The organism is Brevundimonas sp. (genome assembly GCF_035561115.1).
In the GTDB taxonomy this organism is placed as follows: Bacteria; Pseudomonadota; Alphaproteobacteria; order Caulobacterales; family Caulobacteraceae; genus Brevundimonas.
The window spans coordinates 1-51,537 of the sequence record NZ_DATMYH010000079.1 but is presented as its reverse complement, the minus strand read 5'-3'; the positions used below and the strand labels follow the sequence as shown (position 1 = coordinate 51,537).

At 69.2% G+C, this 51,537-nt stretch carries 49 protein-coding genes and 1 tRNA gene; 38 read left to right on the top strand and 12 right to left on the bottom strand.

Going from position 1 to position 51,537, the window contains the following annotated elements; genetic code table 11:
* The 15 genes from VN378_RS10155 to VN378_RS10085 form a co-directional block, all read left to right on the top strand.
* Positions 1-287, top strand: a 287-nt coding sequence (locus tag VN378_RS10155) for a PDZ domain-containing protein (RefSeq protein ID WP_325743462.1), incomplete at its 5' end; no start/stop codon positions are given.
* Positions 284-2,383 carry a type II secretion system secretin GspD gene (gene gspD / locus VN378_RS10150; protein WP_325743461.1) on the top strand — a complete coding sequence of 700 codons (2,100 nt, stop codon included), beginning with the start codon at positions 284-286 and terminating at the stop codon, positions 2,381-2,383. The genes VN378_RS10155 and gspD, both read left to right, overlap by 4 nt.
* Positions 2,384-2,390: 7 nt before the next feature.
* The gene (gene gspE / locus VN378_RS10145) at positions 2,391-3,911 is read left to right on the top strand and encodes a type II secretion system ATPase GspE (protein ID WP_325743460.1); all 1,521 of its coding nucleotides are present in this window, start codon (positions 2,391-2,393) and stop codon (positions 3,909-3,911) included.
* A complete protein-coding gene (gspF, locus tag VN378_RS10140; protein ID WP_325743459.1) occupies positions 3,911-5,128 on the top strand; it encodes a type II secretion system inner membrane protein GspF in 1,218 nt (405 codons plus the stop codon). The genes gspE and gspF overlap by 1 nt, the downstream gene beginning before the upstream one ends.
* Positions 5,129-5,139: 11 nt before the next feature.
* Entirely contained in the window at positions 5,140-5,589 is a 450-nt protein-coding gene (gene gspG, locus VN378_RS10135) for a type II secretion system major pseudopilin GspG (RefSeq protein WP_325743458.1), read from the top strand.
* 73 nt (positions 5,590-5,662) lie between these two features.
* Entirely contained in the window at positions 5,663-6,124 is a 462-nt protein-coding gene (locus VN378_RS10130; protein ID WP_325743457.1) for a GspH/FimT family pseudopilin, read from the top strand.
* A 134-nt stretch (positions 6,125-6,258) separates the two neighbouring features.
* Positions 6,259-6,630, top strand: a complete 372-nt coding sequence (gspI, locus tag VN378_RS10125) for a type II secretion system minor pseudopilin GspI (protein ID WP_325743455.1) — start codon at positions 6,259-6,261, stop codon at positions 6,628-6,630.
* A complete protein-coding gene (gspJ, locus tag VN378_RS10120; protein ID WP_325743453.1) occupies positions 6,627-7,217 on the top strand; it encodes a type II secretion system minor pseudopilin GspJ in 591 nt (196 codons plus the stop codon). The genes gspI and gspJ overlap by 4 nt, the downstream gene beginning before the upstream one ends.
* Positions 7,214-8,200, top strand: coding sequence for a type II secretion system minor pseudopilin GspK (gene gspK / locus VN378_RS10115; protein ID WP_325743451.1), 987 nt, complete (start codon positions 7,214-7,216; stop codon positions 8,198-8,200). The genes gspJ and gspK overlap by 4 nt, the downstream gene beginning before the upstream one ends.
* On the top strand, positions 8,197-9,300 hold the full coding sequence (gspL, locus tag VN378_RS10110; RefSeq protein WP_325743450.1) for a type II secretion system protein GspL: 1,104 nt from the start codon (positions 8,197-8,199) through the stop codon (positions 9,298-9,300). Before gspK ends, gspL begins: the two co-directional genes overlap by 4 nt.
* The gene (gene gspM, locus VN378_RS10105) at positions 9,297-9,788 is read left to right on the top strand and encodes a type II secretion system protein GspM (protein ID WP_325743448.1); all 492 of its coding nucleotides are present in this window, start codon (positions 9,297-9,299) and stop codon (positions 9,786-9,788) included. The genes gspL and gspM overlap by 4 nt, the downstream gene beginning before the upstream one ends.
* A 139-nt stretch (positions 9,789-9,927) precedes the next feature.
* On the top strand, positions 9,928-10,245 hold the full coding sequence (locus VN378_RS10100; protein WP_325743446.1) for a hypothetical protein: 318 nt from the start codon (positions 9,928-9,930) through the stop codon (positions 10,243-10,245).
* Between the two features lie 572 nt (positions 10,246-10,817).
* On the top strand, positions 10,818-12,464 hold the full coding sequence (locus VN378_RS10095) for a GH39 family glycosyl hydrolase (protein WP_325743444.1): 1,647 nt from the start codon (positions 10,818-10,820) through the stop codon (positions 12,462-12,464).
* Between the two features lie 287 nt (positions 12,465-12,751).
* Complete coding sequence (locus VN378_RS10090) at positions 12,752-13,048, top strand: metalloregulator ArsR/SmtB family transcription factor (RefSeq protein ID WP_325743442.1); 297 nt, start codon at positions 12,752-12,754, stop codon at positions 13,046-13,048.
* Between the two features lie 2 nt (positions 13,049-13,050).
* Positions 13,051-13,527 carry an SRPBCC family protein gene (locus VN378_RS10085; protein ID WP_325743441.1) on the top strand — a complete coding sequence of 159 codons (477 nt, stop codon included), beginning with the start codon at positions 13,051-13,053 and terminating at the stop codon, positions 13,525-13,527.
* A 14-nt stretch (positions 13,528-13,541) separates the two neighbouring features.
* Here the strand turns inward: VN378_RS10085 and VN378_RS10080 are convergent, their stop codons facing one another.
* On the bottom strand, positions 13,542-14,156 hold the full coding sequence (locus VN378_RS10080) for a class I SAM-dependent methyltransferase (RefSeq protein ID WP_325743439.1): 615 nt from the start codon (positions 14,154-14,156) through the stop codon (positions 13,542-13,544).
* A 354-nt stretch (positions 14,157-14,510) separates the two neighbouring features.
* Between VN378_RS10080 and VN378_RS10075 the strand changes: the two genes are divergently transcribed.
* The 16 genes from VN378_RS10075 to VN378_RS10000 all read left to right on the top strand — a co-directional run bounded on the left by VN378_RS10075 (position 14,511) and on the right by VN378_RS10000 (position 36,745).
* Positions 14,511-14,597: a potassium-transporting ATPase subunit F gene (locus VN378_RS10075; protein WP_332640023.1), complete on the top strand. Its 87-nt coding sequence runs from the start codon at positions 14,511-14,513 to the stop codon at positions 14,595-14,597.
* A gap of 12 nt (positions 14,598-14,609) precedes the next feature.
* The gene (kdpA, locus tag VN378_RS10070) at positions 14,610-16,319 is read left to right on the top strand and encodes a potassium-transporting ATPase subunit KdpA (RefSeq protein WP_325743436.1); all 1,710 of its coding nucleotides are present in this window, start codon (positions 14,610-14,612) and stop codon (positions 16,317-16,319) included.
* Positions 16,320-16,334: 15 nt separating this feature from the next.
* The gene (locus VN378_RS10065) at positions 16,335-17,972 is read left to right on the top strand and encodes an HAD-IC family P-type ATPase (RefSeq protein WP_325743435.1); all 1,638 of its coding nucleotides are present in this window, start codon (positions 16,335-16,337) and stop codon (positions 17,970-17,972) included.
* A gap of 23 nt (positions 17,973-17,995) precedes the next feature.
* Positions 17,996-18,745 carry a TorF family putative porin gene (locus tag VN378_RS10060; protein WP_325743433.1) on the top strand — a complete coding sequence of 250 codons (750 nt, stop codon included), beginning with the start codon at positions 17,996-17,998 and terminating at the stop codon, positions 18,743-18,745.
* 12 nt (positions 18,746-18,757) lie between these two features.
* Positions 18,758-19,336 carry a potassium-transporting ATPase subunit KdpC gene (gene kdpC / locus VN378_RS10055; RefSeq protein WP_325743431.1) on the top strand — a complete coding sequence of 193 codons (579 nt, stop codon included), beginning with the start codon at positions 18,758-18,760 and terminating at the stop codon, positions 19,334-19,336.
* A gap of 1 nt (position 19,337) precedes the next feature.
* Complete coding sequence (locus VN378_RS10050) at positions 19,338-22,019, top strand: sensor histidine kinase KdpD (protein WP_325743429.1); 2,682 nt, start codon at positions 19,338-19,340, stop codon at positions 22,017-22,019.
* Between the two features lie 6 nt (positions 22,020-22,025).
* The gene (locus tag VN378_RS10045; RefSeq protein ID WP_325743427.1) at positions 22,026-22,715 is read left to right on the top strand and encodes a response regulator transcription factor; all 690 of its coding nucleotides are present in this window, start codon (positions 22,026-22,028) and stop codon (positions 22,713-22,715) included.
* 788 nt (positions 22,716-23,503) lie between these two features.
* Entirely contained in the window at positions 23,504-23,710 is a 207-nt protein-coding gene (locus tag VN378_RS10040) for a hypothetical protein (protein WP_325743425.1), read from the top strand.
* A 152-nt stretch (positions 23,711-23,862) separates the two neighbouring features.
* On the top strand, positions 23,863-25,683 hold the full coding sequence (locus tag VN378_RS10035; RefSeq protein ID WP_325743423.1) for a PLP-dependent aminotransferase family protein: 1,821 nt from the start codon (positions 23,863-23,865) through the stop codon (positions 25,681-25,683).
* 142 nt (positions 25,684-25,825) lie between these two features.
* Positions 25,826-26,710: a carbon-nitrogen hydrolase family protein gene (locus VN378_RS10030; protein WP_325743421.1), complete on the top strand. Its 885-nt coding sequence runs from the start codon at positions 25,826-25,828 to the stop codon at positions 26,708-26,710.
* 76 nt (positions 26,711-26,786) lie between these two features.
* Positions 26,787-29,144, top strand: coding sequence for a TonB-dependent receptor (locus tag VN378_RS10025; RefSeq protein ID WP_325743419.1), 2,358 nt, complete (start codon positions 26,787-26,789; stop codon positions 29,142-29,144).
* A gap of 7 nt (positions 29,145-29,151) precedes the next feature.
* Positions 29,152-30,534 carry a tetratricopeptide repeat-containing sulfotransferase family protein gene (locus VN378_RS10020; protein ID WP_325743417.1) on the top strand — a complete coding sequence of 461 codons (1,383 nt, stop codon included), beginning with the start codon at positions 29,152-29,154 and terminating at the stop codon, positions 30,532-30,534.
* Entirely contained in the window at positions 30,534-32,705 is a 2,172-nt protein-coding gene (locus VN378_RS10015; RefSeq protein WP_325743415.1) for a hypothetical protein, read from the top strand. Before VN378_RS10020 ends, VN378_RS10015 begins: the two co-directional genes overlap by 1 nt.
* Complete coding sequence (locus tag VN378_RS10010; protein ID WP_325743413.1) at positions 32,702-33,898, top strand: MFS transporter; 1,197 nt, start codon at positions 32,702-32,704, stop codon at positions 33,896-33,898. The genes VN378_RS10015 and VN378_RS10010 overlap by 4 nt, the downstream gene beginning before the upstream one ends.
* A 64-nt stretch (positions 33,899-33,962) precedes the next feature.
* The gene (gene gabT, locus VN378_RS10005) at positions 33,963-35,246 is read left to right on the top strand and encodes a 4-aminobutyrate--2-oxoglutarate transaminase (protein ID WP_325743411.1); all 1,284 of its coding nucleotides are present in this window, start codon (positions 33,963-33,965) and stop codon (positions 35,244-35,246) included.
* A complete protein-coding gene (locus VN378_RS10000; protein ID WP_325743409.1) occupies positions 35,243-36,745 on the top strand; it encodes an NAD-dependent succinate-semialdehyde dehydrogenase in 1,503 nt (500 codons plus the stop codon). The genes gabT and VN378_RS10000 overlap by 4 nt, the downstream gene beginning before the upstream one ends.
* 523 nt (positions 36,746-37,268) lie before the next feature.
* Here the strand turns inward: VN378_RS10000 and VN378_RS09995 are convergent.
* A tRNA-Ser gene (locus VN378_RS09995) sits at positions 37,269-37,358 on the bottom strand.
* 146 nt (positions 37,359-37,504) lie between these two features.
* Between VN378_RS09995 and msrA the strand changes: the two genes are divergently transcribed.
* Together msrA and VN378_RS09985 are read left to right on the top strand one after the other, a co-directional pair.
* Positions 37,505-38,155: a peptide-methionine (S)-S-oxide reductase MsrA gene (msrA, locus tag VN378_RS09990; protein ID WP_325743407.1), complete on the top strand. Its 651-nt coding sequence runs from the start codon at positions 37,505-37,507 to the stop codon at positions 38,153-38,155.
* 2 nt (positions 38,156-38,157) lie between these two features.
* Positions 38,158-38,502: an MmcQ/YjbR family DNA-binding protein gene (locus VN378_RS09985; RefSeq protein WP_325743405.1), complete on the top strand. Its 345-nt coding sequence runs from the start codon at positions 38,158-38,160 to the stop codon at positions 38,500-38,502.
* A gap of 148 nt (positions 38,503-38,650) precedes the next feature.
* On the opposite strand, the gene VN378_RS09980 is transcribed toward VN378_RS09985, so the two are convergent.
* From VN378_RS09980 to flgF, 8 genes are all read right to left on the bottom strand, one after another.
* On the bottom strand, positions 38,651-40,453 hold the full coding sequence (locus VN378_RS09980; protein WP_325743403.1) for a DUF885 domain-containing protein: 1,803 nt from the start codon (positions 40,451-40,453) through the stop codon (positions 38,651-38,653).
* Positions 40,454-40,501: 48 nt separating this feature from the next.
* Positions 40,502-41,002 (bottom strand): hypothetical protein, encoded by a 501-nt coding sequence (locus VN378_RS09975; protein ID WP_325743401.1) that lies wholly within the window; start codon positions 41,000-41,002, stop codon positions 40,502-40,504.
* 14 nt (positions 41,003-41,016) lie between these two features.
* Positions 41,017-41,442: a hypothetical protein gene (locus VN378_RS09970; RefSeq protein ID WP_325743399.1), complete on the bottom strand. Its 426-nt coding sequence runs from the start codon at positions 41,440-41,442 to the stop codon at positions 41,017-41,019.
* Positions 41,443-41,476: 34 nt separating this feature from the next.
* Entirely contained in the window at positions 41,477-41,947 is a 471-nt protein-coding gene (locus tag VN378_RS09965; RefSeq protein WP_325743397.1) for a hypothetical protein, read from the bottom strand.
* A gap of 165 nt (positions 41,948-42,112) precedes the next feature.
* Complete coding sequence (gene flgH, locus VN378_RS09960) at positions 42,113-42,850, bottom strand: flagellar basal body L-ring protein FlgH (RefSeq protein ID WP_325743395.1); 738 nt, start codon at positions 42,848-42,850, stop codon at positions 42,113-42,115.
* 14 nt (positions 42,851-42,864) lie between these two features.
* On the bottom strand, positions 42,865-43,452 hold the full coding sequence (locus VN378_RS09955; protein WP_325743393.1) for a flagella basal body P-ring formation protein FlgA: 588 nt from the start codon (positions 43,450-43,452) through the stop codon (positions 42,865-42,867).
* Positions 43,449-44,237 carry a flagellar basal-body rod protein FlgG gene (gene flgG / locus VN378_RS09950; protein WP_325743391.1) on the bottom strand — a complete coding sequence of 263 codons (789 nt, stop codon included), beginning with the start codon at positions 44,235-44,237 and terminating at the stop codon, positions 43,449-43,451. Before flgG ends, VN378_RS09955 begins: the two co-directional genes overlap by 4 nt.
* 16 nt (positions 44,238-44,253) lie before the next feature.
* Positions 44,254-44,988, bottom strand: coding sequence for a flagellar basal-body rod protein FlgF (flgF, locus tag VN378_RS09945; RefSeq protein WP_325743389.1), 735 nt, complete (start codon positions 44,986-44,988; stop codon positions 44,254-44,256).
* Between the two features lie 175 nt (positions 44,989-45,163).
* Between flgF and VN378_RS09940 the strand changes: the two genes are divergently transcribed.
* The 4 genes from VN378_RS09940 (at position 45,164) to VN378_RS09925 (ending at position 48,450) form a co-directional block, all read left to right on the top strand.
* Positions 45,164-45,820 carry a flagellar basal body-associated FliL family protein gene (locus tag VN378_RS09940; protein WP_325743387.1) on the top strand — a complete coding sequence of 219 codons (657 nt, stop codon included), beginning with the start codon at positions 45,164-45,166 and terminating at the stop codon, positions 45,818-45,820.
* Between the two features lie 2 nt (positions 45,821-45,822).
* Positions 45,823-46,905 (top strand): flagellar motor switch protein FliM, encoded by a 1,083-nt coding sequence (gene fliM / locus VN378_RS09935; protein ID WP_325743385.1) that lies wholly within the window; start codon positions 45,823-45,825, stop codon positions 46,903-46,905.
* A complete protein-coding gene (locus VN378_RS09930; RefSeq protein WP_325743384.1) occupies positions 46,905-47,447 on the top strand; it encodes a DUF6468 domain-containing protein in 543 nt (180 codons plus the stop codon). Before fliM ends, VN378_RS09930 begins: the two co-directional genes overlap by 1 nt.
* A gap of 67 nt (positions 47,448-47,514) precedes the next feature.
* Entirely contained in the window at positions 47,515-48,450 is a 936-nt protein-coding gene (locus VN378_RS09925; RefSeq protein WP_325743383.1) for a hypothetical protein, read from the top strand.
* Positions 48,451-48,528: 78 nt separating this feature from the next.
* Here the strand turns inward: VN378_RS09925 and VN378_RS09920 are convergent, their stop codons facing one another.
* Together VN378_RS09920 and folE are read right to left on the bottom strand one after the other, a co-directional pair.
* Entirely contained in the window at positions 48,529-48,969 is a 441-nt protein-coding gene (locus VN378_RS09920; RefSeq protein ID WP_325743381.1) for a biopolymer transporter ExbD, read from the bottom strand.
* Positions 48,970-49,131: 162 nt separating this feature from the next.
* Positions 49,132-49,749 (bottom strand): GTP cyclohydrolase I FolE, encoded by a 618-nt coding sequence (folE, locus tag VN378_RS09915; RefSeq protein WP_325743379.1) that lies wholly within the window; start codon positions 49,747-49,749, stop codon positions 49,132-49,134.
* Between the two features lie 92 nt (positions 49,750-49,841).
* Here folE and cysS point away from each other — a divergent pair, with 92 nt between their 5' ends.
* Positions 49,842-51,251: a cysteine--tRNA ligase gene (gene cysS, locus VN378_RS09910; protein ID WP_325743377.1), complete on the top strand. Its 1,410-nt coding sequence runs from the start codon at positions 49,842-49,844 to the stop codon at positions 51,249-51,251.
* Positions 51,252-51,537: the final 286 nt, after the last annotated feature.

Below are 51,537 nucleotides of genomic sequence, written 5' to 3'. Positions count from 1 at the left end.
GCCCGCGCGTCGATCCCGCCCGGCTGATGGCCCAGGCCTCGCTGCGGCCCCGCATGCAGGGCCTTCGCGTCAACGGTTTCACCGTCTCGGCCGGCGGCGACGGTTCGGCGCTGAAGGCCGCCGGCCTGCAGTCGGGCGACGTCATCCTCGCCGTCAACGGAACCTCGCTGGACCGCCTCGACCGCATCGCCGGCCTGCGCGGCCAGCTGTCGAACGCCGCCAGCGCCGAGATCCGCTTCGAACGCGGCGGCGCCGTGCAGACCACCACCATAAGGACAGGCCGTTGAAGCGATCGAACCGAAGCGTCCTCGCCGCCGTCCTCGGCGCAGTCATCGCCGCCCAGGGCCCCCTGGCCGCGACGCCGGTGCTGGCCCAGTCCGGCGAGCGCCAGACACTGAATGTCCAGGGCGCCGACATCCGCGCCTTCATCCAGGACGTGGCCCGCTCGACCGGCCGGACGTTCATCGTCGATCCGGCGGTGACCGGCACGGTGACCGTGACCAGCGAACGCGCCCTGACCCGCGCCCAGTTGTTCGAGGTCTTCCTGTCGACCCTGCGCGCCAACGGCCTGGTGGTGACCCCGACGTCGTCCGGCGCCTACCGCATCAGCCCGGCCCAGGGCGCGGCGCAGGGCCCGTCGACGGTCGGGTCGGAGCGCTTCTCGACCGAGGTCTTCCAGCTGCGCAACATCGACGCCGCCTCGGCGGCCGAGACCATCCGCCCCCTGGTCGGACCGCAGGGACAGGTGCTGGCCAATCCCGGCGCCAACAGCGTCGTGGTCGCCGACTTCTCCGACAACCTCGCCCGCATCCGCTCGCTGATCAGCCGCATCGACGTCGACCGCACGGGCTTCGAGGTCGTCACCCTGCAGAACTCCTCGGCGCGCGAAATCGCGGCCGTGCTGCAATCCGTGCTCGCCCCTCCCGGCGGCCAGCCGGGGCAGGGGATGGTCACCGTCACGCCGGTCGAGAGTTCAAACTCCATCGTCCTGCGCGGCGATCCCTCGGCCATGGCCCGCATCCGCCCGCTGGTCGAAGACCTCGACCGGCGCGCCGAGTCCGCCGACGACGTCAAGGTCATCTTCCTGCAGCATGCCAACGCCGAGGCGCTGCTGCCCGTGCTGCAGCAGATCGTCGGCCAGCCGATCACCGCCGCCAGCGCCAATGCGACGCCGGTCGCCAACGGCTCGCGGGTCGGCTCGGGCGACGCACCCGCCGCCGTCGTCCCGGCCAGCAGCACGGCCGCCGCCGCCCCCGTCCCGGGCCAGCGCGCCACCATCGCCCGCTTCCCCGGCGCCAATGCGCTGGTCATCTCGGCCTCGGCCGACACCCAGCGCATGCTGTCCGAGGTCATCCGCCAGCTGGACCAGCGCCGCCAGCAGGTGCTGATCGAGGCCATCGTCGTCGAGCTGTCCGACAACGCCGTCAAGGAGCTGGGCGTCCAGTGGCTGCTGGCCGGCGAGGACGGCAATCCGATCGGCCTGACCAACTATTCCAACAGCGGCGTGCCGCTGGTCCCCATCGCCGGCGGCGCGGCGGCGGGCCAGCTGGACGAGGACGATCCCCTGCGCGAACAGCTGCAGAACCTCGCCCTGAACACGCTTCTGGGCGCCAACGGCTTCGTCGGCGGCGGCGGGGGCCGCATCGGCGACGGCCTGTTCGGCTTCATCATCAACGCCGCCAAGAACGACGAAGGGTCCAACCTGCTGCAGACCCCGTCCCTGATGACGCTGGACAATGAGGAGGCCACCATCCTGGTCGGGCAGGAGGTGCCGATCACGACCGGCGAGACCCTGCTGGACGGCAATTCCAACCCCTTCCGCACGACCCAGCGTCAGGACATCGGCGTCAAGCTGATCGTCCGGCCCCAGATCAACGCCGGCGGCTCCATCACCCTGTTCCTGCGGCAGGAGGTGTCCAGCATCAACGGCGTCCTGACCAACTCGGCCAACGACCTGGTGCTGAACAAGCGCGAGCTGGAGACCACCCTGGTGGTCGACGACGGCGACATCGCCGTGGCCGGCGGCCTGCTGGACCAGAACGACCGGATGTCGATCGACAAGGTGCCCGGCCTTGGCGACATCCCCTATGTCGGCGCCCTGTTCCGCTCGACCAGCCATCAGCGCGGGCGGACCAATCTGATGGTCTTCATCCGCCCGACCATCATCCGCAATCCCGGCGACGCCCAGACCCTGGCCGCCGACCGGTGGGGCTATATGCGCCAGCAGCAGCTGAACAACGCCCCCGGCGTCGAACCCGGCCTCGACGAGATGCTGCGCGAATACATGCGCACCCAGCCGCCGGTCGCGCCCGGCGTGACCGCGCCGGTCGGCGAGGTTGTCATCTCGCCCCTGCCGCCCGCCGAACCGGCTTCGGGAGGCTGAGGCCGCGATGATCACCCTGATCAATCCGACCCTGCCGTATGGCTTCGCCAAGCGGCACGGCGTGATCCTGCTCGAGGCCGGCGACATCGCCGTGGTCGGTCTGCGCGAGGGGGCCGACCCCTCGGCCCTGATCGAGACCCGCCGGGCGCTGGGTCGGCCCCTGCGCGTCGAGCCGCTGGGCCAGGCCGCCTTCGACCGCCAGCTGTCGGAAGTCTATGCCGGCGACCATCTGAACGCCGCCGACGGCGACGATCTGGACATGCCGTCGGGGCTGGAAAGCCTGATCGACGACATTCCCGCCGCCGCCGACCTGCTGGACACGGCCGACGACGCCCCGGTGATCCGGCTGATCAACGGCATCATCGCCGAGGCCGTCCGCACCGGCGCCTCGGACATCCATCTGGAGCCGTTCGAGACCGCCCTGACCGTGCGCATGCGGGTCGACGGCGTTCTGCGCGAGGCCCTGTCGCTGAACCCCCGGATCACGCCCCTGCTGGTCTCGCGCATCAAGGTCATGGCGCGGCTGGACATCGCCGAGAAGCGCGTGCCCCAGGACGGGCGCATCCCCCTGACCCTGGGCGGCAAGACGCTGGACGTGCGCGTCTCGACCCTGCCGTCGCGGGCGGGAGAGCGGGTGGTGATGCGCATCCTCGACAAGGAGCAGGCCGGCCTGACCCTGGACCGGCTGGGCATGTCGTCCGAGGCGCTGGACGCCTTCCGCCATGCGCTGAAGGAGCCGAACGGCATCATCCTCGTCACCGGTCCGACCGGCTCGGGCAAGACCACCTCGCTCTACGCCGGCCTGTCGCTGCTGAACGACGCCACGCGCAACATCCTGACGGTCGAGGACCCGGTCGAATACGCCATCGACGGCGTCGGCCAGACCCAGGTCAACCCGAAGGTCGGCATGACCTTCGCCGCCGGCCTGCGCGCCATCCTGCGTCAGGACCCGGACGTGGTCATGGTCGGGGAAATCCGCGACGTCGAGACGGCCCGGATCGCGGTGCAGGCCTCGCTGACCGGCCACCTCGTCCTGTCGACGGTGCATACCAATGACGCCGCCGGCGCCGTCACCCGGCTGCGCGACATGGGCGTCGAGCCCTTCCTGCTGGCCTCGACCCTGCGGCTGATCGTGGCCCAGCGTCTGGTGCGGCGGCTGTGCGGCGAATGCCGCCGGCCTGAGACAGCGGACGCGGCCACGGCCCGGCTGGCCGGGGTCGAGCGCGGCGCCCGCGTCTGGCGGCCGCAGGGCTGCGCCCACTGCCAGAACACCGGCTATGTCGGCCGCGTGGGTCTGTACGAGGTCATCCGCGTCGACGACCGCGTGCGCCGCCTGATCGCCGCCGAGGCCGACGAGGAGGCGATCAACGCCGCCGCCTTCGGCAAGGCCGGCGCCGACACCCTGACCCAGCGGGCGAGGGCGCTCGTTCTCGAAGGCGTCACCTCGGTCGAGGAGGCGGTCCGCGTCACCCGTCAGGAGGCAGCGGACGTCGAACCCGACGCCGCGGATCACGGGGTCGCGGCCTGATGGCGGCCTTCGACTATGTCGCCGTCGACGCCGGCGGTCGGACCGTCACCGGCGCCGTGACCGCCGCCGACGAGGGCGCCGTGCGCGCCGTCCTGGCGCGTCGCCGGCTGATGCCGCTGGAGGTCACGACCGCGCGCGGCGCCGCCACGCGCACCGAACAGACGGGCCCGCGCAAGGCGACGAAGCTCGGGGCCAAGACCCTCGCCTTGACGACGCGGCAGCTCTCGACCCTCGTGTCGGTCGCGCCGATCGAGGAGGCGCTGCGCACCATCGCGCTGCAGGCCGACCGCCCGGCGGTCCGCCGCGTGCTGGACGGCGTCCATTCGGGCGTGATGGAGGGCCGGCGCCTGTCGGACGCCATGGCGCTGCAGGGTCAGGCCTTCCCGCCGCTGTACCGGGCCATGGTCTCGGCCGGCGAGACGTCGGGCTCGCTGGAGCCGATCCTCGAACGGCTGGCCGACGGGCTGGAGCGGGATCAGGTCGTGCGCGGCAAGGTGATCACCGCCCTGGTCTATCCCATCGTGCTGGCGGTCGTGGCCCTGGGCGTCATCACCGCCATGATGACCTTCGTCGTGCCCAAGGTGGTCGACCAGTTCGACAGCATGAACCAGACCCTGCCGCTGCTGACGCGGCTGGTGATCGGCGTGTCCCATCTGATGCGCGACTGGGGCTGGCTGCTGGCGCTGGTCCTCGTCGCCGGGGGGCTGATCGGCGCCGTTCTGCTGCGCAATCCGGCGATCCGGCTGCGCGCCGACACGGCCTTGCTGCGCCTGCCGCTGATCGGCCGCCTGACCCGCGACCTGCACGGGGCGAAGATGGCACGCACGCTCTCGACCATGATCGCGGCGGGCCTGCCTGTGCTGGAGGGTCTGACCATCACCGCCCGCACCGTCTCCAATCGCCGCCTGCGGCTGGCGACCGAGACCATGGCCGATGCCGTGCGCGAGGGCGGGGGCCTGTCCGCCGCCATGCGCCGCGCCGACGTCTTCCCGCCGATCCTCGTCTACATGACCGCTTCGGGAGAGAGCAGCGGCCGGCTGGAGCCCATGCTCGAACGGGCGGCCGACTATCTGGAGCGCGAATTCTCGACCTTCACCGCCGTAATGCTCAGCCTGCTGGAGCCGGCGATCATCGTGGTCATGGGCGGCGTGGTCGCCCTGATCGTCCTGTCGATCCTTCTTCCCATTCTGCAGATCAACACCCTGGCGATGGGGTGAGGAGCGTAGCCATGACGACTGAAATCGAACGCAAGATCGCCAGGCGTCGCCGGCGCGCCGGCTTTACGCTGGTGGAGCTGATGGTGGTCATCGTCATCATCGGCCTGCTGGCCACGGTGGTGGCGATCAACGTCCTGCCCAGCCAGGATCGCGCCATGGTCGGCAAGGCGAAGGCGGACATCTCCACCCTGGAACAGGCCGTCGAGACCTACCGCCTCGACAACCTCGACTTCCCGACCGACCTGCAGGCCCTGGTCGCCGCCCCGGCGGGTCTGGCCAATCCGGAACGCTACCGTCAGGGCGGCTATATCCGTCGCCTGCCGGAGGACCCGTGGGGCAACCCCTACGGCTATCGCCGCCCGAGCGCGCACGGCGGCCAGTTCGACGTCTTTTCGCTCGGCGCCGACGGCAAGGAGGGAGGCGAGGGCAATGACGCCGATCTGGGCAACTGGCAGGGCTGACATCCTTTTGGGCGCTATCGCTCGCCGCGCGGCGGCTCGCTGCTTGAGCGCGATCACGCATGGCGCTCATGCAGTGAGCGACCGCGTCGCGAGCGATAGCGCCAAAAAGGGCAAAGCCGGCTTCACGCTGGTCGAGCTGCTGATGGTCGTGGCTATCCTCGGCCTTGCTGCGGGCGCGGTCGTGCTGGCGGTCCCTGACCCGCGCCCGGCGGTCGGCGCGGAGGCCGAGCGGTTCGCCGCCCGCCTGACCCGCGCCCGCGACGAGGCCGTCCTGTCCAACCGCCCCGTGGCCGTCGAGATCACCTCGACCGGCTACGCCTTCACCGTTTTCGACGGCCGCGAATGGTCCGGCCTGTCCGATGGACCGTTCGGGCCCGAGACCTGGCAACCGGCCACCGCCGTCAGCCCCGCTGAAGGCGCCCGCTTCGTCTTCGACCCCACGGGGGTGGCCGAGCCCGGGACCCTGACGCTCGCTCGCGACGGCAAGGGCAAGACCGTGACGGTGGACGGGGCCGGAGAGGTGACTCTCCAATGATCCTTCTTCTTTCCCGCTCATCCCCGCGAAAGCGGGGACCCAGTCCTTTCGCGAGGCAGGCTCTTCGGGATCGCCTCGGGTGCGCACCCTCTGCCTCCGATCGCCCAAAGAACTGGGTCCCCGCTTTCGCGGGGATGAGCGGGGACTTTGAATCGAAAAGACAGGGGTTCACCCTGATCGAAATGCTGGTCGCCCTGTCGGTGTTCAGCCTCGCCGCCATGGCCTTGCTGAACCTGTCCGGCGAGAACACCCGCTCGGCCGCCCGCGTCGAGACCCGCACCCTCGGCGGCGTCGTCGCCGAAAACCTCGCGGTCGAGGCGGCGACGATCCCGTCGATCGGGGAGGGGACAGCCTCGGGCGAGGTCGAACTGGCCGGCCGCCGCTGGCGCTGGACCCGCGCGGTCGTCGCCACCGACGTGGCCGGCATGCTGCGCATCGACATCCGGGTCAGCGACGCCGAAGGCCAGGCCGCCGAACGCAGCCTGTTCAGGTCGCGCACGCCATGACCCGGCGCGCTGGTTTCACCCTCGTCGAGGTCCTGGTCTCGCTGATGATCTTCGCCATGATTGCGGCGGCGGGCGCGGCGGTGCTGGGCGTCACGATCGACAACCGGTTCGCGGTCAAGGCCGCCAGCGACCGCGTCGGCGACCTGCAGCGCATGCGCGGCCTGTTGCGCGCCGATCTCGGTCAGGCCACCGCCCGCCGCTCGCGCGGCCCCACCGGCCGGCCCACGCCCCAGCCCATGGTCGGCGCGGCGGAGCCGGGCGACCCGATCCTTGTGCTCACCCGCGCCGGCTGGAGCAACCCGGGCGACCAGGCGCGACCCTCGCTGCAACGGGTCGAATACCGGCTGGTCGAAGACCGGCTGGAACGCCGCGTCTCCAGCCATCTGGACGGCGCGCGCCCCGGCCCGTCGCAGGTCTTGTACCGCGGGGTGCGCGACGTCACCGTCGGCTTCGTTCGCGACGGCGAGACGGCTCCGGCATTCATCTCCAGCATCGACCGCCCGCTGCCGGATGCTGTGCGTATCGGCATGACGGTCGAAGGCTACGGCCGCATCGACCAGCTGTTCCTCGTCGGGAGCGGCCGATGAGCAAATCCCGTCGGGATCGCGAGGGCATGGCCCTGCTGACGGTGCTGCTGCTGGTCGCGGTCATGTCGGTGGTCGCCGTGGCCATCCTCGATGACGTCCGCTTCTCCGTGCGCCGCGCCACCAATGTCGAGACCCAGAGTCAGGCCCAGTGGTACGCCGCCGGCGCCGAGACTCTCGCGCGCGGCCAGATCAGGCGCCTGCTCGCGGCCGGCCCGACCCGCACACCGCTCGAGCCCGAATGGAACGGCCGGACCCTCAGCTTCCCCATCGATGGCGGAACCCTCACCGCCACCGTCACGGACGGCCAGGCCTGTTTCAATCTCAACAGCCTCGTCCTCGGCTTCGGCGAGGATCTGGTCGCCCGCCCCCTCGGCGCGGCCCAGTTCCGCGCCCTCGGCCGCGCCGTCGGCGCCCCCGACAGCCGCATCCAGGCCATCGCCGACGCCCTGACCGACTGGCTCGACGCCGACACGACATCCCTGCCTCTGGGAGCCGAGGACGGCGCCTATGCGGGCCTCGCCAAACCCTATCGCACCGGCGGCGTCATGCTGGCCGAGGTCAGCGAGTTGCGGGCGATCAAGGGCGTCGACGCCGACACTTACCGCCGGCTGCGGCCATGGGTCTGTGCCTTGCCAACCACGCGCCTGTCGCCGTTGAACGTGAACACCCTGACGCCCGAGCAGGCGCCCCTTCTGACCATGCTGACCGGCGGCCTGCTCCCGCCGCAGCGGGCGCGGGCGGTGATCGCCGGCCGTCCGCGCGACGGTTGGGCCGACGCCGCCGCCTTCTGGGCCCAGCCCGCCCTGGCGGCCCTGCCGGTCGACGCCGAGGCGCGCGACCAGATCACCGTCCTGACCCGCTTCTTCGACCTGCGGGTCGATGTCGAACTGGGCGGCGCCCACGCCGTCCGCACCGCCCTGCTGGAGGCCGGCTCCGACGGCCGCGTCCGCACCGTGATCCAACGCTGGACCCCCGAAGAATGAAACCCACCCGCCTGATCCTCATTCCGAGCCTGGGAAGCGAGCCCGCGCCCTGTCTGGTCATCACCGACGGTCAGGTGAGCGAGCGCGGCCTGCTGGAGCTGGACGCCGTCGAACGGCCCGAGCCGATGCGCACCGTCGCCGTGGCCCCCGGCGCCGACGTCACCATTCGCTGGCTCGACCTGCCCCCCGGCGGACCGGCCCAACAGCGCGCCGCCGCCCTGTGGATGCTGAAGGACCAGCTCGCCGCCCCCCCCGACCGGCTGGCCGTGGCCCTGGGGCCCGTCCCCGCGGCGGGTCAGCCCCGGCTGGTCGCCCTCGTCGGCCTGTCCCTGCTTCAGGCCTGGACCGACTATCTCGACGCCCTCGGCGTGCGCGCCGACGCCATCGTCCCCGACGCCCTGACCGTGCCCGAGCCGGACGAGGACGACCGCCTCAACGCCGTCGTCTTCGGACCGTCCGTGGCGTTGCGGGGCCGGGGCTTCGCCGCCAGCGTCCAGCCCGATCTGGTCGAGCTGGTCGCCGGCGCCCGCCGCGTCGAGCCCGTCGAGGACAACGCCGCCGTCGAGTTCGCCCTGATCGACGCCGCCCTGTCGCCCCCCGTCAACCTTCTGTCCTCGCAGGACCGGAGAAGCGTCACGGCGCGGCGCGGCTGGGCCCTCGCCTCGGCCCTGGCGGGCCTGCTCGTAGTCTCCCCTCTCGTGCTGGTCGCCGCCGCCGCCGCCCGCGACGACATCGACGCCCGCAACGACGCCGCCCGGGCCCGGGCGGAAATCGCCCGCGTCGCCCCCGATCTCGCCGCCCGGCCCGATCCCGTCGAGGCCCTGCGCCAGCGGGTCCGCGCCGCCCCGCCGCCCGGCGGCGTCGTCGGCGCCGCGGCGGCCCTGTTCGCCGCCGTCGAGGGCGTCGAGGGGGCCGAACTGGACCTGCTGATCGTCGACCCGGCCGCGGGCATGAAGGCCAGCGTCACCCACGCCGACTATCAGGACATGCAGCTGATCAGCCGGGCCATGCGCGCCAGAGGTCTGCGCGTCACCGAAACCGGCACCCTCGACGACCGGGGCCGCATCGTCAGCGACATCACCATCGGGAGCGGCCAATGAACCGGTTCATCGGCCCGCTCGCGCTCTGGTACAGCGGCCGCACCCTGCGCGAACGGCGCATGCTGATGGTCATGGCGGCCCTGCTGCTGGCCGTCATCGTCTGGCTGGGCGTGGTGCGGCCGGTCCTCGCCTGGCGAAGCGCCGCCGCCGATCGCGCCGCCGCCTCCGCTGAAACCCTGGTGGAGGTGCGCGCCGGCGTCGCCGCCCTTGACCCGCCGCGCGCCCCGGCCCGGCCCCCGGCCGAGGGGCTCGATCCCCTGATCCGCCGCACCGCCGGGGCGGCCGGCCTCGAGGTGGTCATCGCCATGAGCCCCTCCGGCCAGCTGGGCTTCCAGCTGTCCCGCGTCCGCTCGGGCCCGCTGTTCGCCTGGCTGGCGGCGCTGGAGGCGGACCACGGTCTGAGCATCTGCGGCCTGGGCGTGATCGAGAACGCCGATGCCACCCTGAACGTCGAGGGCGTCGTCTCCGTCGGGCCGTGCGCGGTCTGAAAACACACGGTTTTCCATCCGCAGACGGGACAAATGTAAAACTTCATACTTCTAACCGTCGCATAATCTTTACAATGCGGAAAAAGAGCGCATTATTCCTCCGGGTCCTGACCGTTTCGGGCCTTCGGGAGAGACTGGAATGCGCGCTTTCGCCCCCTTCTTCGGCCTTGCCGTCTTCGCCACGGCGGCCGTCCTTCCCGCCGGACTGGTCAGCGCGGGCGAGGTCGACCACCCTTCCGCGAAGGCCTCGGGTCGCGTCATCCTGATCTGTAATACCGACGCCGCGACTCGCCGCGCCTTTACCCGCGAACATGGCGCTCCGCCGGTTTTCGTCACCGCCCGGGAGGCGCTGTCCGTGCGTACATCCGACCCGGCCTGGACGACGCCCCGTTGCATGACCGCCCGCGAACACGCCCGCTATCGCGATGCGGCTACGGCATATGCGGCGATCCGCTGAGTCATGAGAGAAGGGGGCGGCGGGCCCGTCCTGCTCCCGGCCGCGCCGCGCCTGCCCGCCTGAGGGTCAGACGGTGGCCGAAGCCGTCGAACAACGCCCTGCGTCGGGAATCTCCGCAGGTTGAGCTGAGGCGGCCCGCACGTCTGGCTGCCCGGATCGCGTAAAGCAGGACCAGGAGTTCGCAGGCGGCTGTCAGCAGGAAGGACAGCCGCAAGCCGACCGTATCCGGCCAACCAAGCGCGCGGACCGGGCGTCGGCGTGACGCCCGGCGGTCGTCATGACCGTTCGCATCGGACATTCCGCCCTTCGGTCGGCCAGGGATGCCCCGCGAACAAAGAACGCCTCCGGCAGACCGATCACAGCGAAACAGGCGTTGGCCGCCACCCAAGGGCCGTCCACCGGCTTCACCCATTCGCTCCGGCGAGAGATGAATGGTAGCGCTAACAGGAAATGCTTTTCAACGCATGCAAATCATGCATCGTGGCCGCCCGTGCTGTCGTTCGCGGTCGGGAAGGGGCGCTGGCCGATGTCGTGAAACAGCGATGGGTCCGGCAATCAGGGAGGAGAGACACATGGCTCGAACGCGTCGCGCCGCCCTTGTGGTGCGGCGTCCCGTGGATATGAAGCGAATCCTGGAAAAGACGACGAGACTGTTCGGGTGGACGGTCCTGGCCTGCTGGGCCCTTCTCGTCGTGGCTCCCGGCGTCGCCGGCGCATCGGAGATCCAGCAGGCAGAGGCCCGCGCCGTCGTGGTCCGCACCGACGGCCCGACCAGGCCCCGCAACCGGATGGCGGAGTTCTCGATCGGCTCGGACTATCCGGGCACATTGATCCGCGAGGACAGTCTGGCGCAGCTGCAGACGATGAGCGAGGAGCTCGGGTTCCGCTACATCCGCTTTCACGACATCTTCCACGACGACATGGGCGTCTATCGTGAGGTGGGCGGCCGGCCGGTCTACGACTTCACCCGCATCGACCATCTGTACGACCGGCTGCTGGGTATGGGGATCAGGCCGTTCATAGAACTGGGCTTCACGCCGGACGCGATGAAGACCTCGGACCAGACGATCTTCTACTGGAAGGGCAACACCTCCCATCCGCAGCCGGAGAAATGGAGCGCGTTGATCGACGCCTTCGTGCGTCACCTGATCGACCGCTATGGCGCCGAAGAGGTGCGCAGCTGGTATTTCGAATTCTGGAACGAGCCGAACCTGGACGGCTTCTGGGAGGGGGCGGACCAGGCGGCCTATCTCGACTACTATGGCCGTACGGTCCGGGCGATCAGGGCGGTCGATCCCACGCTTCGCGTCGGCGGCCCCTCCACGGCCGGCGCCGACTGGGTCCCCGAATTCCTGGCCTATGCCGACCGGCACGACCTGCCGGTCGACTTCGTCACCACCCACACCTACGGCGTCGAGGGCGGTTTCCTCGACGAGATGGGCGAGGGCGACAACAAGCTGTCCCGGAATCCTGACGCGGTGACAGGCGATGTCCGCAGGGTGCGGGCGCAGATCGAGGCGTCGACCCGGCCCGGTCTGCCGCTGTTCTTCACCGAGTGGAGCACCAGCTACAATCCACGCGATCCGATCCACGACGACTATTTCGGCGCCGCCTACATCCTGTCCAAACTCCGCCGGAGCGAGGGACTGGCCCAGGGGATGAGCTACTGGGCCTTCAGCGACCTGTTCGAGGAGCCGGGGCCGCAGACCCGGCCCTTCGACGGCGGGTTCGGCCTGATGACCCCCGATGGAATCCGCAAACCGACGTGGTTCGCCTTCAAATACCTGAACAGCCTCGGCGATCGGGAGCTGGAGACGGGCGATCCCCAGAGCATCGCGGCCCTGAAGGGCGCCACCGTGCAGGTGCTCACCTGGCGGGACGTCCTGCCCGAGCAGCCGGTCAGCAACCGGCCGTTCTTCCGCCAGGTGCGCCCGGCCGCTGACGGACCCCCGCTCGCCCTGACCGTCGAGGGCCTGGCCCCGGGGCGCTACGAGGCGCGCATCCGCCGGACCGGCTTCCGGCGGAACGACGCCTACACCGCCTGGCTGGAGATGGGCCGGCCGGCCGACCTGACCGCCGACCAGCTGGCGGAGCTGCAGGCGCTCACCACGGACGCGCCGGTTCGCCAGAGCGTCGACGTCGGCGCCGACGGCAAGGCCTCGCTGACCCTGCCGATGCGGGACCACGACGTGGTGATGATCGAACTGGACCGCCCATGACCCTGCCCCGCCGCCTGCTGTTCAAGGGCGCCCTCGCCGGCCCCTTCGCGCCCACCCTGGATCCCGGCCAAGTCGTGGAGGCCGCTCCCGGCGTCGGCTTGACTCGAACACAAGGCTACGGACGTTCAGCCGGCGGAGGGTCAAGGTCTGCTTGCCGACGGCGGGCGGATGTCCGCCCCTGGCGCGCCGCAGACTATGCACGGCGCCGTCGCAGCCACGACCTCGCCGCGCCCGTCCTCGAAATTATTAGTTAGCATTTACTTACGGTAAGTGATACATGACCATTCATGGACGGATGGAGCGCACTTGCCGATCCCACGCGGCGCACGATTCTTGAACTGGTCGCGGTGCATCCGCGCCACGTGCAAGAGCTGGCCGATCACCTCCCTGTCAGTCGGCCGGCGGTGTCCCAGCACCTCAAGCTGCTGAAGGAGGCGGGCCTCGTCGTTGACCAGGCTGTCGGCACACGACGGCTCTACCGCGCCAACCCCGCGGGTCTCGCCGCTTTGCGCGCGCAACTCGACTGGTTCTGGGGTCAGACCCTCATAAATCTCAAACAGCAGGCCGAGGCAGAGGATCAATAGCCATGAGTTCTGACACCGCTGACACATCCGTCCGCATGGAGATCACCCTCGACGTTCCGCTCGAACGCGCCTTCACGGTGTTCACCGAGCGCTTCGATCACGTCAAGCCCCGGGAGCACAACATGATGGCAGTCGACATTGCGCAGTCGATTTTCGAGCCAAAGGTCGGCGGCCGCGTCTACGACCGGGGCGTCGACGGCAGCGAGTGTCAGTGGGGCCGCGTGTTGGCCTATGACCCGCCGACCCGCCTCGTCTTCTCGTGGGACATCAGCCCGCGCTGGCAGATCGAGACGGATCAGGCGCGCTCAAGCGAAGTGGAGGTTCGTTTCATCGCCGAGGGCGAGCGACGGACAAGGGTGGAACTGGAACACCGTCATCTCGAACGGCACGGCGAAGGCTGGCAGGGCCTCGCCGCGAGCGTCCAGGGTGATCACGGCTGGCCGCTCTACCTGCAACGGTTCGCCGAAGCGTCGCGCTGAGGCGGGGCGCCACCTCACTCCACCCGACAAAAGCAATACAGGAACTGCTGAGGCGCGCCCCAAGGCGTCTCGTGCAACTCCGTGACGCTGTCCAGGAGACGGAACTTCGGCCCAAACTCGCCATGGAGGTGTTCGGCGTCGTAGCGGACGACGTCCAGTCCGCTGCACGTCTCCGGACCCTCCGGCCCGAACGTCGCGACAATCACATGGCCGCCGGGCCTGACCGCGCGGGCGACCTGCCGAACATATGCGGCCCTGTCGTCTGCGCTTGTCAGGAAATGGAAGACGGCCCGGTCGTGCCAGACATCGTAGCGAGCCGCTTCCAACCCGACTGCCGTGATATCGCCGGTGATCCAGTGCACGGCGGCGGCGGACGGACCCAGCCGGCCCTTCGCCACGTCAATCGCCGCCGGGGAAATGTCGAGCACCGTGACGTCGCTGTAGCCGCGCACGACGAGATCGTCGACCAGCGTCGCCTCCCCGCCGCCCACGTCAATGACCGCGCTGCCGGCATCCGGCGCAGCGTCGGCAATGAGCCGCAGCGAAACCTCAAGGTGGGGCCGATACCAGCTTACGTCGTCCACTGCCCTGGTCTGGTAGACGTTTTCCCAATGCGCCCGGGTCGTCATCGTCGCCACTCCTGAACCAGATTCGAAGCTAGGGATTTGCCCGCCCGAACACCACAGGGGGAATGTCTGCAGGGAGTCGAAACGGTTATTCTATCGCCCACGTTCTCAGTCCGCCTGTCGGCCACGGCTGAATGTCCGGTTCTGGCCAGTCCGGTCCGTTGCCGCACCGATCCTTATGCTGCCTTTATGCCAAGCGGCCCAATCCGAATGGCCCGCTTACGTGTTTGAAGCGTCCTCTCCGGCTCTGAACTGAGCTGGAGGCGTCGGCATGGCCGATCTGATTTTCCTGGCGATCGGCGGCGGGGCGTTTGTCGCCTTCGCCGTTCTCGCCGCTGTCCTGAAGCGGGTGTGACGATGCTGGTCGCCATACTCTGGGGTGTCGGCGCGGTCGTCGTCGCCGTCTACATGGTCGCGGCGCTGCTGCGCCCCGAGCGGTTCTAGGGAGCCGCCGCCATGAACATTCAAGGATGGGCGGAGATCGCCCTGACGATCGGCCTCGCCGCCCTGATCGGCTGGCCCATCGGCCTCTACATGTCGCGCGTCTGGAACGGCGAGCGGACCTGGCTCGACCCGGTGATGAAGCCGGTCGAAGGGCTGTTCTACCGCGCCGCCGGCGTGAACCCGGCGCACAGCCAGGGCTGGCTCGGCTATGCGGGCGCCCTGCTGGCGTTCAATGGGGCGGGATTCTTCCTGCTCTACGCCCTGCTGCGTTTTCAGAACGTCCTGCCGGTCAATCCGCAGGGCTTCGACGGCCTGTCGCCCGACCTGGCCTTCAACGTCGCCGTCAGCTTCGTCACCAACACCAACTGGCAGTCCTACGGCGGTGAGACGACGATGTCGCACTTCAGCCAGATGGCCGGACTGACGGTGCAGAATTTCCTCTCCGCCGCGACCGGCGCCACCATCGCGGCCGCCCTGGCGCGCGCCTTCGTCGCCAATCGCGGCGAGGGGGTCGGCAATTTTTGGGCCGACATGACGCGGACGACGCTCTGGGTGCTTCTGCCCCTCTCGGTGGTGCTCGCGATCGTTCTGGTCGCGCTGGGGGTGACCCAGACCCTGGACGCCTCCGCGACCGCGACCGGACTGGAAGGGGGATCGCAAACCCTGTCCCTGGCGCCCACCGCCGGCCAGCTGGCGATCAAACAACTCGGCATCAACGGCGGCGGCATATTCAACGTCAACTCGGCCCATCCGTTCGAGAACCCGACGCCGCTGACCAATCTGATCACCGCGATCTCGATCAATGTGCTCGGCTGGGCCGCATTTTTCGCCTTCGGCCGCAGCGTGTTGGCGAAGAAGGACGTGCGGGCGCTCGCCGTCGCGGCCCTGGTGCTGCTCAGCCTCTCGGGCGCGGCGATGTATGCGATCGAGACCCAGCCCGCGCCGGCGCTCGTCGCGGCCGGGGTCGACGCCTCGGCCAATATGGAAGGCAAGGAGGTCCGCTTTGGGGTTCCGGCCTCGGTCGCTTGGGCGACCATGACCACCGGGGCCTCGAACGGCTCGGTCAACTCCATGCACGCCAGCTATATGCCGCTGGGCGGCGGGCTGCAGATATTCCTCATGCAACTCGGCGAAATCCTGCCCGGCGGGATCGGGTCCGGCATCGCCGTCATGGTGGTCATGGCCCTGCTCGCGGTCTTCGTCGCGGGGCTGATGGTGGGGCGCACGCCGGAATATCTGGGCAAGAAGATCGAGGCCCGGGAAGTCCAATACGCCATGGTGGCGGTCCTGGTCCTGCCCCTGGCCATTCTCGGCTTCTCGGCCGTGGCGGCGGTTCTTCCGACGGCGCTGGAAGGTCTGCTGAACGACGGGCCGCACGGTCTGTCGGAAATCCTCTACGGCTACACCTCGGCGGCCGCCAACAACGGCTCGGCCTTCGCCGGCCTGACTGCGAACTCGCCGTGGTGGAACACGACCCAGGGCTTGGGGATGCTGTTCGGCCGGTTCGTGCCCGCCATCGCCGTGCTGGCCATCGCCGGCAGCCTGGTCGTCAAGCCCAGGCTGGCCCCGAGCCCCGGCACCCTGCCGACCCACGGGCCGCTGTTCATCGGCCTTCTGATTGGCGTGATCGTCATCCTCGGCGGGTTGCAGTTCTTCCCCGCCCTCGCCCTTGGCCCCCTCGTCGAGCACTTCCAGGTGCTGGGCGTGGTGGCCGGACTCTGATCCGGGACCCCTGACATGACCTTCACAAATCCCGAGCACCTGGGCGAAACCCGCCGGGCCGCTCCCTTGGCCGGCGGCCTGTCCGGCCCCATGCTGGGCCGGGCGGTCGGAGACGCCTTCGTCAAGCTGGACCCCCGCAAGCTGCTGCGGAACCCGGTGATCTTCACCACCTGGATCGTGGCGCTGCTGGCGACGGTTTCGGCCATCGCCGCCGTCGCCGCCGGCGAGGCCGCGGGCTTCGCCATCCAGCTGGCGGTCTGGCTGTGGGCGACCGTGCTGTTCGCCAATATCGCCGAAAGCGTCGCCGAAGGGCGCGGCAAGGCGGCGGCGGACTCGCTGCGCGCCACCCGCGTTACGACGAAGGCCAAGCTGATCGTCGATCCGAAAACCGGCCTGACGGTGCCGACGCCCGCTGGAGAACTGGAGGTCGGCTCGATCGTGCTGGTCGAGGCGGGCGACGTCATCCCCTCGGACGGCGAGATCGTCGAGGGCATCGCCTCGGTCAACGAGGCCGCCATCACCGGTGAGAGCGCGCCCGTGATCCGCGAAAGCGGCGGCGACCGGTCGGCCGTCACCGGCGGCACCACTGTAGTGTCCGACTGGATCAAGGTCCGGATCACATCGGCCCCCGGCTCGACCTTCCTCGACCGCATGATTTCAATGGTCGAGGGCGCCAACCGCCGGAAGACGCCGAACGAACTGGCCTTGTCCGTGCTGCTGGCCGGCCTGACGCTCGTCTTCCTGATCGCCGTGGTGACGCTGCTGGGGCTCGGCGCCTACTCCGGCATCACCCTGGATCCCATCGTCCTCGGCGCCCTGTTCATCACCCTGATCCCCACCACCATCGGCGGCCTGCTGTCCGCCGTCGGCATCGCCCGCTCTGGCGGCACACCGCTGGCGGTGGTCGAAAGCGGCGTCATTGTCGGCATCATCCACCTGAAGGACGTGATCAAGCCCGGCATGAAGGAGCGGTTCGCCGACCTCCGCCGCATGGGCCTGCGCACGGTAATGATTACGGGCGACAACCCGGTCACCGCCGCCGCCATCGCCTCGGAAGCCGGGGTCGACGACTACCTCGCCGAGGCCACCCCCGAGGACAAGATGCGCCTCATCAAGGCCGAACAGGCCAAGGGCCGGCTGGTCGCGATGTGCGGGGACGGCGCCAACGACGCCCCGGCGCTGGCCCAGGCCGACGTAGGCGTGGCCATGCAGACCGGGGCCCAGGCCGCGCGCGAGGCCGGCAACATGGTCGACCTCGACAGCGACCCGACCAAGGTCATCGAGATCGTCGAGGTCGGCAAACAGCTGCTGATCACGCGCGGGGCCCTGACGACCTTCTCGATCGCCAACGACCTGGCCAAATATTTCGCCATCATCCCGGCGATGTTCGTGGTCGCCCTGCCGGCGCTCGGCGCGCTGAACGTCATGGGGCTGCACAGCCCCGAGAGCGCCATCCTGTCGGCGGTGATCTTCAACGCCCTGGTGATCGTCGCCCTGATCCCGCTGGCCCTGCGCGGCGTCAAATACCGCGCCATCGGGGCCGGGGCCCTGCTGTCCCGCAACCTGCTGATCTACGGACTCGGCGGCCTCGTCGCCCCGTTCGTCGGCATCAAACTCATCGACGTCGTCATCTCCGGCCTCGGCCTGGCGTGACCCGTTCACACAGAGTGATTTTCATGACCCGCAAATCCCGCTTCAAGGCCGCCGGCCGCAACGATCTCTGGTTCGCCGGCGCCTGCCTGGCCGCCCTGGTCGTCTGGGGCGTCGCCTCGCACGCCGACGCCCAGACGGTCGACGAGCCCTCCGGCCCCGCCATCGCCTGGAACGCTGCCGTCGGCTCCGATTATGTGTTCCGGGGCGTTAGCCAGACCGAGGAAGACGCCGCGACCTCGGGCGGCGTCGATCTGACCAGCGGAACCTTCTACGCCGGCGCCTGGGCCTCCAACGTCGCCTTCCCCGGAGACACCGACACCAGCGCCGAGATCGACCTCTATGCCGGCGTCCGCCCCGAGTTCGCGGGCTGGATCTGGGACTTCGGCGCGGTCGGCTATTTCTACACCGGCCAGCCGAATGGCGCGGACTACGACTATGTGGAAGTGAAGGCCGCCGCCTCGCGCGCCATCGGCCCGGCCACCCTCGGCGCCGCCGTCTACTGGTCGCCCGACTACTTCGGCGCCGCCGAGGACGAGGCGACCTGGGTCGAGGCCAACGCCGCCTTCTCGCTGGCCGACAAATGGACGATCTCGGGCGCCGTCGGACGCCAGTTCCTGTCCTCGGACTTCGACTACACGACCTGGAACCTGGGCGTGGCCCGGCAGCTGACCGACACCCTGGCCCTCGATGTCCGCTACCACGACACCGACGAGCACGACTTCGGCGACATCTACGGCAGCCGCGCCGTGGCCTCGCTGAAGGCGGCCTTCTAGAGGACGACGACGATGTTCAGCCAACTCCGCCCCGCGATCGTCATGATCGCCCTGTTCACCCTCCTGCTCGGCGTGGCCTATCCGCTTGGGGTCACCGGAATCGCCCAGCTCGCCTTCCCGGCGCAGGCCGACGGCAGCCTGATCCGCGACGCCAACGGTCAGGTCGTCGGCTCGGCCCTGATCGGCCAGCCCTTCGCCGAGGCGCGCTATCTGCACCCCCGGCCCTCGGCCGCCGGCGACGGCTATGACGCCTCAGCCTCTTCGGGCTCGAACCTCGGCCCGCTCAACGCCGACCTGGCCGCACGCATCAGGACCGACGCCGACGCCATCCGGGCCGACACCGGCGCGGCGGTCATCCCCGCCGACGCCGTGACCACCTCCGCCTCGGGTCTCGACCCCCACATCTCTCCGGCCTACGCTCGCCTGCAGGCGGCGCGCGTGGCGCAGGCGAGAGGGATCGACGTGGCGGCGGTGCAGCAGGTGATCGACGCGAACACCGAGGGCTCCCTGCTCGGCTTCATCGGCCAGCCGCGCGTCAATGTGCTGCTGACCAACCGGGCGCTCGACGCCCGCTTCCCCGCCGCGACCTGACTTGCCGGATACCCCACCCGCTCCCGATCCCTCGCCGGTCGCCCTGACGCGGCCGAAACGCGGGCGGCTGAAGGTGTTCCTCGGCATGTCGCCGGGGGTCGGCAAGACCTATGAGATGCTGCGCGCCGCCCGACGCCGAAAGGCCGAGGGCGGCGACGTCGTTGTCGGGGTGGTCGAGACCCACGGCCGGCGCGAGACCGAAAGCCTGCTGCGCGGTATGGAAGTGCTGCCGCGCCGACCCATCGACTACAAGGGCCGCGCCCTGATGGAGTTCGACATCGACGCGGCCCTGGCGCGCAAGCCCGGCCTGCTGCTGGTCGATGAATACGCCCATTCCAACGTCCCCGGTTCCCGCCACCCCAAGCGCTGGCAGGATGTGGAGGAGATCCTCTCCGCCGGCGTCGACGTCTGGACCACGCTGAACGTCCAGCATCTGGAAAGCCTGTCCGACGTGGTGCTGCGCATCACCGGCGTGCGCCAGCGCGAGGCCGTGCCCGACAGCGCCCTGAGCCGGGCCGACGACATCGAGGTCGTCGACATCACCCCCGACGAACTGCGCAAACGCCTGTCCGAGGGCAAGGTCTATGTGCCCGAGACCGCGCGCCTCGCCTCGGAGAATTTCTTCAAGGTCGAGAACCTGACCGCCTTGCGCGAAATGGCGCTGCGGCGGGCCGCGCAGACGATCGACGACCAGCTTCTGGCGACCCTGCGCGAGCGCGGCGTCGAGGGGCCGTGGGCGGCGGGCGAGCGTATTCTGGTTCTCGTCGGCGGCGACGCGATGGCGGCGTCCCTGGTGCGTACGGGTCGGCGACTGTCGGACATGATGATGGATGCGCCCTGGACCGTCGCCCATGTCGAACGGCCGAACCGGCCGGTCTCCGGCCCCGACAGCGCCGCCCGGCTGAGCCAGGCCTTCATGCTGGCCGAGCAGTTGGGGGGGCGCACCGTCGTCCTCACCGGCGACGACGTGGTCAAGGCGGTGATGGACCACGCCCATCGCAACAACGTCACCCAGATCGTCATCGGCAAGGGTCGGGACAGCCGCATCAGCGACCTTCTCGGCCGGTCGCTCGCCGCCGGCCTGTTGCGGGCGGCGAGAGGGGTGGCGATCCATATCGTCACCGACCCTGGCGGCGCACCGGCCGAGCGGCCGGAAAAGGAGGCGCCGGCGACGGTCCGGTCGCTCCTCTGGCGCGGCTATGCGGTCGGCGCCGGTTTCATCGGCGTCGCCACCAGCCTGGCGCTGTTCCTCGATCGCACATTCGAGCGGGTCGATCTGGGGGTGTTGTATCTGTCCGCCGTGCTGGCGGCGGGCGTCCTGTTCGGTCTGCGTCCGGCGCTGGCGGCGGCGACGGTCGCCTTCCTGACCTACAACTTCCTCTTCCTCGAGCCGCGCTACACCTTCCTGATCGGCTCGCCGACGGACATCCTGACCTTGGTCGCCTTCTGGGCCGTGGCGTTGGCGACCGGGAGTCTGGCGGGGCGGGTGCGGGACCAGGCGCGCAACGCCCAGAGACGGGCCTCGGCGGTGTCGGCCCTGCTCGCCGCCAGCCAGGCCCTGTCCGCCGCCGAGGATCAACTCGGCGCCGCACGGGTGCTGGCCGAGCAGACCGCCGCCGCCGTCGGGGCGAGGACGATCGTCCTGCTTCCTCGTGACGGCGACATCACCCCGGTCGCGGGCGCGCCGGAACTGGAGACGCTGGGCGCCGCCGCCATGGCCGCGGCCCGTTGGGCGTGGGAGCGGGGCGAGCCCGCCGGTCACGGCACCGGAACACTGCCGCAGACCAGCTGGACCTTCCGCCCCCTGCAAGGCGTCCGGGCCCGCTCCGGCGTGGCGGGGATCGAGGCGGACGCCCTCGCGCCCGGCTCGGACGAGGAGCGGCTGGCCCTGGCCCTGCTGGAACAGGGGGCCGTGGCGCTGGAGCGGGCGCAACTGGCCGGCGACGCGGTCGAGACCGAGACCCTGCGCCGCACTGACCGCTTTCGCGGGGCCCTGATGAACTCGGTCAGCCACGATCTGCGCACCCCGCTCTCGACCGTGCTCGGCGCCGCCACCACCCTGATCGACTATGGCCCGACCCTGAAGCCCGCGGTGCGCAAGGACCTGCTGCTCAGCATCCGAGAGGAGGCCGAGCGGCTCAGCCGCTACGTCGGCGACCTGCTGGACATGACCCGGCTCGAGGGCGGCGCGCTCAATATCAGGGCCGACTGGACCGACGTGCGGGACGTTCTGAACGCGGCGGCCGAGCGGGTGTCGCGCCGTCTCGGCGCGCGGCGTCTGACCCGCGACTTTCCAGCCGAACTCAGCATGGTCAGTCTCGACCAGGGCCTGCTGGAGCAGGCGCTGGTCAACATTCTGGAGAACGCCATCGCCTACAGCCCCGACGGCTCAACCATCGAACTGGCGGCCTATGAGGACCGGGGCTCGGTGGTGATCAGCATCGAGGACGAGGGCAAGGGCATACCCACCGCCGAACTGGAGAGGGTGTTCGACAAATTCCGCCGCATGGAGGAACAACCGGACCGCTCCAAGGGCGCCGGTCTCGGACTCGCCATCGCCAGGGGATTCGTGGAGGCCATGAACGGCCGCATCGCCGCCGCCAGCCCGATCCTCGACGACCACGGCACCCGCATCCTGATCAGCCTGCCCAAGTCCATCCCCACCCACCCGGACCTGCTATAGAGCCCCATGTCGGCCGCCAGACCCCGTATCCTCGTCATCGACGACGAACCGCAGATACACCGCTTCCTGTCGCCCGCGCTCGACGCCGCCGGCTATGAGCCGAAACGCGCCGACAGCGGCCAGGAGGGGCTTCGCGGCATCGCCCTGTGGAGCCCCGACGCCGTGGTGCTCGACCTCGGCCTGCCCGACATGGACGGCAAGGAGGTGCTCGTTCGCGCCCGGGAGTTCTATACGGGCCCCGTCATCATCCTGTCCGCCCGCGACCGCGAGGCCGAGAAGATCGAGGCGCTGGATCTGGGCGCCAACGACTTCGTCGAGAAGCCTTTCGGGGTCGGAGAACTTCTCGCGCGGCTGCGGGCGAACCTGCGCCAGGCTGTCGCTCGCCACCAACCTGCCGGACCGCTGAGTATCGGCGACGTGGTCATCGACCTTGAGCGCCGTCTGGTGACACGCGGCGCGGCCGCCATCCGCCTGACGCCCAAGGAATATGAGGTCTTGGCCCACCTCGCCCGTGACGCCGGCAAGGTGATCGGCCACGCCGCCCTGCTGACCGCGGTCTGGGGCGCCGCCCACAAGGAAGACACCCAGTATCTGAGGGTTCTCGTCGGCCAGTTGCGGCAGAAACTTGAAGCTGACCCGGCCCACCCTCAGTTGATCGAGACCGAGCCAGGGGTGGGCTACAGGCTCAGGAGCTGATCGGAGCGCCGAGGGACCGGCTCCGGTCTTACGTCCGCTCATGGGTGCGCTAGATGACGAAGCAGCAGGTGCAGGGTCGTCGGGTCACTGTACGTCAGGAGAAAACGGGGCAGCTCGTCGACATCAGCCAGCATCCCCAGCTCAAGGCGTCTATCGCGGCGAGTGCATCTGGTCATCTGGTCCTGTTGACGACGGAATTCGGCAAGCCCTTCACCGCCAAGGGCTTCGGCAACTGGATCAGCAAGGCAGCAGACGCGCGGGCTTGCCGCACGGCTCAGCGCAGGGACTCCGCAAGGCGGCGACCCGACGTTGGCCGGGGCGGGATGCTCTGCGCACCAGATCATGGCCATCACCGGCCGCCAGACTCTCAAGGAAGTCAAACGGTACACCCCGAGGCTGGACGTCGAAAACTCGCCGACAGCGCCATGGAGCGCATCGGGAAGAGCACGCAAGCAGAACAAGACCTGTCTAACCCCGTCCCTCCGGTTAGACAGAATGGAAAGTAAGATTATAAAATTACGTAAGAAAATCAACGAGGTGTCGGTGCTGTCAGTCCAACGACGACTTGTCTCCACGACTTGCCCTTGCGACCGGGCTGGCTGACCCGCCTTAACGTGAGGCCGGGTTTAGGCTGACAGAGCCGATCGCGTTCAAGAGTCAGCGTTTTCGGCGGACGTCATTCGGTGCGCGGTCTGGCTGCTCTTCCACTTCAGCCTGAGTTTCCGGGACACGGAGGCCGAATCGAAGCTGCTCCGGCGCCCGCTCCATTGCCAGCGGTGGAGCCGGTGATGATCACGACCGACGGCGTCGATGGCGCCGCCCTCGATCAGTTGGATCTGCGCCATTTGCACCGGCCAGGTCGTCTTCGGGAGAACAATCGGGCGGAAAACTCCCATCCCCGATTTGACGACGAGAACAGCGGCTGCAGGGTTCAGATATCAAGCCATGGCCCGGAGAGTCCTCACCACCCAGCCGGCGATCTCCATCACATTTGACGGTCAACGCCATCCAGGCAGCGCCGAAGCCGGTGTCTGCCCGGGCAGTGCGGCGCCAGGAAGCCGGCAGGTCAGGACGGCTTTCGACATTGCGAGGCCAAGCTGACAGCGCCGACTGGACACAAGCGTTCGCGGCACGCGAAGATCGCCGCATGTCGTCACCGCTTTTCTTCCTTGATCCTGGCAGCGACCTTGGCCTCCAGGATCAGGTGCGCCGGAAACTGGTCGACGCCGCCTGCGCCGGCGCGTTTCCGCCGGGGCGCCGGCTGCCCTCCTCGCGGGCCCTGGCCGCCCAACTGGGAATCGCCCGCAATACGGTGACGCTGGCCTATCAAAAGCTGGTTGACGAGGGTCTGTTCATCAGCCGCGAGCGCAGCGGGATCTATGTCGACCACGACATGCTGCGCGGCCGCGCCGCCGTGGAGTCCGTGGCAGGCGGCCGGGAGCCGCTTCGGTCGTCACGCTGGACGGACCGGTTCAAGACCGGGGAGGGGGACGTCCCCACGGCCCGCCGGGCGCCCAACTGGCGCCAGTATCCCTTTCCCTTCATCGATGGACTGTTTGACGCCTCGCTGTTCCCGGTGACGGAATGGCGCGAGGCCAGCCGCCAGGCCCTGACGGTGGGCGATATCAGCCAGTGGTCCATGGATAGCGGCGACGCCGACGACCCGATGCTGATCGAGGAGATACGCACCAAGGTGCTGCCGCGACGCGGCATCCGGGCCCGGCCGGACGAAATCCTGATCACCGTCGGCGCCCAGCAGGCGCTGGCGCTGGTCAGCCAGATGCTGATCGATCGGGACAGCACCGTCGCCGTCGAGAATCCCGGCTATCCCGACATGCGCCGGCTGGTCGCGGATCGCGGGGCCCGGCTCGTCTTCCAGCCGGTGGATGACGAGGGGCTGGTGGTCGATCGCCGGCTCGACGACTGCGACCTGGTCTATGTGACGCCCAGCCACCAGTTCCCCACCGGGGTCATGATGACCCAGGCCCGTCGCGAGGCCCTGCTGAGGAAGGCGGCGGCCCGGGACATGGTCATCATCGAGGATGATTTCGCCTGCGAGACCAACTACCTCGACCAGGCCTGTCCGGCGCTGCGCAGCCTCGACCAGGATGACCGGGTGATCTATGTCGCCGGCCTGTCCAAGGTGCTGGGGCCGGGCTTGCGGCTGGGCTTCATCGTGGCCTCGCCCGAGGTGATCGCCGAAGCCCGGCGGCTGCGTCATCTCGCGGTGCGGCATCCGCCCCTGAACAATCAGCGCACCGCGGCGCATTTCCTGGGCATGGGTCATTACGATGCGACCATGATACGGCTGGGGCGGCTGTTCCGCGAGCGGCGCACGGCGCTGCGCGACGCCCTCAACCACTACCTCCAGCAGTCGGTGGCCATTGCCCCGCTGCGCGGCGGCGCGACCTACTGGGTGCGGGGGCCGGACCACCTGGATGTCGAGGAATTCGCGGCCCAGGCCGAGCGGCGGGGGGTGCTGATCGAACCGGTCGGACCCTATTTCGCCGACGGCAAGGGGCCGCGGAACATCTTCCGCCTGGGGGTCACCAGCCTGCCGATCGATCGCATCCGCGAGGGCGTGGCCGTGCTGGCCGACCTGATGCGTGATCTCCCGGTCGCCGCCCGGACTTTTCCCTATTCGGTCGAACAGCGGCTTGAAGGCCAAGCGCTTCAGGCGGCGATGTCGGGCTCGGTCCTGCTATGCAAGACCGTCTACGGCGATCCCTGCACCATCGAACTTCTGCCGGACGGGCAAATGATCGGTCGGGCGGGCTATGCGAACGAGGACTGCGACGTCGGGCGGTGGTGGGTCGAGGGCGATGTCTGGCGGCGACAGTGGACGCGCTGGTCCTATGGCGAGATCTCCAGCCTGAGAACCGTCATTGTCGGCGACCGCATCGGGTGGTTCGACGCGGGCGGGCGGCTGCTGGACTCCGCGGTCATCCGACGGGCGGAGACGGATTGAGCCTGGCGCCAGATTTCTACTCCTGCGCGCTATGAGCCGAAACTGGCCCCATTGAAGCGTCGCCACTGGCGCTATGTGGCGATCGCCGACGCCGTCACTCTCCTGTCACAGGGTCCGAAAGGATCCGTGACCGGGAGACGACATGCGGCCGTTTGGTATCGTGGGCCTGCAACTTCAGCTGGCCAGGGGCGACAACACCGCGCGGATCGCCGCCGAGATCGCGGCCGTGAAGGCGCGCATGCCCTGGGTCGAAATGGTCGTCATCGGAGAACTGGCTCTGTTCGGGGCTTCCACCGACGACGCCCAGCCGATGCCGGGCGAGGCCGAAGCGAAGATGTGCGAAGCCGCGCGTGCGGCGGGGGTCTGGCTGGTCCCCGGAAGCCTGTTCGAGCGCGACGGCGAGCGCATCTACAATACCGCCCCGATCATTGATCCCACCGGTCGCGTGGTGGATCGTTATCGCAAGATCTTCCCGTTCCATCCCTACGAGCAGGGCGTTTCCGGCGGCGACCGCTTTGTGGTGTTTGACGTGCCCGACGTCGGGCGTTTCGGCCTGTCGATCTGCTACGACATGTGGTTCCCGGAAACCATCCGCACCCTGGCATGGATGGGGGCTGAGGTGATCCTCCACCCGGGCATGACCAACACCATCGACCGGGAGGCGGAGCTCGCCATCGCCCGCGCCAGCGCGGCGACGAACCAGGTGTATTTCGTCGATATCAATGTCGCCGGCCCCCTCGGTGTGGGGCGGTCGGGCGTGTTCGGCCCCGGCGGCGAGGTCGTGCACCAGGCGGGTTCCGGTCACGAGGTGATCGCCGTCGAGCTCGACCTGGATCAGGTCAGACGGGTTCGCGAACGGGGCTGGCACGGTCTCGGACAGCCGCTGAAGAGCTTGCGGGATACGCCGATCGTGTTCCCGCCATACGCAGAAGGTTTCACGGCCTCGCCGGCGTTCGCCGGATTGGGACCGCTGGAAAAGCCACAGGTTGAACGGACGAAGACGCCGGAACCCAAGGGCAGGGACTAGGAAGCGGCCCTGGCGCGCCGACTGCGCCAGACAGCGAAAACACGGCACAGTCCGTGTTCAAGGAGGGGGTTGCAGGATGAACAAGTCACACCTTAGAGGCGCCACGTCGTTCGGCGTCCTTATCCTGGCCCTGGCCGCCCATGGCGCCGCCATGGCCCAGGACAGCCAGGAGAGTCCGCAGACCGACCTGGGCGACGTCGTGGTCACCGCCACCCGGCGCGAGCAGAGCGTGCTCGACGTGCCCTACAATATTTCGGCCGTGTCGGGCGAGGCGATCGAGGACGCCAAGATGACCGACGCCGCCGAGCTGATGCGCGGCATTCCGGGCGTCTCGGTGGTCGATCGCGGCTACCGCAATTCCGGCGTGCTCAACAACGTCCTGATGCGCGGCATCAACGTCGACAGCAACGCGCTCGGCGACTACGCCGTCTCCAGCGTCGCGCCGGTCTCGACCTACATCAACGACACCCCGGTGTTCGCCGGCTTCCTGCTCAAGGATCTGGAACGCGTCGAAATCCTGCGCGGGCCGCAGGGTACCCTCTACGGCTCGGGATCGCTCGGCGGCACCGTCCGCTACATCACCCGCGCGCCCAAGCTCGGCGTCTTCGAAGGCGCGGCCAACGTCACCGGCAGCAACGTCGAAGGCTCAGACAGCATTGGCTGGGGCGCGGACCTGACCCTGAACGTGCCGCTGGGCGACACCGTCGCCTTCCGCGCGACGATCACGCGGCTCGACTACCCGGGCCTCACCGACTATGTGAATCTCTATGTGCTCGACGGGACGGGCGCGCCGGCCGCGCCCGGCGGAATCCTGTCTCCGGACGCCGCCTATCGCAGCCAGAAGGACGCCGACACGGTCGATATCTGGTTCGGCCGCGCGGCCCTGCGCTGGGTCCCCAATGAGTGGTTCGACGCGACCGCCACCTACGCCCGGCAATCGGACGAGATCGGCGGACGTCGCCAGGTGACCCGCGGCGTCGATGGCTTCGGCAACGCCTACGGCGACTACGAAAACGGCTCGGTCCAGCTTGAGCCGTCCTCCCGGGACGTGAGCCTGGCCAGCCTGGAAATGAACGTCGACCTGGGCTTCGCCACGCTGACCTCCTCGACCTCGCATTACGAGCACGAGGGCGACAGCGTCAGCGAGAACACGGGCTTCTACGCCAAGGCCGGCTTCCTCAGCTTCTATTATAATTATCCGCGCCCGATGGCTTCGGCCGAGCGCGCCTACTCGGACGAAGCGACCATTCAGGAGGTCCGGCTGGTCTCGCAGACCGGCGGCGATTTCGATTATGTGGTCGGGGCCTTCTACAACGACAACACGCTGATCGTGTCGCAGGACAGCTATCTGCGCGGGTTCAAGCGCTGGTGGGATCTCGCGACCGGCTTCCCGGCGGCCGTGTCCGGCGATCGCGACTTCATCTATCGCCGCCACGAGGAGTTCACCGACAAGGCGATCTTCGGCGAACTGACCTGGCACGCCACAGACACCCTGGCCCTGACCGGCGGCGTCCGCTGGTTCGAGAACGAGGCGGTCAACAACACCTTCATCGACGTGCCGCTCTACAACTCGCTGAGCCAGCCGGTGACGGCGACGTTCCGCTCGTCCGAGAGCAAGGCGCTGTTCAAGGCCAACCTGTCGTGGGCCTTCGACGACGATGGTCTGTTCTACGCCACGGTGTCCGAAGGCTACCGTCGCGGCGGCTCCAACGCCGTGCCGCTGGCGGGCAATTTCGCCGAGGACCCGCGCTGGCAGGTCTACACCTCGGACTCGGTCGTCAACTACGAGGCCGGCGTTAAGGGCCGGCGCGGCTCCGTCGTCTATGACGCGGCGCTGTTCTACGTCGACTGGGAAGACATCCAGCTCAACACGGCCACGCCCACCTGGGGGTTCTACGTGGTCCAGAACGGCGGCAAGGCCCGCACCTACGGGCTCGAGACCGCCATCGACGTCCGGCCGACCGACGCCCTGCACTACAGCCTCGGCTACACCTACACCAACGCCCGGCTGAGCGAGAATGTGGTCAGTCCGCTTGGCACGATCCTGGCCCTCGACGGAGCCAGCCTACCCGGCACGCCGGAGCACGCGATCACCGTGGCGGCGGACTACACCTGGCGGATGGGCGGCGATATCGACGTGGTCGCGCGGACCAGCGGCTTCTATCAGTCGGGCACCCGCAACGCGATCGGCGGGCCGACCTTCAACACCGCGCTTCCGGGTTTCCAGATCTGGAACGTCTCGGCGTCCCTGGTCAGGGGGCCGTGGGCCGCGACCCTCTTCGTGAAGAACGTCTTCAACGAAGCGGGCGTGACCGGCGAGTTCACCGAGGCCTACATGGGTACGGCGCCGGCGGCCGGATACTACGGCAACGGATCGAAGGAATTCATCTCGCTGCCGCGTACCATTGGCCTGTCGCTCGACTACAGCTTCTAGGACGGACATGGCCAGCCTGGCGGTGGAAGACGATGCAATGGCGGCGCTGGGCGGGGTCTCCCCGCTCATCCGTGACGGTCGCATCGGCGAAGCCCTCTCCAGGCTGGCCACGATCGAGGCGGGGGCGGGCGACGACGCCCGCCTGCTGCAACATCTGGGCGAGCACTACACCCACTGTGGAAAGCCGGACGCCGCCGCCCGCTGCTACCGGCGCGCGGTCGCCCTGACGCCCGATGATCCCGGCTGTCTCTACAATCTCTCCGCGGCGCTGATCGCGCTTGGACAGATCGTCGAGGCCGAGGCGCTGCTGGACCGGGTCATCGCCCTGGCTCCGCACGACGCCGACGCCTGGCAGAACCGCTCGACGCTTCGTCGCCAGACTCCGGACGCCAACCATGTCGCCGGCCTGCTCGATGTCGTGGAACAGGTCCGGCCCGGCCCCGCCGAGGTCGCGCTCTGTTACGCCCTGGCCAAGGAACTGGAAGATCTGGGCGACACCGATCACAGCTTCGCCTGGCTCAAGCGCGGCGCCGACCGACGGCGCGGCCGGCTCAGCTATCGCGTCGAGGCGGATGTGGCGGCCATGGCCGAGATCGCCCGGGTGTTCGACGCCGCCCTGTTCGAGCGCCCGGCCTCGGGCTGCCTGGAGACCGGTCCGGTCTTCGTCCTCGGCCTGCCCCGCAGCGGCACCACCCTCGTCGACCGGATCATCAGCTCGCACGGCGATGTCGATAGCCTCGGCGAGATCAATGATTTCGCGCTCGCCCTGACGCGGCTGGCAGGCGCCACGGGCGGCAAGGGCGACCTGATCCGCCGATCGGCCGATCTCGATCCGGCCGCGCTGGGCCGGGCCTATCTGGACAGCGTCGCCGGCTACGGTCGGACCCGGCCGATGTTCATCGACAAGACGCCGGTCAACTTCCTCTATATCGGCCTGATCGCCCGGGCCCTGCCCAACGCCCGGATCATTCACCTGCGTCGCCATCCGCTCGACAGCGGCTATGCGCTCTACAAGACGCTGTTCCGGATGGGTTGCCCCTATTCCTACGATCTGGAGGACCTGGCGGCCTATATGCTGGCGCATCGTCGCCTGATGGACCACTGGCGCACGGTGGTTCCGGGCCGGATTCTGGACGTCGACTACGAGGCGCTGATCGCCGATCAGGAAGCCGTCAGCCGGCGGATCGTCGACCATTGCGGTCTCGACTGGCAGGACGCCTGCCTGACCTTCCACGAGAACACCGCGCCGGCCGCCACCGCCAGCGCGGCCCAGGTTCGCCAGCCGATCCATGCCCGGTCCGTCGGCCTGTGGCGACGGTACGCCGACCAGCTCGAGCCTCTCGCCGCGGCGCTGCGGGCGGGCGGCGTCGATCCGATGGAGCTGGTCTGATGCGCCGGATCCGGCTGGCGGGCGTCGTCCTGACGGCGGCCCTGACCCTCGCAACCTCCGCCCTGTCGGCGCCGATCTTCGTCGACGACTTCCAGGACGGGGAGGCGGACGAATGGGGCGCGTCCGGCGTCGGGGACGTTCGTCTGACCACCTTTCAGGACAATGTGTCGCTCCGGCTGACCGGCGCCGCCGCCGCCACGACGTCCGTCTCGACCGTCGGCTACGGGCAGGTGACGGTCTCGGCCTCGCTGGCGGCCCTGTCGCTGGGGCGGAACGACGCCTGTGTCGCGGAGGTCTCCACCGATCGGGGCGCGACCTGGCGCGAGGTCGTCTCGGTCCGCGCCGGCGCCGATGACGGCGTCACCCTCCACCGGGGAGAAACCGCGCCGGCCGGCGCCGGTGACAATCCTCGCCTGCTGCTGCGCTTCAGGGCCGCCGGCGGGCCCCGCGCCATGTGCTGGGGCGACGGGGTCACGGTCACGGGCCAGCCGCTCGCCGCCGCGGCCGTCGGGGCGGAACCCAGGACCGATCTGACCTTCGACAGCCTGACGACCGGAACCGGCTTCGCCGCCCCGGTCGACCTGTCCGCCTTCGCCCCGCCGCCCGCCGCCGGGGAGCCGACCGGACGGCTCGACGGGCGGCTGGTCCTGGACGTTTCCAGGGTCGTGCTGAACCTTACGGTGCTGAAGGACGAGACCGCCGACACGGCCGCCGCCCGCGCCGCGCGCGCCACCCTTCCGGCCTTCGATTTCGCCTTCGTTCAGGAGGGCGCCGCCCTGATCCCGCTGCAGCGAGGACCCGTGGCCGCGGCGCATTCCGAATGGGAGTGGGTGCTGGAACCCGGCCGGGTCTGGCGCGAGGAGAGCGACCACGGCTGGCTGCGGGCCGCCGTGCCCTTCGCCCTGGCGGAGCGCAACGCCAACTGCCTGCACAACGGCGTGCTGACCTTCCTGCTTCAGCCCGACGGCGCGGTGTCGCGGGTCGCCCTGGAGGTCGCCTCCGAGACCTGCGCCTATCTGAAGTTCGACGCCTGGGGCATGGTCCCCGCGCGCTTCGCGCCGGGCGCCGTGGCCGGAAGCGAGGCGGCCGCCTCTGCCTGGCGCGAGGAGGTCGCGGCGCGCCTGCCGGTGCGGCCCGTCGCCGACCTCGCCGGCCTGTATCCGGGCGTCGACCTCGGGCGGCTCGACCTGATGACGCCGGCCGACGGCGATCCGGCCTCGGCCTGGGGTCTGGTCGTGGACGGCGTCCACTACGCCGGACCCTGCCGGACCCGTCACGGCGACTATCCCTTCTGCGAGGTCCTGGCCCTGCCGTCCTATTCCACCGCCAAGTCGATCGTCGGCGGGGTCGGGCTGATGCGGCTGGAGGCGCTGTATCCGGGGACCGCCGCGGCCCTGATCCGCGATCACGTTCCGGCCTGCGCGCGGGACGACGCCTGGGCCGGGGTGACGCTCGGCCACGCCGCCGACATGGCCACGGGGATCTACGGATCGACGACCTTCGAGGCGGACGAGAACGCCCCGTCCATCCAGGCCTTCTTCGAAGCGCCTGACCACGCCGCCAAGGTCGCCTACGCCTGTGGCGAACACCGGCGGCGAACCGGACCGGGGCGCACCTTCGTCTATCACACGACCGACACCTATCTGCTGGGCGTCGCCATGGCCGACATCCTCAAGGACCGGACCGGGGGCGATCTCTACGCTGATCTGGTCGCGCCGTTGTGGCGGTCGCTGGGTCTCAGCCCGACGATCCTGCAGACGCGCCGGACCGCCGACGCCGTGAGCCAGCCCTTCACCGGCTGGGGCTTGACCTATCACAGCGACGACATCGTCCGCATCGCGGGGTGGCTCGACGACGGGGCGCTGGCGGACGGACGTCCGGCGCTGGATGCGGCCATGCTTGCGGCGGCCCTGCAGCGCGATCCGGTCCCGGCCGGGCTTGCCGGCGGCGGCCCCGACTACCGCTACAAGACCGGCTTCTGGGCCAGGAACCTGGCCGGGCCGCTCGGCTGCGACCAGCCGCTCTGGACGCCCTTCATGTCCGGTTACGGCGGCATCTCGGTGGTCATGCTGCCGGGTGAGATGACCTTCTACTATTTCGGCGACAGCGGGATCTTCGACTGGTCCCCGGCCGCGGTCGAGGCCGCGAAGATCAGGGGACTGTGCCGATGACCGACGATGTTCTGGCCGCCGCGCCGCCGCGCCGCCGCCTGCCGCACATCCCCGAGGACAGCCTGCTGGCCAGCGTCCTCCTGTCCTTCCTGGCCACCGCCGGCCTGTTCTATGTGAACATCATGGCCGCGCTGGTCGACGGCCTGATCAGCGGCGCCGGTCTGACGCCGAAGCAGGCGGGTCTGGTCGCCTCGGCCAATGTCTACGGCGCGGCGCTGGGCGCGCTGATCGCCGTCTTCATCATCCGCCGCCTGCCGTGGCGACCGACCGCTCTGTCCGTGCTGTGCGGACTGATCGGCGTCGATCTGATCTCGACCCTGATCAAGGCCCCGGACCTGCTGATCGGGTTGCGCTTCTTCCACGGTCTGATGGGCGGCCTGCTGGTCGGGGTAGCTTTCGCCGTCATCGCGCGGACGAGGACGCCGGATCGCACCTTCGGCATGCTGCTGGTGGTCCAGTTCGGACTGGGCGGGCTCGGCCTGATGTTCCTGCCCAGGCTGGTGCCGGTCTTCGGGCATGGAGTGCTGTTCCTGGCGCTGGCCGCCTTCAGCGCCGTGACGCTGGCCATGACGCCGTTCCTCGGCGTCTACGCGCCCCGACCGGCGCCGTCGCCGCTGGCCGCCAGGGCGGCGACCCGCTGGGTTCCGCTGATCCTCGCATTCGCGGCGATCTTCCTGTTCCAGGCCGCCAACATGGGTCTGGCCGCCTACATCATCGGGCTGGGGAAGACCGCGGGCCTGGAGCTCGGATTGATCACCAGCACCCTGGGCGCGGCCAACTGGATCGGCGCCCTGGGCTCCATGCTGGTGGTGGCGATCGGGGTCAGGTTCGGCCGCTTCTGGCCGCTGATGGCGGGACTGGCCCTGACTCTCGGCGGGACCTGGGCTTTCCATTTCAGCGGCCTGCCGTGGATTTTCCTGATCGCCAACATCGGGACGGCCGTCACCTGGGCCTTCGTCATCCCCTATCTGCTGGGCATGTGCGCCGCCTTCGACACGGTCGGCCAGATGGCGGCGCTGGGCGGCTTCTTCTCCAAGATGGGTCTGGCGTCCGGCCCCGCCCTGGCGGCCTTCGTCGTCGCCGGCGGACAGTACGACGGCCTGATCAATCTGGCCGTGGCCGGCCTGTTGCTCAGCGGTCTGGCCTCGATCGCCCCGGCCCTGGCGCTGGACCGACAGCGTCCACCGGCCTGATCACCACCCTCAACGCGGTCCGCAACGATCGCCCCTTGTCCTTCGCCTACCGGAGCTGATGCCCATGTCCACCAATGCTGACCTGCACGCCCGTCGCCTGGCCGCTGTGCCGCGCGGAGTCGCCACCGCCACCCAGATCTTCGCCGCCCGCGCCGAGAACGCCGAGCTGTGGGATGTCGAGGGCCGCCGCTATGTCGATTTCGCCGGCGGCATCGCCGTGCTCAACACCGGCCACCGCCATCCCAGGGTGCTGGAAGCCGTCCGGGCCCAGCTCGACGCCTACACCCACACCGCGTTCCAGGTGGTGGCCTATGAGCCCTATGTCGAACTGGCCGAACGGCTGAACGCATTGGCCCCCTTCGACGGACCGGCCAAGACCATCTTCTTCACCACGGGCGCCGAGGCGGTGGAGAACGCCGTGAAGATGGCCCGCGCCGCCACCGGCCGTTCCGCGGTCATCGCCTTCACCGGCGGCTTTCACGGCCGGACCCTGCTGACCATGGCCATGACCGGCAAGGTGGCGCCGTACAAACGCCTGTTCGGCCCGCTGCCCGGCGAGGTGTTCCACGCCCCGTTCCCGGTTCCGCAGTACGGCGTCACCGTCGAGGACAGCCTGCGAGCGCTGGACTTCCTGTTCCGCGCCGACGTCGAGCCCGAACGGGTGGCGGCGATCATCATCGAGCCGGTGCAGGGGGAGGGCGGCTTCCAGCCGGCCCCGCCGGAACTGCTGCGGGCCCTGCGCGAGATCTGCGACCGGCACGGCATCCTGCTGATCTCGGATGAGGTGCAGGCCGGCTTCGCCCGCACCGGCAAGATGTTCGGCATCGAGCACAGCGGGGTCCAGCCGGACCTGATCACCGTGGCCAAGTCGCTGGCCGGCGGCTTCCCCCTGTCGGGGGTCATCGGCCGGGCGGCGATCATGGATGCGGCCGAGCCCGGCGGGCTGGGCGGCACCTATTCCGGCCCGCCGATCGCCTGCGCCGCCGCCCTGGCGGTGCTGGATGTGATCGCGGACGAGAAGCTGATGGCCCGGGCCGACGCCCAGGGCGAGCGGATCAAGGGCCGGCTGCAGGCCATGAGCCGGCGCAACGATCTGGTGCCCATCGCCGGCATACGCGGTCCGGGGGCGATGGTCGGCTTCGACATCGTCCGGGAACGCGGCAGCGGCGAGCCCGACGGCGCCGAGGCCAAGGCGGTCACCGTGCGGGCGCTCCAGAAGGGGCTCATCCTGCTGTCCTGCGGCGTCCATGGCGAAACCATCCGCCTGCTGGCGCCCCTGACCACGCCCGACGTGATCCTCGACGAAGGGCTGGATATCCTGGAAGCCTCGCTGGAGCGTCTGTCGTGAGCTCTCCGCACGATCCGGCAGAGCGCGCGCGCCTGGCCCTCAAACGCCCCGATCTGCTGCGCGAGGCGGCCTGGATCAACGGCGCCTGGGTGACCGGTGAGACGCTGATCGCGATCACCAACCCGGCTACCGGCAAGGTGCTGGGCGTCGTGCCGGCGCTCGGCGAGGCGGAGACGCAGGACGCTGTGGCCGCCGCCGCCGCGGCCTTCCCGGCATGGGCGGCGCGCTCGGCCCGGGAGCGGTCGCAGATCCTGCGCCGCTGGTACGAGCTGGTCATGGCCCATCGCGACGACCTCGCCCGGCTGATGACCGCCGAACAGGGCAAGCCCCTGGCCGAGGCCCAGGGCGAGGTGGCCTACGCCGCCGGCTTCATCGAGTGGTTCGGGGAAGAGGCGCGCCGGGCCTATGGCGAGGTGATCCCCGGCCACCTGGCCGACAAGCGGATCGTGGTGCTGAAGCAGCCGGTGGGGGTCGTCGCCGCGGTGACGCCGTGGAATTTCCCGGCCGCGATGATCACCCGCAAGGTCGCCCCGGCCCTGGCCGCCGGTTGCACCGTGGTGCTCAAGCCCTCGGAACTGACGCCGTTCTCGGCCCTGGCCCTGGCGGTGCTGGGCGAGGAGGCGGGGCTGCCGGCCGGAGTGTTCAACATCGTCACCGGCCCGCCGGCGCCGATCGGAACCGTGCTGACCACCGATCCGCGGGTCGCCAAATTCACCTTCACCGGCTCGACCCCGGTGGGCAAGTTGCTGGCCGCCGCCTGCATGGGCACGGTCAAGCGGGTGTCGCTGGAGCTGGGCGGCAATGCGCCCTTCATCGTCTTCGACGACGCCGATCTCGACGCGGCCGTGGAGGGGGCGATCGCCTCGAAATTCCGCAACACCGGCCAGACCTGCGTCTGCGCCAACCGGCTGCTGGTCCAGTCGGGGATCCATGACGCCTTCGCCGCCCGGCTGGTGGCGCGGGTCGAGGCCCTGCGGGTCGGCGATGGTCTGGACGGTCCGACCGACCAGGGGCCGCTGATCAACGCCGCCGCCGTGGCCAAGGTGGAGGCGCACATCGCCGACGCCCTGGCGGGCGGGGCGGCCGTCATGACCGGCGGGGCGCGGCGGGGCGACCGCGGAACCTGGTTCGAGCCGACGGTGCTGCGCGATGTGGCGCCGGCCGCGCTGCTGAACCGGGAAGAGACCTTCGGGCCGGTCGCGGGTCTGGTGCGGTTCAAGACCGAGGCCGAGGCCCTGGCCATGGCCAACGACACCCGCGCGGGCCTGGCGTCCTACGTCTTCACCCGCGACCTCGATCGCGCCTGGCGGATGGGCGAGGGGCTCCAGTACGGAATGGTCGGTCTGAACACCGGCCTGATCTCCACCGAGGTGGCCCCGTTCGGCGGGATCAAGGAGTCTGGCCTCGGCCGCGAGGGCTCGCACTTCGGCCTGGACGAGTATCTGGAACTGAAGATGATGTGCCTGGGCCTGCGGCCGACCCGGCTTCTGGACTCATAGGCTCTGAGCCACAGCCGGGGTGGTGCGAGCAGGACGGCGGCGCGGCAATGCGCGGTAATCCCTGAATACCGGGACCCGGCGTGGTGGCAGAACCTGGCTCGAGGATCGCGAAGCCGCAGCGGGGAGCAAGGCCAAGGCCGCAAGGCTGGATGCGATCAAGCGATCGCCCGCCGCCCGCCCGCCGCTCGGCTACGACCCTGATGGCAGGAAGCTGCAGCTCAACGAGACCGAGGCCGAGCTGGTCCGGCACATCTTCCAGCGGTTTCTGGAGCTAAAGTCGGTGCCGGCGCTGGTGAAGGAATGGAAGGCAGAAGGGCGGGTCTCCAAACTCTGGACCGCGACCACCGGCAACGTGTTCGGCGGCATGCCCTTCGACAGCGGCGCGCTTATCACCTGCTCAAGAACCCGACCTACCTCGGGATGGTCCCGCACAAGGACAACCGCACCGGTTTGCACCCCGCAAATGCCGAGTTTGCGGGGTTAGCGGCGATGCAAAGTTAATACAGAGATACAGTGTAGTGCGTGGCGGACAGAGAGGGATTCGAACCCTCGGTACGCTTTCACGTACACACGCTTTCCAAGCGTGCGCGATCGACCACTCCGCCACCTGTCCGTTTCCACGACGTCGCCCAAAGGCCTTCGTGTCCCGCCGGAGGTCGATCCGGCGCGAGGCGAGGCTGATAGAACACCCGGACCCCCTCGGCAAGCGCCTCGACGCATCCCATATAGACGTTCGACCACTCGACCGGAGCCGCCGCCATGCTGTCCAGGAAATCCCACGAAATGCCAACCCCCGCCGAGGCCCTGCCGGGCCGTTCGACGCCCCTGCAGACCGACGAGGTCCACTATGTCACCGGCCGGCCGCTGAAAGGCCCGCATCCGGAGGGATTCCAGACCGCCATCTTCGGCATGGGCTGTTTCTGGGGCGTAGAGCGGATCTTCTGGCAACTGCCCGGCGTCTGGGTGACCTCTGTCGGATATTCGGGCGGCATAACCCCCAATCCGACCTATGAGGAGACCTGCACCGGCAAGACCGGCCACGCAGAGGTGGTCCAGGTGGTCTTCAATCCGCACGAGATCAGCTACGGCGATCTGCTGAAAACCTTCTGGGAGAACCACGATCCGACCCAGGGGATGCGCCAGGGCAATGACATCGGCACGACCTACCGCTCGGCCGTCTACTATTTGAACGACGAACAGCGGGCCGAGGCCGAGGCGTCGCGCGACGCCTATCAGGCCGCCCTGTCGAAGGCCGGGCGGGGAACGATCACCACCGAGATCGCGCCCGCGGGCCCCTATTATTTCGCCGAGGACTATCACCAGGGCTATCTGGCCAAGAACCCCGCCGGCTACTGCGGCATCGGGGGAACCGGCGTCGTGTGTCCGATCGGCGTGGGCGTGGAGGCCTGACGATGGATCGGGAGGGGGTGGGCAAGGTCTGCCTGGCCCTGCCTTCGGCGACCCTGGACCATCCATTCGGCGACCATCATGACGCCTACCGCGTGGGCGGCAAGATGTTCGCCATGGTCGGCGAGCAGGGCGGAATCTCGTTCAAGGTCTCGGACATCGCCTATGAGGTGCTGACCGAATCCGGCCACGCCCGCCCGGCGCCGTACATGGCGCGCAACAAATGGGTGAACCTGCCGCGCATCGACGACTGGCCCGACGACGAATTGGCCGAACACCTGGCCATCGCCCACAGCATCGTGGCGGCGAAGCTGACCAGGAAGGCCCGGGCGGAGCTCGGGCTGGCCTGATCTCGTCCAGCCTGCGTCCGGTTCTGTCGTAGCGACCGGTTAATCTCCCCCAAAGCGGATGGCCGGGACGGATGGGGAAGGGAAGTTGGCACGGTTTGGCACGGTTGGCGCCCCGAACTTCCGAAACCGCGCCAACCTCCTGCGGACTTCAATCCGCCGGTCGCGTCTTCTCCCCGGCGATCCAGCGGTTCATCCGCTCGTCCAGCAGGGCCATCGGCAGGGGGCCGTCGACCAGCAGGGCGTCGTGGAACCGGCGCACGTCGAACCGGTCGCCCAATTCCCGCTCCGCCCTCGTCCGCACCTCGCGCAGCCGGATCTCGCCGATCTTGTAGGCCGTGGCCTGGCCCGGCCAGCCGATGTAGCGCTGCAACTCGGTCTCGATGTTCAGCGGGGCGAGGGCGGAGTTGTCGCGGAAGCAGGCGCGGGCCTGTTCGATGTCCCAGCCCAGCCAGTGGATGCCGGTGTCCGACACCAGCCGGCACGCCCGCCACATCTCGTAGCTCAGGCGTCCGAACCGCTCATAGGGCGTGCGATAGAAGCCCATCTCCTCGCCGAGGAACTCCGAATACAGGCCCCAACCTTCGATGAAGGCGGTGACATCGACGCTGCGGCGGAAATAGGGGCCGTCCTCGGCCTCCTGCTGCAGGGCGATCTGCAGGTGGTGGCCGGGCACCGCCTCGTGCAGCGTCAGGGCCGGGAGCTCATACAGCCCCCGCTGGTTCAGGCTGGAGGTGTTGACCATATAGCCCCCGGCGACGCCGTTCTCCATCGAGCCGGGGTTGTAGCGGCCGGTGGTGTAGTTGGCCTCGATCTCGCGCGGCACGGGGCGGACGCCGTAGGGCAGGCGGGGGAGGGTCCCGAACAGGGCCGGCAGGCCGTCGTCGGCCCGTTTGGCCATCTCCGACGCCTTCTCCATCAGCGCCTCGCGGCTGGTCACATAGAACTGCGGATCGGTGCGCAGGAAGTTCAGGAACGAGGCGAAGTCTCCGGTCCAGCCGGCGGCGCGCATCTCGGTGTCCATACGGGCGCGGATGCGGGCCACCTCTTCCAGACCAATGGCGTGGACCTCGTCAGGCGTCAGGTCCGTGGTGGTGAAGCCCCGCACCAGATAGGCGTACAATTCCCGCCCGCCGGGCCGGTGGACCAGCCCCAGGGTTTCCGGCGCGCGCGTCAGATAGTCCTCGCGCAGGAACTGCGCCCATTCGCGGCGCCGGGGCATGATCCCCTCGGCCACGGCGCGGGCGGCGCGTTCGCGCAAGGCCGCCTGCTGCGCCGCCGGAATGGAGGCGGGCAGGGCGGCGAACGGCTTCAGCAGCGGATCGTTCGCGGGCGTCAGGGCCGCCTCGGGTCCGATCAGGGTCAGGGCATTCTCGACGATGGAGCGGGGCTGGACCAGCCCGGTCTCGAGGCCGCGCCGGGCGTTGGCCAGCTGGTCGGCGTAGATTTTCGGCATGGCCTCGAGGCGGGCGATCCAGGCCTCGGCGTCGGCGGTTGTGGCGATGCGGGTGACGCTGGCGACATAGGCCATGCCCTGGCCGGGGCCGCCCTCGGAGTTGAAGGCGTCGATCCGGCCCGTATCCAGCGGGATGCGGGCGCGCGACCGCTGGACGACGTAGGTCATGAAGGCGTGGTTCAGCCGGTCGTCGTCATTCAGGGCGGCGGGATCGATCGCCGCCAGACGGTCGGCGAACACCTTCAACGTCGGCTCCTGCGCCAGCTCGAAGGCGCGGGATGCATCGGGCATGCGCGACAGCGCGGCGCGGTCGCCCTCCATGCCGGCCGTGACCGGATCGACGGTGCGGAGCCAGGTCTCGTAGTCCGCCAGCACCGCGGCCAGCGCCGGATTCTCGGCGTTGCGGACGGCCGCGGCCGGCGCCGGGGTCTGGGCCGCCGCCGGCTGGGCGAAGGCGGCGAGCAGGGCGATGGCGCTGGCGGCGATGACGGTTTTCATAGGGTCCCTCCCGAAGAGGGGGGACTGCACCGGAGCCGGCGCCCCGCGTCAACCGCAGAAGGCGAAGAACCGCTCGATATTTGGCGCCGATCCGGGATGGGGCGCATAGGCCTCCCGTTTTCCGTCCTGCCACAGGGCCAGCCACCCGACCTGCCGGAACCGTCGGAACACAGGCGCATCCGCAGGGGCTTCGCCGCGCAGGAAGACGCCGTCATGCAGTTGGGACGGCTCGGCCCGGGCGGGGAAACGCTCCGTCTCGCCGCCCGATTCGATATGGAACTCCGGCTTCGCGTCCGTGGATGCGTTCCCGTTGAGGGTCAGCCGGCCGGAGCCGCGATCGCAGTCCAGGCCCAGCCGCAGATCATCGCTCTCGGCCAAGCCGTAGGCCAGCCGCGCCCCCGTCTCGTCGCTGTGGAAAAACCAGTCATAGCCTTCGACGGGGACAGGCGATCCGCTGGACGCCGTCCCCGGCGCCTCGGGCGTGGTGGTCGCGCAGGCGGACGCCGTGATCGCCAGAACAGTGAGGATGAGGATCGTGGGGCTGCGCATGTCGGCTCCGGGATTCAGCCGGAACACAGTTCCGAGAAACGGCGCAGCTTGGCAAGGTGGGGCGCCGGAACCTCGACGGGCCGCCGGTGGTCGCCAACCAGTACGTTCATCCGGCCATCCGCCGCGAAGGCCGCGAAGGCGGGATGGTCAGTGCGCAGCGTCAGCCTGGTGGACTTGCCGCGCCCGGCCTCGGCCTCGGCCATGGCGACGGCGTCTCCCGACGCGACGCGGGCCATGCCGGTCATGACCGGTCCATACAGGGTGACCCGAGCGACGCTGGACCCGGGATCGCACTCCAGGGTGACGCGCAGGTTGGCGGTGTCGGGGATCTCATTGGCCAGCACCACGGGCGCGGCGTCGGCATACAGCGTCCAGGTCCAGCCGGTCGCTGGCGGCCCGGTCTGCGCAGCCAGGACGGCGGCGGCTAGAATGGCGATCATGGTTCAGCCCCCGCTGAGGTTTGAGCAATTGTGGTCAGGCCTGCCGGTTTCCGCAATAGGCGAAGAAGTCATCGATCATCTTGCGCTCGTCGCGGGAGGCCGTCAGTTCAAACGCGCCTGCATCGCCTTCGACCGCCATCGTGCCGCGCCGGGCCAATTGCTTCAAAGAGGGGTCGTCGACGGACAACCGGACCTCGTCCTCCAGTCCGCCGCTGAGAGGATCGATGGCGACAGTGTTCATTGCCGCCTTCTGCACCCGCGGTCCCGACGGCTTCACGTCGCCATAGAGGACGGCCTGGGCCTGACCCGGCTCGCAGGTCATCATCAGCGCCAGCTGGTCGGAGTTCGCCACTCCGTAGGCCAGCTTGGCCAGATCGCCCTCATGGCTGAGGTGCCATCCCATCGGCGCCGCGCTGGTCTGGACATCGGAGTTCGTTGCCTGCGACCGGGCGGCGAACGCGATCAGTCCGAGGGCGGCGACAGCAGGGATGGCGAACTTCAGCATGAAAAACACTCGCGTCTGGTAGCCAAACGCTGCTCTTCATTAACGGTTCACGGCCCCGCTTGGGTCTGGCCCGGCAGTTATCGCCTTGTGGCGGAATTATCGCGGGGGCGCCGACCGAGGCCGCGTCGGGTCGGGAGGTGCCGAAGGGCCGACAACCGCGGCCTCCTAGAACGGGCTGAATCGCTCCACCAGCGCCTGGGCCGCCGGCGTGGCCTGGACCCGGCTGATATCGCCGCGACCGCCGTAGCTGATGCGGGCTTCGGCGATCTGGGTGTGGGCGATGGTGTTGGCCGAGCTGATATCCTCGGGCCGCACGATGCCGGCGACGGTCAGTTCGCGCACCTCGCGGTTGGTGCGCACCTCCTGTCGGCCCTGGATGACCAGGTTGCCATTGGCCATGACGCCGGTGACGACGGCGGCGATGGTCAGGCTGACCTTCTCCGACCGGTTGACCGAGCCCGAACCGTTGGCGTTGGACTCGCCTTCCAGTCCGACAAGGTTCTGCGGATCGAATCCGCCCGGGAAGGCGCGGCCCAGGCTGTTCTCCAGCCCGAAGAAGTTGGAGATGCCGCCCGATATGTCGTTGGAGCGCGACCGCTGGGTCGAGTTCTGGGTCTGGGCGCGGTCGTCGATGTCGATGTTGACCGTCAGGATGTCGCCGACGCTGCGGGCGCGCTGATCGCCGAAGAAGGTGCGGGCCCCGGTGCGCCACAGGCTGTTGGCGCTGGCGGCGCGGTCCGCCTGCTGCTGGGCGGCCGACGCCATGATGATCTGGTCGGTGGGAACCAGCGCCGAAGGATAGCCGATGGGGGCCAGTTGGGGTCCCATGACGGTTTCGACGGCGGTCGAGCAGGCCCCCAGGGCCAGAAGCAAGGCGGCGGCGAGGATCGTGGCGGTACGCATCAGGACTGTTCCCTTTACCGGGCAGCGAGTTGTTGGGGGGCGGTGCGGCTGGCGGGACCGGCGGCGGCCTGACCCGGGGCGATGGCGACCGCGTCTATGACCCGGTTGGACTGCAGATTGCGTATCGCGAGACGCTGGCCGACGGCGGCGTTCCCCTCGGCTCGGCCGCTGATGGTCAGGCGAACGCCGCCCATCTCGTAGGCGACCTCGACGATGTCGTTGCGGCTGATCACCCGCTCGGCGTAGGCGCTGCGGGCCGGAGCCGGGCGGGAGACGGGAGGCGAAACGGAGGGCGCCGCAGCGACGGAGGCGGCGGCGGGCGCGACCGCGGCGTTGCGCACCACGACGCGGCGCAGCCCGGTCGGATTTGCCCAGTCCAGCCCCGACTGGCGGGCCAGGCTCTGCAGCTGTCCGGCCTCGAACACGACCGAAGGCCCCGAACGGGCGCCGATGACGACGCCGGAGGCAGGACCGGCGCCGTCGAACAGGTCGCCCAGCGTGACCCGCCCGTCGGAATCCACCGGATTGGCCTTCAGCGTCACCGGGCCGGCCAGGGCCGGACCCGCCAGCAGTAAGGCGGCGGCGAGGATCAGGGTCCTCACGATTTCACCTGCGCGCTGACCGACAGCATCTGGTCGGCGGTGGTGATGACCTTGGAGTTCATCTCATAGGCCCGCTGGGCGATGATCAGGGCGCTGATCTCGGACACGGCGTCGACGTTGGACGCCTCGGTGTAGCCCTGCAGGATCTGGCCGAAGCCGACCTCGCCCGGCGTGCCGACGTTGGCCGTCCCCGAGGCGGCGGTCTCCATCAGCAGGTTGTCGCCGACGGCTTCCAGCCCCGCTTCGTTGAAGAAGCTGGCCAGTTCCAGCTGGCCCACGATCGCGGGCTCGGTCTGGCCGTCGGTCTTGACCTGCACCTGGCCCGACTTGGAGATCGACACGTCGATCGCGTCCTGCGGGATGGTGATGGAGGGTTCGACCGCATAGCCGTCGTCTGTGACCAGCTGGCCTTCGCCGTTGACCGAGAAATTGCCGGCCCGGGTATAGGCGGTCTCGCCCGAGGGCAGGACGACCTGGAAATAGCCGCGTCCGTCGACCGCCATGTCGTAGCGGCCCCCCGTCTGGGTCGGGCTGCCCTGTTCGGTGATGCGATAGACCGAGCCGGCCTTCACGCCCGCGCCGATCTGGATGCCGGTCGGCACCACCGTGCCCTGGCTGGACGACTGCGCGCCCATCCGTTCGACGTTCTGGTACAGCAGGTCCTGGAACTCGGCCCGCTGACGCTTGAAGCCGACGGTATTCATGTTGGCGATGTTGTTCGAGATGACCTCGACGTTCAGCTGCTGGGCGGCCATGCCCGAGGCTGCGGTCCTGAGTGCGCGCATTTCCCGGTCTCCCTTTCTATGCCCGGCCCAGCCGCTCGACGGCGCGGCGTGACAGGTCGTTGGTGTTCTCGATCATCCGCGTCACGCTCTCGTAGGCGCGCTGGATTTCGATCAGATTGGTGATCTCGAGGATCGGATTGACGTTGGAGCCTTCCAGCATCCCCTGACGCACGCGGGCGTCGGTCGCCTCGCTTGCGGCGGCGTTGGAGGCGTTGCGGTAAAGGCCGTCGCCGCCCTTCTCGAGGGCGGCCAGGGTGTCGAAGCGCACCACAGACAGCCGCCCGACGAGCGCGCCGTTCTGGCTGATGACGCCGTCCGGCGCCACGGACGGCTCGCCGAGGGCCGGGTTCAGGATGATGTCGCCGGCGTCGCCCTGAACGGCCGCGCCGCCCTGTGTCGTCAGCCGGCCTTCGCCGTCCACGGTGAAGGCGCCGTCGCGGGTGTAGGCTTCGCCGGCCCCGTCGGTGACCTTGAAGAAGGCGCCTTCGCCCTCGATGCCGAAGTCCAGGTTGCGGCCGGTCTGGCCCAGGGCCGCCTGGCCATAGTCGCGGCCGACGCCGTTATCCAGCACGAAGCTGACGCCGGGGCGGATGAAGGCGTTGCGGGCGCGATCGCCGAGTTCCGCGCCGACCAGCAGCTGCTCGACCTTGAAACCGGCCGTGTCCGCATTGGCGATGTTGTTGGCCACGATATCGAGCTCGCGGCGCAGCGTCATCTGGCGTGACAGTCCCACATAGGCGGCGTTTTCCACGGGCGGCTCCTTTCGGCTCCTTCCTCGCAACGGCCGTGCCAGAAGGGTTAACTCAATGCTGGCGGGCATTTGAGCCGTAGAGCTTGATCCGGAGCCCGGCAGGTTTTGCCGGTTCTTAGCGGCTCGTTAACCAAAAAACGGTCGTATGGGCCGAGAGATTCTCGGGGCGCGTCGCATGTTCAAATTCGGCAAGAAGAAGGGCGCGAAGGTCGACGACGACGACGCCAGCCTGCCCGCCGTGTCGGAAGCGCCCGCGGAGGACGGCGAGGAGGGCGATGCGCCGAAGAAGAAAAAGCTTCCGCTGCTCTTCATCGTCATTCCGGCCGCCCTGGTCGTGCTGGGCGGGGGCGGGGGCGCGGCCTTCTTTCTGATGCAGCCCAAGGCCGCTGCCGCCGAGGACGGCGGCCACGGCGCCGAGAAGAAGGGCGGTCACGCCAAGAAGGAGGACAAGAAGGGCGGGGGCCATGGCGGCGGCGCAGATGCTGCGGCCGACCCGGCGCTCGGTGTCATCGCGGAAGGTCCCGACGGGGTCACCTTCTTCACCCTGCCAGACATGGTGGTGAATATTCAGGCGCCCGACGGCCGCCCGACCTACCTCAAGCTGAAGCTGACGCTCGAGACCAAGGATATCGCGGTCGCCGAACAGCTGCAGGCCGAGATGCCGCGGATGCAGGACATGTTCCAGGGCTTCCTGCGCGAGCTGCGTCCTGAGGATCTCGCCGGCTCCGCCGGCAGCTTCCAGCTGCGCGCCGAGATCCTGCGCCGCGTCAATCTGATCGCCGCGCCGGGCAAGGTGGACGCCGTGCTGATCGAAGAAATGCTGGTGCAGTAGGCATGACCGACGCGGCCTTCGCCGACGAAGCCGATCCGTTCGCGGAAGCGACCGACCCCCTGACCGAAAACGACGGGGCGGAGGCTGCGGCCGCCATTTCCGAACGGGTCCTGAACCAGGACGAGATCGACAGCCTGCTGGGTTTCGATCTGGGCGACGACGACGGGGCCGAGCGCTCCGGAATCCGGGCCATCATCAACTCGGCCCTGGTGTCCTATGAGCGCCTGCCGATGCTCGAGATCGTCTTCGACCGCCTGGTGCGGTTGATGACGACATCCTTGCGCAACTTCACCTCGGACAACGTCGAGGTCAGTCTCGACAACATCTCGTCGATCCGGTTCGGCGACTATCTGAACTCCATCCCGCTGCCCGCCATCCTCGCGGTGTTCCGTGCCGAGGAGCTGGACAACTACGGCCTGCTGACAGTCGATTCCAACCTGATCTATTCGATCGTCGACGTACTGCTGGGCGGCCGCCGCGGCACGGCGGCGCTGCGCATCGAGGGGCGGCCCTACACCACCATCGAGCGGGTGCTGGTCCAGCGGATGGTCGAGGTCGTGCTGGCGGACGCCCGCGCCGCCTTCGAGCCGCTGACCCCGGTGCACTTCACGCTCGACCGGCTGGAGACCAATCCGCGCTTCGCCGCCATCGCCCGTCCGGCCAACGCCGCCATTCTGGTCAAGCTGCGCATCGACATGGAAGACCGCGGCGGCCGCATCGAGCTGCTGCTGCCCTACGCCACGCTCGAACCGATCCGGAAGATGCTGCTGCAGCAGTTCATGGGCGAGAAATTCGGTCGCGACAACATCTGGGAAGGCCACCTGGCCACCGAGCTCTGGACCACCGAGACCGAGGTCCGCGCCGTACTGGACGAGCAGCAGCTGCCCCTGTCCCAGGTCCTGGCGCTGAAGGTCGGCGACACCCTGATGCTGAACGCCACGCCCGACAGCGACATCTCCGTCCGCTGCGGATCGATCCCGGTCACCACCGGCCGGATGGGCCGCAAGGGCCAGCATATCGCCGTACGCGTCGAGGCCCCGATCAGCATCGAGGCGGCGACCAGTCTGACCAAGGGGAAACGCTGATGACCGGTATGATTCTCGACGGCGTCCTGATGCTGCTGCTGGTGGCGGCTCTCGGCTACGGCGTGCGGCTGGAGAAAAAGCTGACGGCCCTGCGCGCGGGCCAGCAGGCCTTTGCTTCGGCGGTCACCGAACTGAACGCCGCCGCCGGACGCGCCGAGGCGGCCCTGGCCAGCCTCCGGGCCTCGGGCCAGGAGACGGACCTCCTCCACGACCGCATCATCAAGGCGCGCGAAGTGAAGGCGCAGCTGGAGGCGCTGATCGCGCGCGGCCCCGTCACCTCGGTTGAAGCCGCGCCTGCCCGGGTGAAGCCGCAGCCCGCGCCTGTGCAGTCTGCGCCGGTTGAGGATGAACGCGCGCTTCGCATGGCGGCGCTGGCCGAACGCATCCAGGGCATGGCGCCGGCTGCGGCCCGGGCGCCGGCGCCGGTTCCGGGCGGAAACAACGTCGCCGCCATCCTCGGCGCCCTGACCGCTAACCAGTCTGCGAAGCAAAGCCTCAACCGGGCGCGTCGTAGCCTGGACGAAGACCTGTTCGCCGCCTGATTTTCATTCTTGTGGCCCTCTGGCGAACGCGCGGCGTTCGCCGGCCTGAGGGCTGGAGTAGCCGACCATGAGCAAGATCCCCCGCCTGCTGCCGCTGATCGCCATCGCCATCGGCGGGGTGGTGGTCGTCCGCGCGGTCGGCGTCGCCCCCGGCATGTTCGAGGGCGCCAGGGCCTGGGCCGAAGAAGCCGCGCCCGCCGCAGCCCCGGCTGCCGCCGCCGCTGCCGCCGTCTGCGCGCTGACGCCGGAGCAACTGGCCCAGCAGGCCGGCATTTCGCCGGCCGAGCTGCGCATCCTGCAATCGTTGTCCGGACGCCGCGTCGAGCTGGACGCCCGCGACGCCGATCTGGCGGCCATGCTGCCGCTGATGGCGACCGCCGAGCAGAAGCTCGACGCCAAGGTCGCCGCGCTGGAGGCCGTCAAGGCCGAGGTCAAGGTGCTGCTGGGTCAGGTCAGCGAGCAGGAAAAGGCCGAGAACGACCGGCTGGTCGCCGTCTATTCCGCCATGCGGCCGCGGGAGGCGGCCCGCGTGTTCGCCACCCTCGACGACGATGTCCGGCTGCCGGTCGCCGCCGCCATGCGGCCGCGCTCGCTGGCGGCGATCATGGCCCAGATGGAGCCCGCCGCGGCGCGCGTCCTGACCGAGAAGCTGGCTCACCGCTTCCAGGCGCGCCAGCAGCTGGCCGCGCGCGCCGCCGCGGCTGCGGCCCCCGCTGCGACCCCGCCCGCGTCCCCTGTCGCCGCAGCTGTCACGGGCGCGCCGCCGCCCGTCCAGACGGCCGCCGCGGACACGCCGCCCGCCGCCGCGCCTGCCCGTTCCACGCCGACCCGGACCGCGGCCCGTCCGCCCGCGCGCCGTCCCGCGCCGCGCCCGGCCGCCCGCACGCCCGCGCCGGCCGCCGCGACGCCGGCTCCGACCGAGCCCGCGGGCGAGCGGCCCTACCAGCCCGCGCCGGGCGCCCCGGCCGCCGCGGCCAACGCACCCCGTCAGTCCGTCCAGTAGGCCGCCCGCCAGCGGGCAGAAAAAAGGGCCGCATCCTTGCCGGATGCGGCCCTGTTCGGTTCGGAAAAGGCGTGAGCCCTATTCGATGTCTTCGTTCAGCAGGCCGACCTTGTAGAAGCCCTGCTCCTGGAGGGCGTTCATGACCTCCATGAACTGGTCGTACTTCACTTCCGGCTGGGCGCGGACGAAGACGCGCTCTTCCTTGCAGCCCGGATTGCCGCCGCCGAGGGCCGCGCAAACGTCGGGAATCAGGGTCTCGATCGTGGTCTGCTGCTCGGCGATGAAGATCGAGCCCGTGTCCTGGATGGTGATGTAGACCGGTTCCTTGACCTCGCCCGGAGGGGGCGGGGTCGCCGGCGGCAGGTCGAGGCGGATCGAAACGGTCGCCAGCGGCGCGGCGACCATGAAGATGATCAGGAGCACCAGCATGATGTCGACGAACGGCGTGACGTTGATGTCCGCGTTCTGGTCGATGGTCTTGCCGCCCTGGCCACCGGGGCCTGAAAGTTTGGAGCCCATGTGCTTCAGTCTCTCCATACAGCCCGGCGCGATGGCGGCGAGCGCAAGCTATGACGTTCGGTTCGTCTCTTGGCGTCCCGCAAGTCGCTTGTAAAGCGGCTTCGGGCCCCGTGAGGTTCCGAAGCGTGGCGTTTGCGCAAAATACGCTTGCGGGGCGAACCTTCAGCCCTTGGCCAGCTTCAGGAAACGGTCCTTCAGCGCGGAGTCGGACTTGAAGACGCCAGTGAACCGGGTGGTGATGGTCGAAACGTGGCGATGGTGCACGCCGCGGGTCGTCATGCACTGGTGTTCCGCGTCGATCAGGATCGCCACGCCCGCGGGCTGAAGGTGCGATTCGATGGCGGCCGCGATCTGGTTGGTCAGGACTTCCTGGGTCTGAAGGCGGCGCGAGAAGATCTCGACCACGCGGGCCAGCTTGGAGATGCCGACGACCTTCTCGTTGGGGATGTAGGCGACATAGGCCTTGCCGAGGAACGGGGCCATGTGGTGCTCGCAGTGGCTCTCCACCTCGATGTCGCGCAGCAGGACCATGTCGTCGTAGCCCTGGACGTCCTCGAAGGTGCGGCTCAGCTCCTTTTCGACGTCGGCGTCATAGCCGTCGAACCATTCGCCATAGGCGTCGACCACCCGGCGCGGGGTGTCGATCAGGCCGGGCCGGTCGGGATTGTCGCCGGCCCAGGCCAGCAGGGTGCGCACCGCCTCCAGCGCCTTCTCGCGCGAGGGGCGCGGGGCGGGGTCGTTGTCTCCGACCAGAACCGGCTTGACGGGGATGACGCTCATTCTCGATCTCGACGCTGTTCGCTTGTGCAGCAGGACCGCTATATGGGACGGCGGGTCCGTCCCGCAAGAAAACTGAAAGCCACCGCCTCACTATGCCGCTGACGATCCACGACACCCTGCACCGCGAAAAGCGCGTGTTCACGCCGCGAAATCCGGACCGGGTGACCCTCTATGTCTGCGGCCCGACGGTCTATGACTTCGCCCATATCGGCAATGCCCGGCCGCCCGTGGTGTTCGACGTGCTGGTCAGGCTGCTGCGGCGGACCTACGGGGCCGACAAGGTCGTCTACGCCCGCAACGTCACCGACGTGGACGACAAGATCAATGCGAAGGCGGCGAAGGAAGGCGCGCCGATCGGCGACGTCACTTCGCGTTACGAGGCCGCCTATCTGGACGACATGAGCCGGCTGAACGTTTCGCCGCCGGATCTGGCGCCGCACGTGACCGACCATATGGAGGCCATCGTCAGACAGATCGGCGCGATCATGGATCAGGGCTGCGCCTACGCCGCCGAGGGCCATGTGCTGTTCGACGTCTCGTCCTACGGGACCTACGGCCGGCTGTCCGGCCGGAACCTGGACGACATGATCGCCGGGGCCCGGGTCGAGGTCGCGCCCTACAAGAAGAATCCGCACGACTTCGTGCTGTGGAAGCCGTCGAAGGAGGGAGAGCCGTCGTGGCCGTCGCCGTGGGGCGAGGGGCGGCCGGGCTGGCATATCGAATGCTCGGCCATGATCGAGGAGACGCTGGGCCTGCCGATCGACATCCATGGCGGCGGCATCGATCTGGTATTTCCGCACCATGAGAACGAGATCGCCCAGGGCGTCTGCGCTCACGGCCACGCCCATGAGCCGGACGCCCATGCGGAATACAGCCGCTACTGGATGCACAACGGCTTCCTGACCGTCGACGCCGAGAAGATGTCCAAGTCGATCGGCAACGTCCTGCTGCTGCACGATCTGGTGCAGTCGATGCCGGGCGAGGTGGTGCGCTGGGCCCTGCTGAGCGCCCACTATCGCCAGCCGCTGGACTGGAACCAGTCGCTGCTGGACCAGAGCCGCAAGGCGCTGGACCGGCTGTACGGGGCGCTGCATCGGGCCGCGGGCGTTCAGGCCAATGGCGACGAACCGCCCGAGGACTTCCTCAAGGCCATCGAGGACGACATCAACACCCCCGGCGCCATGGCCACCCTGTTCGCCCTGTCCAGCGAGATCGAGCGCGCCATGACGGCGGGCGATCACGGCGTGGTGGCGCGAGCCAAGGGCGAGCTGATCGCGGCCGCGAACATTCTGGGCGTGCTTCAGGCCGATCCGGCGACCTGGTTCGACGCGGGCGTCGACGACGCCTTCAAGGCCGAGGTCGAAACCCTGCTGGAACAGCGGGCCGCGGCGCGGGCCGGCAAGGACTGGCCCGAGGCCGACCGCATCCGCGACCGGCTGAACGCCCTGAACGTGGTCGTCATGGACGGGCCGACTGGCGCGACATGGCGGGTCAAAGGGTAGAACCGCCCCTCCTTTCGTCATCCTCCGGTCTCGCTGCACTCGCCGGAGGATGACGAAAGAACCGGCGTGAGGCGGCAGCTCGGTTGTCAAAGACCGGACATGCGTCATCGCTCTCCGGCGTCGCCGCCGGAAAGGTGGGGAGGTCGCGGAGCGCGGGCGGCTATGCCCGGAACCGTGATGTGGCCCCCTGCTTTCGCGTTACGGGGACCGGAATGTGTTTTCGGCGTCGCCGCCTTCGCTCCGCGTGATCGCGGCTTCCGAGCGCTTCGGGGCGGGCATCGCATGG

Excerpts from the sequence above, each read along its gene's own strand:
- VN378_RS09980 (WP_325743403.1), bottom strand. The coding sequence starts at position 40,453 with ATGAAAACCGTCATCGCCGCCAGCGCCATCGCCCTGCTCGCCGCCTTC.
- flgG (WP_325743391.1), bottom strand. The coding sequence starts at position 44,237 with ATGCGCGCACTCAGGACCGCAGCCTCGGGCATGGCCGCCCAGCAGCTG.
- VN378_RS09925 (WP_325743383.1), top strand. The coding sequence starts at position 47,515 with ATGAGCAAGATCCCCCGCCTGCTGCCGCTGATCGCCATCGCCATCGGC.
- VN378_RS10030 (WP_325743421.1), top strand. The coding sequence starts at position 25,826 with ATGCGGCCGTTTGGTATCGTGGGCCTGCAACTTCAGCTGGCCAGGGGC.
- VN378_RS10100 (WP_325743446.1), top strand. The coding sequence starts at position 9,928 with ATGCGCGCTTTCGCCCCCTTCTTCGGCCTTGCCGTCTTCGCCACGGCG.
- VN378_RS10025 (WP_325743419.1), top strand. The coding sequence starts at position 26,787 with ATGAACAAGTCACACCTTAGAGGCGCCACGTCGTTCGGCGTCCTTATC.
- kdpC (WP_325743431.1), top strand. The coding sequence starts at position 18,758 with ATGTTCAGCCAACTCCGCCCCGCGATCGTCATGATCGCCCTGTTCACC.
- msrA (WP_325743407.1), top strand. The coding sequence starts at position 37,505 with ATGCTGTCCAGGAAATCCCACGAAATGCCAACCCCCGCCGAGGCCCTG.
- gspL (WP_325743450.1), top strand. The coding sequence starts at position 8,197 with ATGAAACCCACCCGCCTGATCCTCATTCCGAGCCTGGGAAGCGAGCCC.
- VN378_RS09975 (WP_325743401.1), bottom strand. The coding sequence starts at position 41,002 with ATGCGCAGCCCCACGATCCTCATCCTCACTGTTCTGGCGATCACGGCG.
- VN378_RS10045 (WP_325743427.1), top strand. The coding sequence starts at position 22,026 with ATGTCGGCCGCCAGACCCCGTATCCTCGTCATCGACGACGAACCGCAG.
- VN378_RS09965 (WP_325743397.1), bottom strand. The coding sequence starts at position 41,947 with ATGCTGAAGTTCGCCATCCCTGCTGTCGCCGCCCTCGGACTGATCGCG.
- gspG (WP_325743458.1), top strand. The coding sequence starts at position 5,140 with ATGACGACTGAAATCGAACGCAAGATCGCCAGGCGTCGCCGGCGCGCC.
- VN378_RS10090 (WP_325743442.1), top strand. The coding sequence starts at position 12,752 with ATGGACGGATGGAGCGCACTTGCCGATCCCACGCGGCGCACGATTCTT.
- folE (WP_325743379.1), bottom strand. The coding sequence starts at position 49,749 with ATGAGCGTCATCCCCGTCAAGCCGGTTCTGGTCGGAGACAACGACCCC.
- fliM (WP_325743385.1), top strand. The coding sequence starts at position 45,823 with ATGACCGACGCGGCCTTCGCCGACGAAGCCGATCCGTTCGCGGAAGCG.
- VN378_RS09940 (WP_325743387.1), top strand. The coding sequence starts at position 45,164 with ATGTTCAAATTCGGCAAGAAGAAGGGCGCGAAGGTCGACGACGACGAC.
- gspK (WP_325743451.1), top strand. The coding sequence starts at position 7,214 with ATGAGCAAATCCCGTCGGGATCGCGAGGGCATGGCCCTGCTGACGGTG.
- VN378_RS09920 (WP_325743381.1), bottom strand. The coding sequence starts at position 48,969 with ATGGGCTCCAAACTTTCAGGCCCCGGTGGCCAGGGCGGCAAGACCATC.
- VN378_RS10020 (WP_325743417.1), top strand. The coding sequence starts at position 29,152 with ATGGCCAGCCTGGCGGTGGAAGACGATGCAATGGCGGCGCTGGGCGGG.
- VN378_RS09985 (WP_325743405.1), top strand. The coding sequence starts at position 38,158 with ATGGATCGGGAGGGGGTGGGCAAGGTCTGCCTGGCCCTGCCTTCGGCG.
- VN378_RS10010 (WP_325743413.1), top strand. The coding sequence starts at position 32,702 with ATGACCGACGATGTTCTGGCCGCCGCGCCGCCGCGCCGCCGCCTGCCG.
- VN378_RS10015 (WP_325743415.1), top strand. The coding sequence starts at position 30,534 with ATGCGCCGGATCCGGCTGGCGGGCGTCGTCCTGACGGCGGCCCTGACC.
- VN378_RS10095 (WP_325743444.1), top strand. The coding sequence starts at position 10,818 with ATGGCTCGAACGCGTCGCGCCGCCCTTGTGGTGCGGCGTCCCGTGGAT.
- VN378_RS09970 (WP_325743399.1), bottom strand. The coding sequence starts at position 41,442 with ATGATCGCCATTCTAGCCGCCGCCGTCCTGGCTGCGCAGACCGGGCCG.
- flgH (WP_325743395.1), bottom strand. The coding sequence starts at position 42,850 with ATGCGTACCGCCACGATCCTCGCCGCCGCCTTGCTTCTGGCCCTGGGG.
- gspI (WP_325743455.1), top strand. The coding sequence starts at position 6,259 with ATGAGCGGGGACTTTGAATCGAAAAGACAGGGGTTCACCCTGATCGAA.
- VN378_RS09930 (WP_325743384.1), top strand. The coding sequence starts at position 46,905 with ATGACCGGTATGATTCTCGACGGCGTCCTGATGCTGCTGCTGGTGGCG.
- VN378_RS10085 (WP_325743441.1), top strand. The coding sequence starts at position 13,051 with ATGAGTTCTGACACCGCTGACACATCCGTCCGCATGGAGATCACCCTC.
- VN378_RS10065 (WP_325743435.1), top strand. The coding sequence starts at position 16,335 with ATGACCTTCACAAATCCCGAGCACCTGGGCGAAACCCGCCGGGCCGCT.
- VN378_RS10035 (WP_325743423.1), top strand. The coding sequence starts at position 23,863 with ATGTCGTCACCGCTTTTCTTCCTTGATCCTGGCAGCGACCTTGGCCTC.
- kdpA (WP_325743436.1), top strand. The coding sequence starts at position 14,610 with ATGAACATTCAAGGATGGGCGGAGATCGCCCTGACGATCGGCCTCGCC.
- VN378_RS10040 (WP_325743425.1), top strand. The coding sequence starts at position 23,504 with ATGATCACGACCGACGGCGTCGATGGCGCCGCCCTCGATCAGTTGGAT.
- gspE (WP_325743460.1), top strand. The coding sequence starts at position 2,391 with ATGATCACCCTGATCAATCCGACCCTGCCGTATGGCTTCGCCAAGCGG.
- cysS (WP_325743377.1), top strand. The coding sequence starts at position 49,842 with ATGCCGCTGACGATCCACGACACCCTGCACCGCGAAAAGCGCGTGTTC.
- VN378_RS10080 (WP_325743439.1), bottom strand. The coding sequence starts at position 14,156 with ATGACGACCCGGGCGCATTGGGAAAACGTCTACCAGACCAGGGCAGTG.
- gabT (WP_325743411.1), top strand. The coding sequence starts at position 33,963 with ATGTCCACCAATGCTGACCTGCACGCCCGTCGCCTGGCCGCTGTGCCG.
- gspM (WP_325743448.1), top strand. The coding sequence starts at position 9,297 with ATGAACCGGTTCATCGGCCCGCTCGCGCTCTGGTACAGCGGCCGCACC.
- gspJ (WP_325743453.1), top strand. The coding sequence starts at position 6,627 with ATGACCCGGCGCGCTGGTTTCACCCTCGTCGAGGTCCTGGTCTCGCTG.
- gspF (WP_325743459.1), top strand. The coding sequence starts at position 3,911 with ATGGCGGCCTTCGACTATGTCGCCGTCGACGCCGGCGGTCGGACCGTC.
- VN378_RS10060 (WP_325743433.1), top strand. The coding sequence starts at position 17,996 with ATGACCCGCAAATCCCGCTTCAAGGCCGCCGGCCGCAACGATCTCTGG.
- VN378_RS10075 (WP_332640023.1), top strand. The coding sequence starts at position 14,511 with ATGCTGGTCGCCATACTCTGGGGTGTCGGCGCGGTCGTCGTCGCCGTC.